Origin of the sequence: Aliisedimentitalea scapharcae, assembly GCF_045277565.1 — a bacterium.
Lineage (GTDB): Bacteria > Pseudomonadota > Alphaproteobacteria > Rhodobacterales > Rhodobacteraceae > Aliisedimentitalea > Aliisedimentitalea scapharcae.
The window spans coordinates 3,333,425-3,391,095 of record NZ_CP123584.1; the positions used below are offsets into that span (position 1 = coordinate 3,333,425).

Here is a 57,671-nt window from a genome sequence, read left to right on the forward strand (position 1 = left end):
GCCGGTTTGACGCCTCCCGGTCAGGAAAATTTCCGAAACAGCCGGGTCATGTCAAATAATTCGTCCAAACGGTCATAGCGATCTTTGGTTTCAGGCCAGCTTTCTTCCTGGGTCCCTGCAATCAATGCCTCGAGCAGCATCATCGTGGCGATATTCGAATCCCAGGCAGATGGGATTTCGACCCAACAGTTAAAGGTGAACTTGGCAACCGACGCCACCGGGCTAGCCCATTGATCGGTGATCAGGATGATCGTCACCCCGCGTTCAGAAGCCAGTTCGGCCAGTCGCAACAGGTTGGTTTCATACCGGCGCACATCGAACAACAGCAGCGTGTCGCCTTCGACCATGTCCAACAGATAATGCGGCCAGGTTCCCGACGAAGACGTCATATGGGTCACCCGTTGGCGGATCGCCTGAAAATGGGTAAAGGCATAGGTGGCCAACGACCCCGATATCCGGCCGCCGACAACATACAGCTGACTGTTCGGATGGGCCAATTGTCGGGTCGCCGCGTCGAATTGATTCGGGTCTATGTTGGAAAACGTCTGTCCCAGGTTTTGTGTTACCGCCTGGGAAAATCTATTCAAAAGATGCGATTCCGGCGCTTCGGTCATCCAGTTCTCGCGCCGCTGGGTGGGGCCGGAAACCTTGGCCTGAAGCTCTTTGAGCAAGGCTTGATGAAATTGCGGATATCCCTTGAAGCCCAGTTTCTGCACCATCCGGGCCACTGTTGGTGTCGACACATCGGCATTTGCAGCCACCACCGTGATCGAGGCCAACCCGGCAGACGGATAGTTTTCCAGTAATGAATTCGCGAACTTACGTTCTGATTGGGTCAGATTGTTATAGTGCTCGCGGATCAGGTCCCGCACGGTCGCAGTTGGATTGGTCAAAACGCTTACCTTTTCAGCATTGGCCCATCTTAGGTCCCCCCGTGACGCAACGAAACCCGGAACTCAGATTCAGACCACCTCTGAAAAGATATTGACACAAAATGATTACTATGGAAACTTTTTTACAGAACTCGCCATGAGGAGCGCAGATCCGAATGCAACACCAAGCGTCAGACCCAAGTTCACCGCCTGGGTCCCAGGTCGTGGAACTGGTCAACCCGCATGGGCGGGGACCGGCGCTGATTCTGTGCGAACACGCCTGCAAGGATATTCCCGACCGCTATGACCGATTGGGGCTGCGCGACAGCGATCGCGACAGTCATGCCGCCTGGGATCCGGGCGCGCGGGCGATTGCATTGACCCTGTCGCAGGCGCTGGAGTCACCAATGGTTGCCAGCCGGGTGTCAAGGCTGGTCTATGATTGCAATCGCCCGCCCGACGCCCCAGATGCGATGCCTGCGCGCTCTGAACTGATCGACGTTCCCGGTAATGCGGACCTTACGGCTGCCCAACGGGCCGAACGCACTGCGCAGATCTATGACCCGTTCTGCACGACCGTTTCGGAGGTGATTGCCCGGCGTCAGGCTGACGCCCTGCCTACGGTGCTGATCACCATCCACAGTTTCACGCCGGTCTATTTTGGCAAACCCCGCGCGGTTGAAATCGGCATTTTACATGATGACGACCGCCGCATGGCCGACCTGATGTTGGCCGAGGCCCCGCGCCTGCCCCATCGCCAGGTCGTTCGCAACGCCCCCTATGGCCCCCAAGACGGTGTGACCCATTCGCTCAAGCTGCACGGGCTGGGCAACGGGCTGGCAAATGTCATGATCGAAGTGCGCAATGATCTTGTCACCACGACAGAAGAGGAAAACGCAATGGCCCGGGACCTATTGGCGCTGATCAACCCGGCGCTGGACGCGCTGTTGGCTGGAGGCGGCGACAATGCCTAGGTTCATCCTGCGCTACATTCGCGCCATCGAGGCACTGAACAGGTTCATCGGGCGCATTGCCATGTATCTGATCTTTGTTCTGGTCGGCGTGCTGCTGTGGTCGTCGATTTCCAAAACCTTCTTTGTGCCGTCCATGTGGACGCTGGAAACCGCACAATTCGTGATGGTCGCCTATTACGTGCTGGGCGGGCCATATTCGATCCAGATGGGATCGAACGTGCGCATGGATTTGTTTTATGGCGGTTGGTCCCTGAAGACCAAGGCATGGATGGATGCGTTTACCGTGTTCTTCCTGATGTTCTACCTTGGCGTGCTGCTGTATGGCGCGGTCAGCTCGACCGCCTATTCTCTGGGCTATTTCGGCATGGAACCCTTTGATTTCTTTTGGGGTCTTCTGAAGACACTGCTAACCGAGGGCCCTGGCGCGACGGGCGAAAAACTGGGCTATCTCGAACGCAGCTCGACCGCCTGGCGTCCGCATTTGTGGCCGATCAAAACCATTCTGTGCACCGGGGTCCTGCTGATGCTGCTGCAATGTCTTGCCGAACTGTTCCGGGATATCGGGCGCATTCGTGGAGTTGAGCTCTGATGTCATATGAAATGATCGCTATCGTCATGTTTGCGGGCATGATGCTGATGCTGATGACCGGGCAGCGGGTGTTCGGTGCCATCGGTTTCGTGGGCGCGCTGGCCGGGCTGATGTTGTGGGGCACCGGCGGGTCCGAGATCCCGTTTTCCGCAGCGATGAAGCTGATGAAATGGTATCCGCTGCTGACCCTGCCGATGTTCATTTTCATGGGCTATGTTCTGTCGGAATCCAAGATTGCCGATGATCTGTACAAAATGTTCCACGTCTGGATGGGCCCGGTTCAGGGTGGGTTGGCCATTGGGACAATCGGGCTGATGGTTCTGATTTCCGCGATGAATGGCCTGTCCGTGGCCGGTATGGCCATCGGTGCCACCATCGCCCTGCCCGAGCTGCTGCGCCGCGGGTACGACAAGATCATGGTCACCGGCGTAATCCAGGCCGGATCCAGCCTGGGCATTCTGGTGCCGCCCTCGGTGGTGTTGGTGCTATACGCGATGATCGCCCGTCAACCGGTCGGCCAGTTGTGGCTGGCCGGCGTGGTGCCGGGCCTGATGATGGCGGCGATGTTCATTCTCTACATCTATGTGCGGTGTCGCATTCAACCGCATCTTGGTCCTGTGCTGCCCGAAGAGGAACGCAATGTCCCGATGTCGGAAAAGCTGCGCCTGCTGCGCGCCGGGCTGCTGCCGCTGGTGATTTTTGCCACCATGATGGTGCCCTTTGTCAACGGTTGGACCTCGCTGGTGGAAAGCTCGGCCATCGGGGCGATGACCGCCTTCGTCGCGGCGATCCTCAAGGGGCGGATGACACGGGAGGTGTTCGAAACCTCGGTCCGGTCCACCCTGGCGATTTCCTGCATGTTCATGTGGATCATCCTGGCCGCCCTGGGCTTTGGCGCGATCTTTGACGGATTGGGCGCGGTCAAGGCGATCGAAGACCTGTTCACCACCCAATTGGGCCTGTCACCCTGGATGATCCTGATCCTGATGCAGCTGAGCTTCATCCTGATGGGCACCTTTCTGGACGACACGGCAATGTTGGTGATCGTGGCACCGCTTTATGTTCCGCTGGTTGGCGCGCTGGGGTTCGACCTGATCTGGTACGGGGTGCTTTACACGATCACCACCCAGATCGCTTATATGACACCGCCCTTTGGCTATAACCTGTTTCTGATGCGCGCAATGGCGCCCCCCGAAATCGGACTGCGCGACATCTATTGGTCCATCATCCCCTTTGCACTGGTGATGGTGCTGGCCCTCAGCCTGGTGATGATCTTCCCTGAGATCGCCCTGTGGCTGCCCGATTATGTCTACGGAAAATAACGACAACCAGAAGCCCTGACGCAAGGGGCCGGATTTCAACAAGGAGAGAAAAGATGACATCAAGACGCAAGTTCCTGCAAACCGCCGGTGTCGGTGCCATGGCCGCACCTTTGGCAACCCCTGCGCTGGCTCAATCCACCATCAAATGGCGGATGCAAACCTATGCCGGCGCGGCGCTGGCCGAACATGTGGTGAAACCCGCCATAGACATGTTCAACACCATCGCGGGCGATCGTATGCAGATCGAATTGTTCTATGCCGATCAGCTGGTCCCCACGGGTGAATTGTTCCGGGCCATGCAACGCGGCACCATCGATGCGGTGCAGTCGGACGACGATTCGATGGCATCCCCCACCGAAGTCACAGTATTTGGTGGCTATTTCCCCTTTGGGTCGCGCTATTCTCTGGATGTGCCGGTTCTGTTCAACCAATACGGACTGAACGAAATCTGGGACGAAGAATACTCCAAGGTCGGTGTCAAACACATCAGCGCCGGGGCCTGGGATCCTTGCCATTTTGCGACCAAGGAACCGATCCATTCGCTGGCCGACCTCAAGGGCAAGCGGGTCTTTACCTTCCCCACTGCCGGACGCTTCCTGTCGCAATTCGGCGTGGTCCCGGTGACTCTGCCTTGGGAAGACATCGAAGTCGCCATGCAGACAGGTGAATTGGACGGGGTCGCCTGGTCGGGTATCACCGAAGACTATACTGTTGGCTGGGCCGATGTGACCGATTACTTCCTGACCAACAACATTTCGGGTGCCTGGGCCGGGTCCTTCTTTGCCAACCAGGGACGTTGGAATGAACTGCCCGAAGACCTGCAAACCCTGTTCCGCGTGTGCTGTGACCAATCCCACTATTATCGCCAGTGGTGGTATTGGGGTGGCGAAGCCTCGCTGCGCGTGGATGGCACCAAGATGAAGCTGACCACAATACCTGATGCCGAATGGGCGCAGGTCGAAGAGGCCGCGGTCAAATTCTGGGATGAAATCGCCGCCGAAAGCCCCACCAAGGCCAAGGTTGTCGAGATCTTCAAGAAGTACAACGCCGACATGCAGAAGGCCGGCCGGCCGTATCGCTACGGCTGACAAAATCGGTTTGGCCCGGTGTCTTTCCGGGCCAAATTTCTTGATCAAGAAATTTGCCAAGACTTTTTTCTAAAAGTCTTGGCCGCATCAGACAGAGGGATGCACATGCTCACATTCAAGGAACTTGAGTCTCAGGTGGCTGGTGGCAGCATTGACACGGTATTGGTGTGTTTTGTTGACATGCAGGGCCGTTTGATGGGGAAGCGGTTTCATGGGGGTCATTTTGTTGGGGGTGCGTGGGAGGAGACGCATTGCTGCAATTACCTTCTGGCGACGGATCTTGAGATGGGGACGCCGGATGGCTATGCGAGCACCAGCTGGGAGCGGGGGTATGGCGATTATGTGATGAAGCCGGATCTGAGCACCCTGCGCCTTGTGCCCTGGCTGGAGGGGACCGCGCTGGTGCTGTGTGATGTTCTGGATCACCACACCCACGCCGAGGTGCCCCACAGTCCGCGCGCGATGCTGAAGCGTCAGGTCGCCCGCGTGCGCGCCCTGGGGTTCGAGCCGATGATGGCGACCGAGCTGGAGTTTTTTCTGTTCGAGAAGGGCTTTGACGAGATCCGCAAGGGCGGCTTTCAGGACCTGACGCCGATCTCGGGCTATAACGAAGATTACCACATCCTGCAGACCACCAAGGAAGAACATGTGATGCGCCCGATCCGCAATCACCTGTGGGAGGCGGGTCTGCCGATCGAATGCACCAAGGGCGAAGCCGAGACCGGTCAGGAAGAACTGAACATCAAATATGCGCCTGCCATGGACACGGCGGAATATCATTCGATCGCCAAACACGCGATCAAGGAGATCGCCTGGCAGCAGGGCCACGCCGCAACCTTTCTGCCCAAATGGCATCATGACAAGGTCGGCAGTTCCAGCCATGTGCATCAATCCCTGTGGGCCGATGGCAAACCGGCGTTTCACGACTCGGATGACGCGCTGGGGATGTCGGACCTGATGAAGTCCTATATGGCCGGGCTGCTCAAATATGCGCCTGATTACACCTATTTCATGGCCCCCTATATCAACAGCTACAAACGCTTCATGAAGGGGACATTTGCCCCCACAAGGATCATCTGGTCGGTGGACAATCGCACCGCCGGGTATCGGCTGTGTGGCGAAGGGTCCAAGGCCATCCGCGTCGAATGCCGGATCCCGGGATCGGACATGAACCCCTATCTGGCGATGGCGGGCATGCTGGCCGCCGGCCTGGCCGGGATCGAGGAAGGTCTGGAGCTGCAGCCCGCCACGGTGGGCGATGTCTATCAGGGCGACACCGGCCTGATCCCCGGCGATCTGGGCGCGGCGCGCACCGCGCTGCACGGCTCGGACATGCTGCGCGCGGCGATGGGCGACGATGTGGTCGACCACTACGCCCGCGCCGCCGAGGTGGAGATCGAAGAGTTTGCCCGGGTGGTGACCGATTGGGAGGTCGCGCGCGGGTTCGAACGGGCGTGAGTTCGGGTCAAGGCTGGGGGCGCTGCCCCCAGACCCCCGAGGTATTTTTGACCAGAAAGAAGCAGGGGCGCGTGCCCCTGATCCGAGATGTGGAGTTGAGGGCATGGGCCAGACATTAACGTGTATTTCCCCGATTGACGGATCGGTGTTTGCCGAACGCGATGTGCTGTCGCGCGAGGCGGCTGTTGCGGTGGCGGCGCGGGCACGGGATGCGCAAGCCGCCTGGGCGGCGCGGCCGTTGGCCGAGCGGATTGACCTGGTGATGGCCGGGGTCGCGGCGGTGGGCGCGATGAATGATGCCATCGTGCCCGAGCTGGCCCATATGATGGGGCGGCCCATTCGGTATGGTGGTGAATTTGGCGGTTTCAACGAGCGCGCCAGCCATATGGCGTCGATTGCGGCGGAGGCGCTGGCTGATATCGCCGTGGGCGAGGACGCGACCTTCAAACGATATATCAAACGGATTCCCCATGGGGTGGTGCTGGTCGTCGCGCCCTGGAACTATCCCTATATGACCGCCATCAACACCGTGGCCCCGGCGCTGATTGCCGGCAATACCGTGGTGTTGAAACACGCCACCCAGACCCTGTTGGTGGGCGAACGCATGGCCGCGGCGTTCCACGATGCGGGCGTGCCGCAGGACGTGTTCCAGAACGTGTTCCTGGATCATGACACCACATCCGAGCTGATCGCGCGCCGGGCGTTCGATTTTGTCAATTTCACCGGCTCGGTCGGCGGTGGCCAGGCGATGGAACGCGCCGCCGCCGGGACCTTCACCGGCGTCAGCACCGAGCTGGGCGGCAAGGACCCGGGATACGTGATGGAGGATGCCGATCTGGACGCCGCCGTCGACACGCTGATCGATGGGGCGATGTTCAACGCCGGTCAGTGCTGTTGCGGGATCGAACGGATTTACGTGCATGAGAGCCTTTATGACGCCTTTGTCGAGAAGGCCGTGGAGATCGTCAGCGGCTATACCCTGGGCAATCCGCTGGACCCGGACACCACCCTGGGGCCGATGGCCAATGTCCGGTTCGCTGCCGAGGTGCGCGCCCAGATCGACGCCGCCGTGGCCGCCGGTGCAACCGCCCATATCGCGCCGATGGTGGCCGATGATGGTGGGGCCTATCTGACGCCGCAGATCCTAACCGGCGTGACCCATGACATGGCGGTGATGCGCGACGAGAGCTTTGGGCCCGTGGTGGGCATCATGAAGGTGTCCGGTGACCAGGAGGCCATCGCCCTGATGAACGACAGCGACTTTGGCCTGACCGCATCGCTGTGGACGGCGGATGTGGACCGCGCCGCAGCGGTCGGCGATCGCATCGAGACCGGCACCGTGTTCCTGAACCGCGCCGATTACCTGGACCCCGGCCTGTGCTGGACCGGCTGCAAGAACACCGGGCGCGGCGGTGGGCTCTCCATCATCGGCTATCACAATCTGACCCGGCCCAAATCCTACCATCTCAAGAAAGTCACCGGCTGAGAGCCGCCCTGACCCTGTCTGAAGGAAGAACGAACATGTCTCTCGTTGGAAACTGGTCCTATCCGACCAACATCAAATTCGGCGCTGGCCGGATCAGCGAACTCCCCGCCGCCTGCGCCGCCACCGGCATGACACGCCCCCTGCTGGTCACCGACCGCGGCCTGGCCGACCTGCCGATCACCAAAGCCACCCTGGACATCCTGGAGGCCGCCGGTCTGGGCCGGGGTCTGTTTGCCGAGGTCGATCCCAACCCCAACGAGATCAACCTGGCCGCAGGGGTTGCCGCCTATAACGCCGGGGGCCACGATGGGGTGATTGCGTTTGGCGGCGGCTCGGGGCTGGACCTGGGCAAGATGGTGGCCTTTATGGCCGGCCAAACCCGGCCCGTGTGGGAGTTCGAGGATGTGGACGATTGGTGGACCCGCGCCGATGCGGACGCCATCGCGCCCATCGTGGCCGTGCCCACCACCGCAGGCACCGGATCCGAAGTCGGCCGCGCCAGCGTCATCACCAATTCGGTGACCCACGCCAAGAAGATCATCTTTCACCCCAAGGTGCTGCCCGAAGTCGTCATCTGCGACCCCGAGCTGACCGTGGGCATGCCCAGGGCCATCACCGCAGGCACCGGGCTCGATGCCTTCGCCCATTGCGTCGAGGCGTTTTCCAGCCCCCATTACCACCCGATGAGCCAGGGCATCGCGCTCGAAGGCATGCGCCTGGTCAAGGAATATCTGCCGCGCGCCTATACGGACGGCACCGATCTGGAGGCCCGCGCCCAGATGATGTCGGCCGCCGCCATGGGGGCCACCGCCTTCATGAAGGGTCTCGGGGCCATCCACGCCATGAGCCACCCCGTCGGCGCCATGTTCAACACCCACCACGGCACCACAAATGCGGTCTGCATGCCCGCCGTGCTGGCGCTGAACGCACCCGAAATCGCCGACCGGTTTGATCAGGCCGCCGCCTATCTGGGCATCACCGGCGGCTTTGACGGGTTTTGCACCTTTGTCCAGACCTTCAACGACAGCCTCGCCATCCCCCGCAAACTCACCGAGCTCGGCGTCACAGCAGACGCAATCCCAGACCTCGTCGCAGGCGCGCTCACAGACCCCTCATGCGGCGGAAACCCCGTCACACTCACCCAACAAAACCTCACGCAGCTCTTCAATCAATCAATCTGAAACACCCCCAAAATCAAAGGGCGGCGCACCAAGCCGCACCGCCCATAAAATACAAACAACAAACAACAACTCAAAGCTAACCGGCTTTGGCCAGATTGTAGCCCCCAGTTGCCTGCCCCCCTGTTTCATGAGCAAACTCAAGATACAGCTGGCGCGCCTTTCGGGTCACCGGACCGATCCCCAGTTCCCGGTTCTGAAATCGGCTGACAGGCATCACCTTGGCGATATTACCGGTGCAGAATATTTCATCCGCGGTCTCAAAATCCGCAACCGTCAGGCGGCCTTCGCATACCTCGACCCCATCGTCCCGCAAAAGGCCGATCACCCGTTGACGGGTCAAACCATTGAGGAAACACCCGTTGGGCACCGGGGTCGACACCCTCCCGTCACGGACCAAAAACACATTGGTCGAGGCGGTTTCCGCCACATGCCCGTCGACATCCAACGACAAGGCATTGTTGAAACCACGTGCACGCGCCCAGGCCATGATGCGACCATTGTTGGGATACAGTGATCCGGCCTTGGCCTCGGTCAGGGCCATGTCCTGACGCGGGCGGCAAAAGGGGGCGACCGTCAACGAAAACCCTTCGATTGGGGGCATTGCCAGCTCTTCGATACAGATCGAAAAGGCGGTCGAAGCCGGATCCAGGTCGATCAGACCAGACGAGCCGTCGCAGGCCCACATCATCGGTCGGATGTAGAGTTCGGCTCCTGCCGGATAGCGGGCCACCCCGTCGCGCACAATGGTTTCGATCTCCGCCCCCGTAATCGCGGTTTGCATCCCCAATGCGTGAGCCGAACGGATCAACCGGGCACAATGCAAGTTGAGATCAGGCATCACCCCGTCAAACAGTCGCGCTCCATCAAACACCTGTGTCCCCAGCCAGGCCACATGGTCCGCGGCCCGAATGACCGGGATATTGCCCGCGTGCCAGGCCCCCTCCCACCAGGTGAGAATACGTCCTCCGATAGCCATCGCTCTGGTTCTCCTTTCAATCCGTTCGATCCTGGCGAAACCGGAATTCGATACGAATTCCGGGCCGTTTTCCGTGTCGGAAAACGGGGCACCGCTAGATATGCAGCGCGGCACCCAACCCCATCAGTGCGGCCTCTTGCGTGGTTTCCCCCAGGGTGGGATGGGCGTGAATGGTGCCGGCGATATCGGCCAGGGTTGCCGCCATCTCGATGGCAAGCCCAAATTCCCCGGCCATCTCCGAGACACCCTGCCCCACAGCCTGAATGCCCAGAACCAGCCCCGTAGCGGGGTCCGAAACAATGCGCACAAACCCATCGGATCGCTCCATGGTGAGCGCACGACCATTGGCCTGGAACGGGAACAGCGACACTTTGGCTCCTTTGACCTGGGATGGTCCCTGTCCGACAGTGACGATCTCCGGGTCCGTGAAACACACTGCCGGAATGGCGCGTTTGTCCCACCGCACCCGATGCCCGGCCAGATGTTCGGCAACCAATGTGCCCTGCGCTATCGCCCGGTGCGCCAGCATCGGTTCGCCGGTGATGTCGCCGATGGCATAGACGTCGCGCATCGAGGTGGCACATATGTCGTTGATGTGCAGGAATGGACCGTCGCGATCCAGTCCCAGATCCTCGACGCCAAAGCCGTCCAGGACCGGACGTCGACCGACAGTCACCAGAACCTTGTCGGCGGGGATCTCTTCGGATCCTTCTGGGGTTTCGACCAACAGATTCCCGGTGTCGGTCATCCCCTTTGCCCGCGCTTCCAGACGCACCTGGATGCCCAGATCCTGTAGTCGGGCCATCACGGGGCGGGTCAGGGGCGCATCATATTGCGACAGGATATTGCGTTCGGCTTCGACCAATGTGACCCGCGCCCCAAGCTTTGCCATGGCCATGCCGATTTCGAGCCCGATGTAACCCGCGCCAATCACGGCCAGATGATTGGGCACGGTACGCAGATCCAACGCCTCGGTCGAAGAAATCACCCGATCGCCAAATGGCAAAAAGGGCAGTTCAACCGGTGCCGATCCGGTGGCCAGCACCAAATGTTGACAACGGATCAGCAGCGGGCCTTTGTCCGTATCCACGACCACCGATTTGCCGTCGCGAATCTGGGCATAGCCCCGGACCACCCTGACGCCGGATTTCTTCAACAGCCCCGCGACCCCGCCCGTCAGCTTGGCCACCACGCTGTTCTTCCAATCGACCGTCTTGCCCAGGTCAATGGTTGCGGATCCGGCGCTGATGCCCAGAGCATTCTCACTGCCGGCGTGTTTGACGGTATCAAATTCCTGGGCTGCATGGATCAGCGCCTTGGACGGGATACACCCCACGTTCAGGCACGTGCCCCCAGGAGAGCCCCCTTCAACAACCACGGTATCAATGCCCAGTTGCCCGGCACGAATGCCGCAAACATAGCCGCCCGGTCCGGCACCAATGATCAGGAGCTTGCAGGAGAGGTGTTGCATTTCACTCCTCCACAAAAATCAGCGCCGGGGTTTCCAGCAGGGTTTTTATCCGGTTCACGAACACCGCCGCGTCCCACCCGTCGATCACCCGGTGGTCAAAGCTGCACGAGATGTTCATCATCTTGCGCGGCACGAATTGGGTGCCGTCCCACTGCGGGCGCATGGCCATTTTGTTGATGCCAACAATGGCCACCTCGGGGTGGTTGATAATCGGTGTGGTGACAATGGCACCCAACGGGCCCAGAGACGTGATGGTGAGCGTTGATCCGGTCAATTCCTCGCGCACTGCCTTGCCGGTTCTGGCAGCTTCGGACAGGCGGGCAATTTCGCTGGCTGTGTCAAACAGCCCGCGGGTTTCGGCGTCGCGCAGCACCGGGACGATCAGGCCATTGTCGGTCATCGTCGCAATGCCCACATGCAGTGCGCGATGTCGACGGATGATACCCGCATTGTCATCAAAATGGGCGTTCATCTCAGGATGATCCCGCACCGCGCGCGCCAGCGCCGCGCAGACAAAGGGCAGCATGGTCAGCTTGGGCTTGTCCCCGCGATCCTTGTTCATCGTGGCGCGCAGATCCTCGACGCCTGTGACATCCACCTCCTCGACCACGGTGATATGGGGAATGCGGCTGTTGGCCAACGCCATACGGTCTGCAATCTTGCGGCGCAGCCCCACGACCTTGATCTCCTCCACCTCCGGTTTACGAACCGGCGAGTCTATCGGCGCAGCCGGGGCCTGTGCGCTTTGAAACATGGCGTCCAGATCACCATGCCCGATGCGTCCGCCCGGTCCCGTACCCCGTATCTGGCGCAAATCAATCCCGGCGTCGCGCGCCCGTTTGCGCACAGCTGGCGAGGCCAGAACATCCGCATGTTCCACACGCGGCGCAATAACCTGAGGGATCACAACCGGCGCAACCTCGGGCTCTGGCTTTGGTGCGGGCTCTGGTGCCTTTTCACCCGCCGGTGCCGGGTCCGGATCGGCCACTGGTGCGGCCTGTTCAAACACATCCGGCACAGCTTCGCCTTCGGTTTCGATGCGCACCAACACAGCCCCCACGGCCACCGTGTCGCCGATCTCGCCTCCGGTCCAGGTGACCTTTCCGTCATAAAGCGAGGGGATCTCAACCGTCGCCTTGTCGGTCATCACGGCGGCCAGGATATCATCCTCGCGCACCAGATCACCGGGTTTCACGTGCCATTCCACCAGCTCGGCTTCGGTCACGCCTTCACCAACATCCGGCAGTTTAATATCCAGTTCCTGCATGGCTCAGACCTCCAAAACCTTGCGCAGCGCGCGTTCAATGCGGTCGGGGCCGGGGAAGTAATCCCATTCCTGCGCGTGCGGGTACGGCGCATCCCAACCACAGACCCGTTCAATCGGTGCCTCCAGATGCCAGAAACAGGCCTCCTGCACTTCGGAGATCAATTCGGCCCCGAAACCAGAGGTCCGGGTTGCTTCATGCACGATAATGCAGCGGCCAGTCTTTTCGACCGACGTCTTGATGGTCTCCAGATCCAGCGGCAGGAGCGAGCGCAGGTCGATCACTTCGGCATCAACACCGGTGTTTTGCACAGCTTGTTCCGCGACAAAGACCATGGTGCCATAGGCCAGGATCGTGACATCCGCGCCCGCGCGACAGACACGCGCCTTGCCCAATTCGGTCTTGTAATATCCATCTGGAACATCGCCGCGTTCATGGCTGGACCAGCTCAGAGATTTGCCGCTGTGATCGCCATAAAACGGACCGTTGTACAGCCGCTTGGGTTCCAGAAAGATCACCGGGTCCGGGTCCTCGATCGACGCGATCAACAGCCCCTTGGCATCATGCGGGTTCGACGGCATCACGGTCTTCAGGCCTGCCACATGGGTAAACAACGCCTCTGGACTTTGGCTGTGGGTCTGACCGCCATAGATGCCGCCCCCCGTCGGCATACGGATGACCAGCGGACAGGTGAACTGCCCATTCGACCGATGCCGAATGCGGGCGGCTTCCTGGGTGATCTGGTCATAAGCGGGGTACATGTAATCGGCGAACTGCACTTCGACACAAGGCTTGCGCCCATGCGCGGCCATGCCGATGGCGACGCCAACGATGGCGCTTTCGCTGATTGGCGTGTCAAACACCCGCTCTTCACCGAATTTCTCTTGCAACCCAGCAGTACAGCGAAACACGCCGCCAAAATACCCCACGTCCTCGCCAAACACCAACACACGCGGGTCCCGCGCCAGCATCACGTCCATGGCGTCGCGCAGCGCTTCGATCATTGTCATCACAGCCATCTCAGTACCCCATTTCCTGACGCTGCCGCCGCAGGTGGTCGGGCAGTTCGGCGTAGACATCGTTGAATATCTCGGCGGGCGACATCGGCACCGGGTTGACCAATGTGCCATGGGCCTCAACCCGTTTTTGTTCGGCGGTGACCTCTTCCAGGATCTGTGCCTGCACTTGGACGTGACGCTCTTCGGACCAGAGACCCCGCGCGATCAAATGGGTTTTCAGTCGCTCGATCGGATCGCCCAGCGGCCAGGCCGACCCATCATCGCGCGGACGATAGGCCGACGGATCATCGGAGGATGAATGCGCCCCGAACCGATAGGTGAACCATTCGATCCCGACGGGGCCAAACCCGTTTGCCAGCCGATCCCGCGCCCAGCGCGACACCGCCGCCACGGCCAGATAGTCATTCCCATCCACGCGCAGCGACGGAATCCCATACCCCCGCATCCGCGCCGCATAGGTGCGCGCCGCGCCCGACGCCACACCGGTATAGGTGGAAATGGCCCATTGGTTGTTGACCACATTCAGGATCACCGGCGGCTGATAGACGGACGCCATCAGCAGCGCCCCGTGGTAATCGTTCGACGCCGTGGCCCCGTCACCGATCCAGGCGGTTGCGATCTTGCCGTCACCGCTGAGCGCGTTGGCCATGGCCCATCCCACCGCCTGCACGTACTGTGTGCCCAGATTCCCCGATACGGTGAAAAACCCAAAATCCCGCGCCGAATGCAGCACCGGCAGCTGGCGGCCGCGCAACGGGTCGAGGTCGTTTGAGTAATACTGACCGAACAGCATTTCCAGCGGATAGTCATTGGCAACCAACAGGGTCTGCTGACGATAAGTCGGGAAATTCATGTCCCCCGGCAGCATCTGTCGCTGAAAGGCGCAGCCCACGGCCTCCTCTCCGGTACATTGCATGTAAAACGAGGTCTTGCCCTGGCGCTGCGCGGTGTGCATCCGTTTATCGATGGCGCGCATGGTCATCATGTCGCGCAGCCCCTGCAACAGCAGATCACCACAGTCATCCCCCAGATAGTCGGCCCAGGGACCTACGGCATTGCCGTCATCGTCCAGCACGCGGATCAACCCATTGGCATAATCGCGCGATGATCGCGCGTCCATGTCCAGCGACGGCACATCCAAAAGCCCCGTCTGGGGGATATCGATACCGGAAAAATCCGGCTCATCTCCGGGGCGGGTCGGCGGTTTTGGGAACGTCAATTTGACCTTGCGTGGGGTCATGCCTGTCTCCTTGTCGGTCATGCGCCCCGCAAAGGGGCGGGCGCCAGTCCCCCGGTAGGCCCGCGGGCATCAGAACCAGCGCAATGAAATTGCTGAAAGCAGGATATCCTGAGTATTGGCAAAATTGGCGTTGATAGTTTGGATATATTTTCATTTATTCAAAATTATCTTCTGATATTTCCACCGTTACAGATTTTTGTTTTCCAAAATCACGCACACCCTATATATTCCTTGCATCCTGGCACCAGGACCGACAAATGGTTTGCCCGTGACACGACAAGATGAATATTGTTTTGGAGATACCCCATCGTGATGAATTCTCTGGACCCGACATGACCACAATTACTGAAATGGATCGCAAGATCCTGCGTGCCCTGATGGAGGATGGACGTCAGCCCAACACTCAATTGGCTGAAACCGTCGGCCTGTCTCCCAGCCAGTGCTGGCAGCGGGTGCGCCGATTGGAAGAAGCAGGCATCATTGCGGGCTATCACGCACGGCTCAATCAGGAATTGATGGGAGTGCCCGAAATCGTGCTGGTGGAAATTACTCTGGAACGCAACGAAGGCTATCAGCTGGAACAGATCGGCCAGACTCTCGCCGAACTGCCCGAGGTGCTGGAGATGCATGTGACATCTGGCGAATTTGACCTGTTCATCAAGATCGCGGTCAGCGGCACCCGCGGCTACGAGGAGTTCCTGAAAAACAAGCTGTATCGGATCTCGGGCATTCGCCATTCCCGGTCGATTTTCTCGTTACGGTGTTTCAAGAACGAAATGTCCTATGTCCCGCACGGCTGACCCTAGCCTCAAGGCGCTGGAGGTGTTCCAGCTGGTGGCACGCCTTGGGTCGGTTCAGGCGGTGGCGGTTGAATCCGGGCTGTCGATCAGCACCGTGTCGCATCACCTGAAATCCCTTGAGGCGCAGGTGGGTGTCGCTCTGTTGGACCACAAACGCCGCCCCATGGTGCTGACGCCGCAGGGGGCCGTGTTCCTGAAATACGTCGAAGAGGCGCTGCGTCTGATCCGCAAGGCCCGGTCCGAGGCCGTGGCAGGGGATACGATCGGCGTACGGTCCCTTCGGCTGGGGTTGATCGAAGATTTCGACAGCGACATCGCCCCGCAGCTGGCCGTGCAATTGGCCGAAACAATGCCATTCTGTGACTTTTCACATTTCACCCGCCCCAGCCATGACATCTTGCACCTGCTGCGCAACAGGCGCATTGACATCGGTCTGGCCTCGCGCCCGGTCGAAACGGTGAGCGACCTGCAGGAAAGCCAGATGCTGCGCGATCCTTTTGTATTGGCGTTGCCCGTCGGATACCACGCCACCCCAGAGGCGACGCTGGCCGGGGACACCGACCTGCCCCTGCTGCGCTATAGCACCGGCCAGATCGTCAGTGGTCAGATCGAAGCCCATCTGCGTCGCCTGCGCCTGTCGCACCCGCAACGCTTTGAAATCGAGAGCAACCAGACCATCATGGCAATGATTGCCGCCGGGGCCGGTTGGGCGATCACAACGCCGTTGTGCTACATGCGCGCCAAACGATTCCAGGGACAGGTCCGCCTGCACCCGTTTCCAGGCAAAGGATTCGCCCGTTACATTTCCCTTTTTGCCTCGCCCGAATGTTCCGAACCGATGGCGACCATGGTCGGTGCTGCGCTGCGGTCCTTGCTCGAGCGCAACGTGGTACGCCCGTTGACCGATGACCACCCCTGGCTGTGCGACAGTTTCCGGATGCTGTGAGCACGGCCATGCCTCACAAGGCCGGGGGCGCTGCCCCCGTCGCGCGCTGCGCGACTCCCCCGAGGTATTTTTGACCAGAAAGAAACAGGAGCGATGCGCATCAAATGCAGCTGGCATCGCCGCCCAAAATCGCCGCGACGGGGCAAAGCTGTGATCCGATCCGCAGATTCACCGTGACGGTCACGAGCAGGCGGGCGATGTCCAGCTCGGTCCGCTTTGATCTGTCAGACCTCTTCCACCTCCAGCACCCCATCCAGCGATTTGATCGCGCCCTTGATCTGCGGGTTGATCGGGAATCTTGACCCCAGCTCCATCTCGACATCTCCGGGCAGACCCGGATCCTGCAGCATCATGAACACCTCGCCCCGTGCGCTGCGCGACGCGGATTGGGCTGCGTCCTGAAGAACCCGCGCAACGGTCGGGATCGCCAGCGCGTCCGAGATATAGATCTTGAGGTTTGACGTCCCAGCATCCGCGGTCACCGCATCCACCGGGCCCACAGAGCGCGCCAACAGTTTCAGTTGATCGGATTCCATCGTCGCCTCGGCCGTCACCACGACCTTGGCTCCGGTTTCCAGATAGTCGCGGCATTTCTCCAATGCCTCGGAAAACAGAGTCACTTCGTAGGCACCGGTGGTATCGGACAATTGGGCAAAGGCAAACCGATTGCCACGCGCCGATTTGCGTTCCTGCCGCCCGGCAACCACCCCCGCCAGCTTGACCAGAATTGGCCCTCCGCGTTCGGCTTTGACCATCACTTCGTCCAGCGTCAGCACCTTTTTGCGCCGCAGCGCTACCATATAGTCGTCCAGCGGATGCCCCGAGAGATAGAAACCGATGGCCTTGAACTCTTCGCCCAGCCGTTCGGCCGGCAACCAGTCGGGCACCGGAGCGAACCGCGGTTCAGGCAGGTCATCCCCCGCTTCGCCAAACAGCGATACCTGGTTCGAATTCTTCTGTTCAAAGATCGCCGCCGAATAATTGACCAGCCCATCCAGGCTCTCGAACACCCGACGTCGGTTCGGGTCAAGCTGGTCAAAGCCCCCGGCCCGCGCCAGCATTTCCAGCGGCCGCTTGCCAACCTTTTTCAGATCCACCCGCCGCGCCAAATCAAAAAGCGTGGCAAAGGGGCGGTCGTGGCCTTCATCCCGGCGGCCCTGCACGATCAGGTTCATCGCCTCAAGGCCCACGTTCTTCAGCGCGCCCAGCGCATAAACCAGCTCTCCGTCCACCACATTGAACGTCGCCAGCGACCTGTTCACGCAGGGTGGCACATATTTCAGGCTCAACCCCTTGCGGACCTCTTCGAAATAAATCGCCAACTTGTCCGTCAGGTGGATATCGCAATTCATCACACCAGCCATGAATTCAACCGGGTGATTGGCCTTGAGCCAGGCGGTCTGATAGCTGACCACCGCATAGGCCGCTGCGTGGGATTTGTTGAACCCGTAGTTGGCAAATTTCTCGAGCAGGTCAAAAACCTCGGACGCCTTTTTCGCAGGTACGCCGTTTTCGGCGGCACCCTTTTCAAATTTGGGCCGTTCGGCGTCCATCGCCTCTTTGATCTTTTTCCCCATCGCCCGGCGCAGCAGATCAGCGCCGCCGAGACTATAGCCCGCCATCACCTGGGCGATCTGCATCACCTGTTCCTGATAGACGATGATGCCCTGGGTCTCTTCCAGGATGTGATCGATCAGCGGATGGACCGAGGTGATCTCCTTGAGCCCGTTTTTCACCTCGCAATAGGTCGGAATGTTCTCCATGGGCCCCGGACGATACAGCGCCACCAACGCCACGATGTCCTCGATACAGGTGGGTTTCATCCGTTTCAGCGCATCCATCATCCCGGTGGATTCCACCTGGAACACGGCGACCGTCTTGGCCGAGGAATACAGCTTGTACGACGCTTCGTCATCCAGCGGGATGGCGTTGATTTCGTTCACCGCGCCTTCGGGCGGATCGTACAGCTCGGTCCCGTCTTCGGCGATATGCAGATCGCGACCCGAATGGCGGATCAGATCGACAGCATTCTGAATGACGGTCAGGGTTTTCAACCCCAGAAAGTCGAATTTGACCAACCCGGCCTGTTCCACCCATTTCATGTTGAACTGGGTCGCGGGCATGTCGGATTTGGGATCCTGATAAAGCGGCACCAGCGCATCCAGCGGACGATCGCCAATCACCACACCGGCCGCGTGGGTCGACGCGTTGCGCAACAACCCTTCAACCTGCTGACCATAGGTCAACAGCCGATCCACAACCTCTTCGTTCTGGGCCTCTTCGCGCAAACGCGGTTCGTCCTGCAACGCCTTTTCGATGCTGACGGGTTTGACGCCTTCGACCGGGATCATCTTGGACAGGCGATCGACCTGGCCATAGGGCATCTGCAGCACCCGGCCAATGTCGCGCACCGCCGCCTTGGACAGCAGCGCACCAAAGGTGATGATCTGGCCGACCTTGTCGCGGCCATATTTCTGCTGCACGTATTTGATCACCTCTTCGCGGCGATCCATGCAAAAGTCGATGTCAAAGTCGGGCATCGACACCCGTTCGGGGTTCAGGAACCGTTCGAACAGCAGGCTGTACCGCAAAGGATCCAGATCGGTGATGGTCAGCGCATAGGCCACCAAGCTGCCCGCCCCCGACCCCCGACCAGGTCCCACCGGAATATTCTGATCCTTGCCCCATTGGATAAAGTCCGCAACGATCAGAAAGTACCCCGGGAACCCCATGCCTTCGATGATATCCAGCTCAAAATCCAGGCGCTTCTGGTACTCTTCGACGCTCACCGCATGGGGAATGACGGCCAGACGCTTTTGCAGCCCCTCATTGGCGATGCGGCGCAGTTCGGCGACCTCATCATCGGCAAACTTGGGCAGGATCGGATCCCGGCGATAGGCCATAAAGGCGCAGCGTTTGGCAATTTCCACCGTATTCTCGATCGCTTCGGGCAGATCGGCAAACAGGGTGACCATTTCCTGCTGGGTCTTGAAATAATGCTGCGGCGTCAGGCGGCGGCGGCCTTCCTGCTGGTCCACATAGGCGCCTTCGGAAATACAGATCAGCGCGTCATGCGCCTCGTACATCTTTTCGGCTGGAAAATAGACGTCATTGGTCGCCACCAGCGGCAGATCCATGGCATAGGCCATTTCCACATGGCCGCGTTCAGTCAGGCGTTCGGCCTCCGGCTGACCACCCTCGCCCGGATGGCGCTGCAATTCCACATACAATCGATCAGGGAACATGGCTTTCAGGCGCTGCATCAGGTCTTCGGCTGCGGGGCGTTGACCCTGTTGCAACAGCTTGCCCACAGGGCCATTCGGCCCCCCAGTCAGACAGATCAACCCTTCGGATCGGTCGTCCAGTTCCTCCAGCGTGACCTGCGGCAGCTGCCCGCCCTTGTCCACATACAGACAGGACGACAGTTTCATCAGGTTCTCATACCCGGCCTCGCTCTGCGCCAGCAACACCATCGGTGCAGGCTGCTTCGGCTTCCCACCCGGTTCCGGCTGCTGGAATGTCACATCCACCTGACACCCCAGAATGGGCTGGATACCCGCCCCGCTGAGCGAGACAGAAAACTCCAGTGCCGCAAACATGTTGTTGGTGTCGGTCACCGCAATGGCCGGCATCTCGGCCTGCTTGCACAGATCCGGTAGTTTCTTGAGCCGAACCGCGCCTTCAAGCAGCGAGTATTCGGTGTGGGTGCGCAGGTGAATGAATCGGGGAGAGCTGGTCATGATCGACAGATTAACCCGGCCCGGCCAGCAGAGGAAAGCGCTTCCTTACCCCTGCACATCGAAAAAGAATCCGCGCGCATTATTCGGATCTGTTTGAAAGTGCTTAATGCCCACCCATATCCCATACAACGTTAACCTTTTGGTACCAAAAGACAAACCAACGCCTCTTCTGTGCAGCTTTTATCTGATTTTTGGCAAATTACTGCACCGCAGAGCGACTTTTCCTTGCCAGATCCCCGCCGGTCTTTCTACTTTGATCTCAATCAAATGCCCGCTCTGGCTTCTACGTCGCATCGAAGGAGAGCATCACAAGGGCGCAACGGGGTAACGCGACGGGTCACACACATGACAATCACCTTTCTTCTGAACGGAGAGAGAGTAGAGCTGACGGATCCCGATCCGACGGCCACGCTGCTGGATTGGCTGCGCGAGGACCGCGGCCTGACCGGCACCAAGGAAGGCTGCAACGAAGGCGACTGCGGTGCCTGCACCGTCATGATCACCGATCAGGACGGTGCCAAGGCCCTGAACGCGTGCATTCTGTTTCTGCCACAGCTAAACGGCAAGGCGGTGCGCACCGTCGAAGGCGCAGCCGGGCCAGACGGCGACCTGCACCCTGCCCAGACCGCCATGATCGACCTGCACGGCAGCCAATGCGGGTTCTGCACGCCCGGTTTCGTCATGTCGATGGTCGCCAGCCACGCGAATGGCACCACCGACCATGACACCCAATTGGCCGGCAACCTGTGCCGCTGCACGGGCTACGCCCCGATTATCCGGGCTGCCAAAGCCACAGAAAACGCCCCGGTCCCAACATGGATCCAGGATGATAGCTCCTTCATCTTGCCAGAAAAACTCCGGGGGGAGGCTGCAAGCCGGGGGGCGGAGCCCCCAGCACCCCTCTATACCCCACGCAACGCCGATGAATTGGCCCAGGCCTATTCCCAACACCCCGACGCCACGCTGGTCGCAGGTGCAACGGATGTGGGTCTTTGGGTCACCAAACAGCTGCGCGATCTGGACCCGGTGATTTTCCTTAGTGGCTGTGACGACCTCAAAACGATTGACGCCACCGATGACACCATCACCTTTGGTGCCATGGTGAATATGAACCAGATGCGCGATGTGATCGAACCGCTGCACCCCTCTTATGGGGAAATGATCCGTCGCTATGCCAGCGTTCAGGTTCGCAATGCGGCCACGGTGGGGGGCAACATCGCCAATGGCTCTCCCATCGGGGACAACCCGCCCGCGTTGATCGCCCTGGGGGCAACACTGCATCTGCGCAAGGGAGAGACCGCGCGCAGCTTGCCGCTCGAAGATTTCTTTATCGACTATGGCAAACAGGACCGCGCGCCGGGTGAATTCGTGACCGCAGTCAGCATCCCGCGTCAGGTCGATGTGCTGAAAACCTACAAACTCTCCAAACGCTTTGATCAGGACATTTCGGCCGTGCTCGGCGCATTCAACATCATAGTTGAAAACGCAACCATAACTGCGGCCCGCATCGCCTTTGGCGGCATGGCCGGCACTCCGAAACGGGCCACCCATGTGGAACAGGCGCTGGTCGGCCAGCCCTGGACAACAGAGACGATCGCCACCGCTCAGGCCGAATTTGACAAGGATTATACACCGATGAGCGACATGCGGGCCTCGGCCGAATACCGGCTGGAAACAGCCCGCAACATGTTGGCCCGCTATTTTGCCGAGATGAACGGCGATCTGGCGTCCGTTCTGGAGGTCGCGGTATGAACGTTCTGTCAAAGACGAACATGGGCCAAGTCGCGAAACCCCTGCCCCATGATGCCGCAAAGCTGCATGTGACCGGCACCGCGCGATACGTGGATGACATCCCAACGCCGCGCGGGTGTCTGCATCTGGCTTTTGGCCTCTCCCCCATCGCCAAGGGCATCATTACCGCGATGGACCTGGACGCTGTTCGATCCAGCCCCGGAGTGGTCGCTGTCCTGACCGCCGATGACCTGCCCTTTGCCAATGACGTGTCGCCTTCGGCCCATGATGAACCGCTGCTGTCGGACGGTACGGTCAACCATCTGGGCCAGCCGGTGTTCCTGGTCGTGGCAACCAGCCATCGCGCTGCCCGGGTTGCGGCACGCAAGGGGCAGATCGACTATCAAGAACAGGACGCCCTGCTGACGCTGGATCAGGCACTGGCCGCAGACTCTCGGTTTGAAGAAGGCCCGCGCATCTATGAAAAAGGTGACGCCGCCGCCGCCATCGACGCCGCGCCGCGTGTGGTTGAAGGACAGTTCGAGCTGGGCGGTCAGGAACATTTCTATCTCGAAGGTCAGGCCGCATTGGCGCTGCCGCAGGAAGGCGGCGACATGCTGGTGCATTCCTCGACCCAGCACCCGACCGAGATCCAGCACAAAGTGGCCGAAGGCATCGGCGTGCCGATGCATGCCGTGCGCGTCGAAACCCGGCGCATGGGCGGGGGGTTTGGCGGCAAGGAAAGCCAGGGCAATGCGCTGGCCGTATCCTGCGCCATCGCAGCCCGTCTGACCGGTCAGCCCTGCAAGATGCGTTATGATCGCGACGACGACATGACCATCACCGGCAAACGCCATGCCTTTCGCATTACCTATCGCGCCGGGTTTGACGAGGACGGACGGGTTCAGGGTGTCGAATTCCTGCATCTGGTCAACTGCGGCTGGGCTCAGGATCTGTCGCTGCCCGTGGCCGACCGCGCCATGCTGCATTCGGACAATGCCTACTTGATCCCCGCCATGCGGATCGAAAGCCACCGACTGAAGACCAACCTGCAAAGCGCCACCGCCTATCGCGGCTTTGGCGGGCCACAGGGGATGGTCGGGATCGAACGGGTGATGGATCACATCGCCCATGATCTGGGCGTTGATCCGGTAGAGCTGCGCCAGCGCAACTATTATGCGGCACCGGATCAGGCCGGGCCCGACAACACCACGCCCTATGGCCAACGGGTCGAGGATTTCGAACTGCACGCGATCACTGCGCAACTGTTGGAGAGCAGCGATTATGCCGCCCGCAAGGCCGACATTGCAGCATGGAACGCCGGTCAGGACCGGTTTGCCCGTGGCATTGCCTTTTCGCCGGTGAAATTCGGGATTTCCTTTACCCTCACCCATCTGAACCAGGCCGGCGCTTTGGTGCACGTCTATCAGGACGGGTCGGTGCATCTGAACCATGGTGGCACCGAAATGGGTCAGGGCCTGTTCCAGAAGGTGGCCCAGGTCGCCGCCAGCCGCTTTGGCATCCCGCTGGACAAGGTAAAGATTACCGCCACAGACACCGCCAAAGTGCCCAATACTTCGGCCACGGCCGCCTCTTCGGGATCGGACCTGAACGGCATGGCGGTCCAAGCCGCCTGTGACACGATCCGCGACCGGATGGCCAACTTTCTGGCCGAACGCTATCAGACCGCAGTGGCGCAGATCCGGTTCGAGGACGGCACCGTCCATATCGGCGATGAGCTCATCAGCTTTGATGAGGCGGCAAGCCTTGCCTATCAGGGTCGGATCAGCCTGTCGGCCACCGGGTTCTACAAAACACCCAAGCTGGAGTGGGACCGCATCCAGGGACGCGGGCGGCCGTTCTTCTACTTTTCCTACGGGGCGTCTGTGACCGAAGTGGTTGTCGACCGTCAGACCGGAGAAAACCGCATTCTGCGCACAGACATTCTGCATGATGCGGGGGCCTCGCTGAACCCGGCGCTGGACATCGGCCAGGTCGAAGGGGCCTATGTTCAGGGCGCTGGCTGGCTGACCACAGAGGAACTGGTGTGGGACGACCGGGGCGCGCTGCGCACCCATGCCCCCAGCACCTACAAGATCCCCGCCTGTTCGGATCGCCCTGACGTGTTCAACGTGGCGCTATATGACGGGGAAAACCGCGAAAACACCATCTATCGCTCCAAAGCCGTGGGCGAGCCGCCCTTTATGCTGGGGATTTCTGCCTGGCTGGCCCAAAGCGCGGCTGTTGCGGCCTTAGGCGACGCCTATCCAGCGATGGACGCACCCGGCACCGGCGAAGAGGTCTGGCGCGCCATTCGGAGGGTGCGTGATGGGATTTGATCTGAGCGATTTGCAGACCGCCGTGGCCGAGCATGGCCAGGTCACCCGCGTGGTGATCGCCGACATTCGCGGGTCCTCCCCCCGCGAAGTCGGCGCGGCGATGTTGGTCTGGGACAGCGGGCAATCCGGTACGATCGGTGGCGGTGCGTTAGAGTTCGAAGCGGCCGAAACCGCACGCCGACAGACACAACCGACTGTATTGAGCCGTCATGCCTTGGGGCCGGATCTGGGTCAATGCTGTGGCGGGGCTGTGGTGCTGCTGAGCGAGATCTACGATGTCACGCGGGTCGCGGCCCTGGACCAGGAAGTGATTGTCCGACCAACGACCACCGGCACAACCGACATCCCGCTGTCTGTACAGCGTCTGTTGAACGTGGCGCGCGGGTCGGGGCTGCCGCCCGAACCACAGTTGGTTGATGGTTGGATGGTGGAACCCGTGCATAAACCCAACCGCCCCGTGTGGGTCTGGGGTGCGGGACATGTGGGCCGCGCCGTGGTTGATGTTCTGGCCCCGATGCCGGATCTGTCCGTCACCTGGATCGACACCGGCCCAGAGCGGTTCCCCGACAAAATCCCGGCCGGCGTCACATCATTGCCCGCAGTTCAGCCTGCGGCATTGATGCGCCATGCCCCTGAAAATGCGGAACATTTGATCCTGACCTATTCCCATGCCCTGGATCTGGAGCTATGCCATCAGGCGTTGCTCAGAGGGTTCTCATTTGCGGGTGTGATCGGGTCCAAAACCAAATGGGCGCGTTTCCGGTCGCGTCTGGCGGCATTGGGTCACTGCCCGATGACCGTTGACACACTCACCTGCCCGATCGGGGACCCGTCCCTGGGCAAGCACCCACAGCAAATCGCCATCGGCGTGGCTGCGCAGATGTTGCGTCCCGCCCTGCACGTCCAAATGAAAAAGGAGAGCCACGCGTGAATACTCCCCTGCTAAGCCTGAAAGGGCTGACCAAGGCCTATCCCGGTGTGGTCGCAAATGACACTGTTTCCTTTGACATCGGTGCCGGCGAAGTCCACGCGCTGCTGGGGGAAAACGGCGCCGGTAAATCGACACTGGTCAAGATGATCTATGGTCTGGTCAAACCCGACAGCGGCGTGATGGAACTGCGCGGGCAACCCTATGCCCCCGCCGAACCCCGCCAGGCCCGTGCCGACGGCATCGCCATGGTGTTCCAGCATTTTTCGCTGTTCGACGCGCTGAACGTGGCCGAAAACATCGCGTTGGGGATGGAGAACCCACCCCATATGCGCGATCTTGCCGCCCGGATCCGCGAAGTGTCGGAAACCTATGGGCTGCCGCTGGACCCGTTTCGCACGGTGGGTGACCTGTCTGCCGGTGAACGCCAGCGGGTGGAAATCATTCGCTGTCTGCTCCAGGATCCCAAACTGTTGATCATGGACGAACCGACATCCGTGTTGACCCCACAAGAGGTCGACATCCTGTTCCAGACCTTGCAGAAACTGCGCTCCGAAGGCACGTCGATCCTGTATATCAGCCACAAGCTGGAGGAGATCCGCACCCTGTGTGACCACGCCACCATTTTGCGACTGGGCAAGAATGTGGGCGAATGCACGCCGTCGGAAACCTCGGCCCGGGACATGGCCGAGCTGATGGTGGGCACGGCATTGCAGACCCCGGAACGGGGCGGGCGTGACTTTGGCGACGTGGCAATGGATATTTCCGGTCTGTCGGTTCCCTCACCTTCGGCCTTTGGCACTGCGCTGAAGAACGTGCATATGACAGTGCGCAAGGGCGAAATTCTGGGCATTGGTGGCGTGGCCGGCAATGGGCAGGATGAATTGCTGATGGTGCTGTCGGGCGAAACCCTGACAGAGGCCGACGCGGTCAAGCTGCACGGCGGTCCCATCGGGCGAACGGGGCCAACAGAACGGCGCAAGCTGGGTGTGCTGGCTGCCCCCGAAGAACGTCTGGGCCATGCGGCCGCGCCGGATATGAGCCTGACAGAAAATGCGATGCTGACCGGATCGGTGCGCGAAAATCTGGAGACCAACGGGTTCCTGAATTGGACTGCGGCACAGGTGTTCGCAGAAAAAATCATCGCCGATTTTGACGTCCGCACCCCTGGCCCCGCCAATTCGGCGCGGTCGCTGTCGGGCGGCAATTTGCAGAAATTCGTGATTGGTCGCGAAGTGTTGCAGCGTCCCGAAGTGCTGATCGTAAACCAGCCGACCTGGGGCGTTGACGCCTCTGCCGCAGCGTCGATCCGGCAGTCGCTTCTGGATTTGGCCGCCAAGGGCTGTGCCGTCATCTGTATCAGCCAGGATCTGGACGAACTGATGGAGATCGCCGACAGCTTTGCCGCGCTGAACGAAGGCCGCCTGAGCGCTCCGCGTTCGACCACCGGGCTGACCGTCGATGAAATCGGTCTGATGATGGGTGGTGCGCACGGCATGGAGGTGGCCCATGTCTAAGAGCCGCTAAGGAAAAGATTCCGACACTGGTCAAGATACGGTCTGAGCGACCGCCTGACCAACCAAAGTGTCAACCAAATACGGGCCACGGGCCCGAACAAGAAAAACGACAGGGGTAACATTATGATCGTTTTGGAAAAACGACCGCAGTCTTCGCGGGCCTGGTCGATGGCAACGCCCTTGGTGGCGGTGCTGGCGACCATGATCATGGGCGGAATTCTGTTTGCCGTACTGGGAAAGAACCCGGTCGAGGCGATCCGCACCATTTTCTGGGAACCGCTATTTGGCGAGTTCGCCTTTTATTATCGTCCGCAACTGCTGGTCAAAGGCGCGCCACTGATCCTGATTGCTATTGGGCTGTCCCTGGGCTTTCGCGCCGGGATCTGGAACATTGGTGCCGAAGGGCAATACATCATGGGCGCCATCTGTGGCGCGGGGGCTGGTCTGGCGTTCTATCCGCTCGAAGCGTTTTACATCTTTCCGATCATGGTGATTGCAGGCGCTTTGGGGGGCTGGATCTGGGCCATGATCCCGGCCTTTCTCAAGGTGCGGTTCGGGACCAACGAAATCCTGGTGTCGCTGATGCTGGTCTATGTGGCGGAACAGATGCTCGCGTCCGTGTCGCTGGGCCTGCTCAAGAACCCCGAAGGGTTCGGCTTTCCCGGCTCGCGCAATCTGCAATCCTGGGATAGTGCCCACAACGCAGAACTCATCGCGGGTTCCGGCATGCATTGGGGCGTGGTCACAGCCTTTATCGCGGTGATTTTTGCCTATGTGCTGCTCAACCGTCACATGCTGGGCTTTCACATCCGCCTGACCGGCGAAGCGCCCCGTGCGGCCAAATTCGCAGGTGTCAAACCCGCCCGGCTGATCCTGTTCTGTCTGGGCATGTCGGGTGCCTTGGCCGGTCTGGCCGGTATGTTCGAAGTCGCGGGCCCGTCCGGTCAGATCTCCATCGACTTTAACGTCGGGTATGGCTTTACCGCGATCATCGTGGCCTTTCTGGGTCGTCTGCACCCTGTCGGTATCCTGCTGGCCGGTCTGCTGATGGCGCTGACCTATATCGGCGGTGAAATCGCCCAGGGCAGCCTCGGCCTGCCTGCGGCTGCGATCCAGGTGTTCCAGGGGATGCTGTTGTTCTTTCTGCTGGCATTGGATCTGTTGACCAATTTCCGCATCGCTATTCGCAAAACTGAGGTGGCCTGATATGGATCTGAGTGCAATTAATCCCGTCCTGCTCATTGCCTCTCTCATGGTGGCTGCAACCCCGATCCTGTTGGCCGCAATTGGCGAATTGGTGGTGGAAAAAGCAGGTGTTCTGAACCTCGGTGTCGAGGGCATGATGATTGTCGGTGCCATCGCGGGCTTTGCCATCACGGTGGAAAGCGGCTCGCCTTTCCTAGGGTTTATCGCCGCCGCCATTGCCGGCGCGCTATTGTCGCTGCTGTTCGTGGTGTTGACCCAGGTGGCGCAGGCCAACCAGGTGGCATCCGGTCTGGCGTTGACCCTGTTCGGTCTGGGCCTCAGCGCCCTGATGGGCCAGGGATACGTCGGCATCAAACCGCCCGCGACGCCCAAGCTGGAGATCCCGCTGCTCAGCGACATTCCGGTTCTGGGGCCGATCCTGTTCAACCACGATCTGGTGCTGTACCTGGGCATCGCCCTGACGGCAGCGGTCTGGGCTGCGCTGAAATACACCCGCATGGGCCTGATCCTGCGCGCGGTGGGTGAAAACCACGATGCGGCCCACGCATTGGGGTACAAGGTGATCCGCATCCGCATCATGGCGATCATGTTTGGCGGTGCCTGTGCCGGTCTGGGTGGCGCATACATCAGCCTGATCCGGGTGCCGCAGTGGACCGAAGGCATGACCGCCGGTGTCGGCTGGATTGCCCTGGCGCTGGTGGTGTTTGCCAGTTGGAAACCATGGCGTGCGCTTTTGGGTGCCTATCTGTTTGGCGGCGTTACGGTAATTCAGCTGAATCTACAGGCCGCAGGCGTTGCCATTCCGGTGGAGTATCTGGCAATGTCACCCTACCTGATCACGATTATCGTGCTGGTCATTCTTTCCGCGGACAAAAGCAGCGCACCTGCCGCGCTTGGCCGCAACTTCCACGCCTCCCGATAGCGGAGAGGCCAACCAACCGGCCTCCCGCATCTGCTGCGGGGGGTCTGATCCATGAACTGAACCTGATCCTAAAGAACAAAAATGGGGAGATCTTTGATGAAACTGACCAAACTGTTTACCGGCGCCGCCGTTGCGCTGGGTCTGGCCACCGGCCTAGGCACCGCAGCCATGGCGATGGACAAAACCAAAGTGGGCTTTGTGTATGTCGGGCCTGTCGGCGACGGCGGCTGGACCTATGAACACAACAAGGGCCGTCTGGCTGTTGAGGCGGAATTCGGCGACAAGGTCGAAACCGTATTCGTTGAATCCGTGCCCGAAGGTCCCGACGCAGAACGCGTGATGACCCAGATGGCGCTGCAGGGTGCCGACCTTATTTTTACCACGTCGTTTGGCTATATGGATCCCACGATCAACGTGGCCAAGAAGTTCCCAAAGGTGAAATTCGAACACGCCACCGGCTATAAGCAGGCCGAAAACGTATCGGTCTATTCCGCCCGTTTCTATGAAGGGCGCGCCGTACAGGGCACCATCGCCGGTCACATGACCAAATCCAACATCATCGGCTATATCGGCTCTTATCCGATCCCCGAAGTGATCCGCGGCATCAATTCGGCCTATATCCACGCCCAAAAGGTCAACCCCGATGTCGAGTTCAAGATCATCTGGGCCTATACTTGGTTTGACCCGGCCAAAGAGGCCGACGCCGCTAAGGTTCTGATCGAACAGGGCGCCGACGTGATCCTGCAGCACACCGATTCCACCGCGCCCCAGGCCGCCGCACAGGCCGCAGGCAACGTGATCACCTTTGGTCAGGCATCGGACATGAGCGAATACGGCCCAATGCCGCGCGTCAGCTCGATCATTGATGACTGGGCCCCATATTACATCGCCCGCACCCAGGCGGTCATGGACGGTACATGGACATCTGTGAACACCTGGGACGGCATCGGTGCCGGCATGGTTGGCATCGGCGAGATTTCCGATGCGGTTCCTGCCGACGTCAAAGCAACCGCTCTGGCCCTGAAAGACGCTCTGGCGGATGGCTCTTACCACGCCTTCACCGGACCGCTGAAAAAGCAGGACGGCAGCGATTGGTTGGCAGAGGGTGAAACCGCAGACGACGGCACCCTGGCCGGCATGAATTTCTATGTCGAAGGTCTGGAAGGCGATATCCCGCAGTAAGGTATTTCGACTGAATGATTTGGGGCCTGCCGTTTGGCGGGCCCTTTTTCTTTGTTCGAACTAGCATCAGCCTGCCGCCCGATGCCCGAACGCCTTTCTCCCATCGGACCCGGCCAGCAACGACATTTGCGCTTTTCCTCATTTTGGGGACATGTCATGGTCGCGGATCACGACAACGTCCCCCGTCGCGGGAGGCCGGAAACGGATTGAACTGAATTGGGATTTTGACATGACAAGTTTCATTGTCATCGGCGGCGGCATCGCCGGAGTGAGTGCCGCAGCACGCCTGTCTGAACACGCACAAGTGGTTGTTCTGGAACAGGAAGACGCGCTGGCCTATCACGCATCAGGCCGATCGGCCGCCATGTTCGAAGAGAATTACGGTGCCCCTTCGACGCTGGCCCTGAACCGGGCCAGCGCCGAGTATCACCACACCAACAATGGCGGCTATCTGACACCGCGTGGGTTGATGCTGATCGCAGGGGAACAGGATCTTGCCCAGTTCAATGCAGACATCGACACCCTGCATCTGGCCCGGATATCCATAGACGAAGCCCGTGACATGGTGCCGATCCTCAACCCGAAAACCGTCACTCTGGCGGCCCGTCACGACGCTGCGCTGGACCTGGATACCGACCGCATGGTGCAGGATTTTGCCCGTGTGGTGCGCGCCAATGGCGGGCAGATCCTGACCCGCAAGCCGGTCAGCGCAATACAGCGCACGGACACCGGATGGCGGGTTGATGCCTCTGGCGACGTGTTCGAAGCCGACATGCTGATCAACGCCGCTGGCCCTTGGGCAGATGTGGTTGCGGACCTGGCGGGGATACGTCCGATCGGTATCACCCCGCTGCGCCGGTCCATGGCCCGCCTGCCCGCGCCCGGCGGTCATGACCTGCGTCATTGGCCCATGCTGATGGGTGTTGGTGAAACATGGTATGCCAAACCAGACGCGGGAAAGCTGCTGGTCTCCCCCGCCGAAGAAGACCTCGTCCCCCCCCACGACGCCTATGCCGATGACATGGTTCTGGCCGAAGGGCTGGCCCGGTATGAACAGATGGTGACCGAACCCGTGACCCGCGTCGAAACAAATTGGGCCGGTTTGCGCAGCTTTGCGCCTGACCGTGCGCTGGTCTTGGGCCCCGATCCGGACAATTCCGGCTTTGTCTGGTGCGCCGGTCAAGGCGGGTACGGATTTCAAACGGCCCCGGCCGGATCGCAATTGGTTGCGGATCTGGCATTGGGCCGCCCCACATCGCTGCCCGCCGACGTTATATCCATGCTCAGTCCTCGGAGGTTCCGCTGATGCCCCGCAGATCGGTTCCCACCTCCGCTTCGGTGGCACAAACGCAAGGCGACAAGATGATCGCGCCATCAGCCAGTCGAAATCGCACTGCAATCTGCGATCTGCTGGTTCAGATTGCCCCACCTGAAGGACTGGCCTTGGAACTGGCCAGTGGCACGGGACAGCATGTGGCGCTGTTTGCACAGCGTCTGCCCGGCCTCCGCTGGCAACCCACCGAGATCGACACCGCCCGACATCCCTCCATTCTGGCCCATGTCACCGACGCCGGTGTCTCCAATGTTCTGGAACCGGTGGCGGTGGATGCGACAGCCCCTGGATGGGGGCGCAAGCACTCGGGCCAATCGTTGATTGTTGTGATCAACCTGCTGCATCTGATTGCCGAATCCGAAGTCCAGACCCTGATCCGCGAAGCCGCCCAAGCGTTGGCACCAGGGGGGCGATTTGTCATTTATGGCCCCTTCCGTCAGGGCGGAGAATTGGTCAGCGACGCGGACCGCGCCTTTGACGCGAGCCTCACCGCGCATGATCCCGCGATTGGGTACAAGGATGACTTTGACACGATGGATTGGGTGCAGGATGCCGGTCTCGAGATGTCGCAGATCATCGAAATGCCAGCCAATAATCTTGCCCTGATCGCAGAAAAACCCGTGTTCTGATCTGAATCAAAGTGAACCAGACACCCGCTCCATACACATTCCCAAAACAAGATGTTATTGGAAGGATCTGCAACATGACATGGCAGGCGAAATTGAACGACACCCGCAAGGGGCTCAGAAACCTGAATGGTGCCATCCCGGAAACCGCGCAGGCCTTTGGCGGTTTGGGCAAAGCCGTCAAAACAGGAGGTGTGCTTGATTTCAAAACCAAGGAATTCGTGGCGCTGGGAATTGCTGTCGCAGATCGGTGTGAGCCGTGCATCTCGCTGCACATTGAAGCCCTGGTCAAATCCGGTGCCACCCGCGCCGAAGTGGCGGATGTCCTGGGCATGTGCATCCAGATGGGCGGAGGCCCTGCCATGATGTATGCAGCCAAGGCGCTGGAATGCTTTGACGAGCTGAACGCCTGACCAAGCCAGACAGAGGCAGCAAACGACCTTATTGTTCACCCTGCAACAGGCAAGATTTTTATCTAAAAATCTTGCCAAGAAAATTCCCAATTTTCTTGGATTCTTGGCTGACCGAAGCCGTCAGATTCGTGATCCGTTGCCTTTGGCGGGCCGGATCTGGCGCAGCCCCCGCATGACTTCCTGAATCGATGTCAGGTTTGGGTTCTCCGTCAGGTACAAAGCTTTGCAACTGAGCGACATCCGCTCTGCTCCCGTTACCTTGTGCAATCGCCCGCTTGCCAGGTGTTCGTCAATCATTGTCTCGGGAAAGAAGCCCATCCCTCCCCGTTTCAGCAAATAGCGCAGCCCCATCAACGCATTCCCCAACACGATATGCTGCTGGGACCGACCAGGCAATACGACCTGCAGTTGGGCATCATACTCGGGACCGAACTCGAGATTGATAAACAGCGGCAGGTCGCCAACACGCAGGTCCACCGGCCGATCGGCCACCAGATACAGTGTTTCGGGCGGGAATTCCTCGACGCCAAGGCGGGTGCCGGGCGGGGTTTCGTTGACGATGGCGATATCCAGCAATTGTTGCTCTACAGCCTGCCCCATGTTCAACGCGTGATCATAATTGATAACAAAAGGCACCTTGCCCTGATCCTGTTCCAACCAAACCGCCACATCCACCAGCAACGGATCCCAGATCGACAATTGCGAGCCCAGCCGCAGCGACACGCGCCCGCGCATGGCACCGGACAGATCCGCCCGGACCAGATCCCAGGTGCGCAACATTTGTTCGGCATAGGGCCGAAATTGGCGCCCTGCCGAGCTGAGCCGCGTTCCCCCCGGTCCGCGTTCAAACAGCTTGGCCTCCACCCCTGCTTCCAGACTTTTGATCCGGGCGCTCACCGCCGTTTGCGTGATGTTCAATTCGCCGGCAGCAGCATGGAAGCTGCCAGTTTGAACAATGGTGAGAAAGGTCTTGAGCGCGTTGATCTGCATCTGATACAATTTAATGATCAGATTGATAAAATCAATTCGTTTTCCTGCTCGATCAATAGGCCCTAGAGTGAGTCTCAATTCAAACAGAGGACGCGCACATGTTGGACAAAAGCCACAAGCCCACCTGGACCAGTTTCGAGAACGCAACCGAAGCGGATTGGCACGCCGTCATGGCCTATGAGGATGCTTATAACGCAGCCCTGCCCGACCGCATTCTGGACGCCATCCGGTCCCTGGACGAAGACTGGACCCCCTATCCGGTCAACCGGTTCCAGCACTGCCTGCAGGCCGCAACCCGTGCGCATGCGGACGGAGCGGATGACGAAATCATCGTTGCCGCGCTGGTGCATGATGTCGGTGACATCCTGTCGCCCTATAACCATGGCGAACTCTCCGCAGCCATGATGAAACCTTATGTGAGCGACAAAACCTATTGGATCCTCAAACATCACTGCGTGTTCCAGGGGTTTTACTACAATCACATTCTGGGGGGAGATCGTCACGCCCGCGACAAATACCGCGACAGCCCGTATTGGGAAGATTGCCGGTACTTCTGCGAAGTCTATGACCAATGCGCGTTCGACCCTGATTATCCCACCAAACCGCTCGAGTTTTTTGAGCCCATCCTGCGAAACCTTCTCTCCAAAGGGGACGGTCATATGGAGCTGGCCGAAACCGCACAGGACCAAGCCTGAGGAAAAACAACACCAGCCGGCGCGCAATGCGCGGGCTGGTGCTGCGGTGCCTTCACCGCCAATCGAGCGCAAAAAACCGCACATCTGCCCAACCCGTGGACAGGCATGGTTGATAAACCTGCCCCAAGAATGTGATCCTGATCCCAGTGAACGGTACCTGGAGGATCCTGAATGCGCGCGGTTTTGTCCCTAGTTTTGCTCCTGCTGTTGGCCCTTCCAGCCGCCGCACAGGTTCCACGTGGCCTGGGGGACAGCGACCCGGTTGATTTCAAGGGAAAGCCGCCCAGCCGCTATCCTGTTCACGGGATAGATGTCGCCCGCTTCCAGCCCCAGGTCGATTGGACCCAGGCCCGCAAGGCAGGAATAGATTTCGCGTTTATCAAGGCCACCGAAGGCGGGGACTTTCTGGACCCGATGTTCAAATCCCATTGGCGTGGCGCGGGACGCGCCAGAATCCTTCGCGGCGCGTATCACTTTTTCTATTTCTGCCGACCGGCTGCGGACCAGGCCCGTTGGTTCATCCGCAATGTCCCCAAGACCCGCGGCATGCTCCCGCCGGTTCTGGACATGGAATGGAACCCGTTTTCACCAACCTGCACAAAACGCCCCCATGGATCGGTTGTGCGACGGGAAGCCCAGATATTTCTGGACATGATCGAACGCCATTACGGTCAACGTCCGATCCTGTACACCACGCCTGAATTCTACCGTCAAACCGACATCGGGAAATTGAAGAACACGGAATTCTGGGTGCGATCAACGGCAAAAACCCCCGACCGCGCCTATCCGAAACAAAGCTGGCATTTCTGGCAATACAGCAGCACAGGCATCGTTCCCGGCATAGAGGGCGACGTGGATCTGAACGCTTTTGGCGGCAGCAAACGCCAATGGAAACGCTGGGTCGCCGCCCGTCAGAACCAATAGAGGATCGCGTGCGGTCATATGCGTGATCTTCGTCACGCACAGGCCCCCGACCGGATGCGACGCCAGTTACACCAGACCGGCGGACGATGTCACCGGGCGACAGCTGGAGGGCGCAATCGGGCTGCTGGAGCAAACGCATCCTGACCACACCCCGGTCTACCAACACCTGATGCTGCGCCCTGGCTCCCCGGCAAAGATCTGCATCTCTGAGTGTTCCCAGGTCCCGCCCGAATTTACGCATCATAATCCCACGAAAAAGGCCCCGGTCTGTCAACCGGGGCCCAGATACCAATCACAGGGTCGGGAAATCACCCGTCCTTGCGGATGACTTCGTTCTTGGGGTCATAGGGGCTGTCGCAGGTGACAACCGCATCCCACAGCTTGTCCTGGATCTTGACCTGCAATTTGGTGCCTTCGACCGCTTGCTCGGGTTTGACATAGCCCATACCGATGGATTTTTCAAAGGCCACCGAATAGCCACCCGAGGTCAGACGACCCACGCGCTCGCCTTCGGGCGTATAAAGCACCTCGCGGCCCCAGGGATCAGCATCGGCAGGGCCGTCGATCAACAGGGTGCAGCACTTTACGCGCACACCGGTCTCGACCAATTTGTCCTTGCCGTGGAACTCCTTGTTCAGATCCACGAAACGCGGCAGGTCGGCTTCGAGCGGGGTCGCGTCACGACCCAATTCGTTGCCAAACGCACGATAGGATTTCTCCTGACGCAGCCAGTTCTGCGCGCGGGCACCGACCAGCTTCATGCCGTGCTTTTCACCGGCTTTTTCCAGCAGATCGAACAGATAGTTCTGCATTTCCATCGGGTGGTGCAATTCCCATCCCAATTCGCCGGTATAGGCCACGCGAATGGCGTTCACCGGGCACATGCCCAATTCGATCTGACGCGCCGACAACCAGGGGAACCGCTTGTTTGACAGCGCCGTTTCCGGATCGGCATCGACGATCACCTCTTTCAGCACATCGCGCGATTTCGGGCCTGCGATGGCAAAAACGCCCCACTGGGTGGTGACATCCTGGATTTCGACGTATCCGAACTCTTCCATCTTGTCTTCGGCGGCTTTGCGCAGGAAGTCGGCGTCATATTCCGACCAGGCACCGGCGGACACGATGTAATAGTTGTTCTCGCCATTGCGCACGATGGTGTATTCGGTACGGGTGGTGCCGAATGCGGTCAGCGCATAGGTCAGGTTGATGCGCCCAACCTTGGGCAGCTTGTTGCAGGTGAACCAGTCCAGGAACTGGGTGGCACCGGGGCCCTTGACCACGTGCTTGGTGAACGCGGTGGCGTCGATCAGGCCGACGCCTTCGCGGATTGCCTTGGCTTCTTCGACAGCATGCTGCCACCAGCCACCCCGGCGGAAAGACCGCGCATCATGGTCAAAGTTTTCCGGCGCATCGACGGGACCGAAATAGTTGGGGCGTTCCCAGCCATTGACCCAGCCGAACTGTGCGCCACGGGCCTTTTGACGATCAAACGCGGGCGCAGTACGCAGCGGACGGGCCGCCGGGCGTTCTTCGTCCGGGTGGTGCAGGATATAGACGTGCTCATAGCACTCTTCGTTCTTGCGCGCTGCGAACTCGGTGGTCATCCAATTGGAGGAATACCGCTTGGGGTCGAGCGAGGCCATGTCGATTTCGGCTTCGCCATCGACCATCATCTGCGCCAGATAGTAGCCGGTGCCGCCCGCAGCGGTGATACCAAAGCTGAAACCTTCGGCCAGCCACATGTTGCGCAGACCCGGTGCCGGACCAACCAGCGGGTTGCCGTCTGGGGTATAGCAGATCGGGCCGTTGAAGTCGTCCTTGAGGCCGGATTCGGCACAGGACGGGACGCGTTCGGCCATTGCCATGTATTGATCCGCGATCCGGTCCAGATCCAGCGGGAACAGATCGGCCCGGAAGCTGTCCGGCACGCCGTGCTCGAACTGTGCGGGTGCGCCGCGTTCGTAGATGCCCAGGATCCAGCCGCCGCGCTCTTCGCGGGCATAGGATTCATTGTCGGCGTCGCGCACAACGGGATGCTCGGGGTTGCCGGCTTCACGCCATTTGACCAGCTCGGGGTCTTTGTCCATGACGATGAACGTGTGCTCGACCGGGATCGCGGGCATCTTGATACCCAACATTTTCGCGGTACGCTGAGCGTGGTTTCCGGACGCGGTCACGACGTGCTCGGCCGTGATCACCACCTGCTCGTCGGAGGGAATCAGGTTGCCGCCTTTTTCCACCATTTTGGTGCAGGTGACTTCCCAATGGGTGCCGGTCCAGTGGAAGGCATCGGCCTGCAGTTTGCGCACGATGTCGACGCCGCGCTGACGGGCCCCCTTGGCCATCGCCTGGGTCACGTCGGCCGGGTTAATATACCCGTCTTCGGTGTGATAGATTGCCCCCTTCAGGTCGCCGGTTTCGATCAGCGGCCAGCGCTCTTTGATCTGGTCCGGGGTCAGCCATTCATAGTCCACGTCGCAGGTTTCCGCGGTCGACGCATAAAGCATGTATTCGTCCATGCGTTCGTCCGTCTGCGCCATGCGCAGGTTGCCAACGACGGCAAACCCGGCGTTCAGCCCGGTTTCCTCTTCGAGGGTCTTGTAGAAATCCACCGAGTATTTGTGGATATGGGTGGTCGCATAGGACATGTTGAACAGCGGCAGCAGGCCAGCCGCGTGCCAGGTCGAACCCGACGTCAGCTCGTCGCGTTCGATCAACATAACATCGTCCCATCCCGCCTTGGCGAGGTGATACGCAATCGACGTGCCGACGGCACCACCGCCGACGACCAGTGCTTTGACTTGGGTTTTCATGGGCCCGCTCTCCGGATTCTAAAGATTCTTGGCTATGGTTATGCCCAAGCCAGCGTTTGCGCGCAAAAGCCATCCGACGCATAAAACGACAAAACCGACCTTCTACGCCTTCAACGGTGAGAATTGGGGTCACCTTTGTCGGTTTTTGGGTTTTTTGACACGTTGCCGACCTGGCCCCGTTCCCAGCCCGGACTGCAGTCAACCATCCCGGGCGGGTCTCATTATGCGCCCTGCAGGTTCCAGATCGGTTTGATATGTTGAATAAGCCCCTGTTCCAAACCCGGCGCAGTTTGCACAGGCAATCCGTTCCAATCCGTGTGCTCGGGCATGGCATACAGCACGCGGGAAACCCGCCCGCCACCCAGCGCCGTTTTCAGCAAATGGTGAACCCGATGACTGGTTCGTTGTGCTTTGGGACCTCTGGCATAGTCGGCCATACGTTTGCTCAAGGTTCGAGCAGTGACACCGATGTACACGATATCTTCATCCACAATCAGCGCATAGACCCCCGGAAGGTCCGGCAGCGCCTTGTCCACCGTCAACTGGCCAGACGCTCCGATCTGCCAGTCGGCCCCATAGGTAAATCCGCGTTTCAGCAGATAGGTCCAATTGCGGCGGTCCCCCTGCCCAGTCACGGGTTCCGCTGCCGCACCGACACCCTGCAGAGATTGGAGGCCAGCAGGCGTTTGGGTCCACGCGCTTCCAATGTTGGGAGTGAGTGCTGGCCGTGGACGGATTTATGCCCTTTGCCACAGCTGTTTGAACCACCTCCCTCCGGGAGGCTGGTGCACGGTTTGCTGCGGTCACCGCATCGGCGATTTGCCAGACTTGCCCGGTGATGGTTCCGGGTTTGGGACGGGTATTCATTGTGGTGTCAGGTCCTGGTGACGATCTTGCCCGGATTCAGGATGTTCTGTGGGTCCAGCGCCGCCTTGACCGCAGCCATATAGCGGGTCGTGGCCCCCAATTCCATTTCCAGATAGGGTTTCTTGCCCTGGCCGATACCGTGTTCTCCGGTGCAGGTCCCATCCAGTGAAATCGCGTATTCATTCAGCCAGGCCACAAACGCTTCAACCGCTGCGACCTCATCCGGGTTGTCCATGTCAATCAGCGGCAGCGCGTGGAAATTGCCATCCCCGACATGACCCACAATCGGTGCCAACAGCCCCAATTCTGCGGCCTTGTCCTGGGCTCCGCTCACCGCTTCGGCCAGACGCGAGATCGGCACGCAGACGTCGGTGGAAATTCCCTTGGCACCCGGGCGCAGCTGATGCGTGGCCCAATACATGTCGTGGCGCGCCTGCCATAGCTTGTTGCGCTCTTCGGTGGACGTGGTCGCCGCAAAATCGGTGCCGCCAAACTCTTCGGCGATCGCACCAAAGGTTTCAGCCTGCTCCGCCACACCGGCGTCCGAGCCGTGAAACTCCAAAAGCAACAAGGGCGTGTCCGGCAGGTCCAGCTTTGAATAATTGTTGGCCGCACCGACGCTGAGCGTGTCCAGCAATTCGATCCGGGCCACGGGGATGCCATATTGGATGGTCATCATCACCGCACGACAGGCCGCATCCACAGTAGAGAACGAACACCGCGCGGAGCTGATCGCTTCCGGGATGCCTTGCAGCCGCAAGGTAATTTCGGTGATCAGACCCAATGTCCCCTCCGACCCCACCATCAACCGGGTCAAATCATAGCCGGCTGACGATTTCTTGGCCCGCTGCGCAGTGCGGATCACCTCGCCATCTGCCATCACCACTTCGAGCGCGATGACATTGTCCTTCATCGTGCCATAGCGGACCGCGTTGGTACCCGAGGCCCGCGTTGCTGTCATCCCGCCCAGCGATGCATTGGCACCTGGGTCGATCGGAAAGAACAGCCCCTGATCGCGCAGATAGGTATTCAGTTGCTCGCGTGTCACGCCGGGCTGCACCACCACATCCAGATCTTCGGCATGGACGGCCAGGATCTGGTTCATCTGGCTCATATCCACCGAAATTCCACCCGCAGGCGCATTCACATGCCCCTCGAGCGAGGTGCCGGTGCCAAACGCAATGACCGGAACATCATGGGTCGCACAGGTTTTGACGATCTCGGCCACCTCGGCAGTGCTGGTCGGAAAAACCACCGCATCCGGCTTCTGGTTCACGATATAGGTTGTGGTGTGGCCGTGCTGTTCGCGAATGGAATCGCCGGTCTGCAACCGCTCGTCAAACCGCTGTTTCAGAATGTCGATGACGGCTTTTATCCCGGTGTCGTTGCGGGGCAATGATGTGGCCTGGACCATGACGGCTCTCCCTTTTCCGGACATTGAATGCCCGTTGATTCACAGGTTAACTTATGGTGCACATGCACGACAGGACAAGACCTGACATCGCACTTGGCCCGCAGATCCCTGAGCCACCTGTCAACCTGCAAGGGGCGGAGCTGTTCCTCAGGGCCCACACCCACAGGAGGTTTTGCGCCGCGCTGCGCGCGTCGCCGGGCGGCAGGCCGCGCCTTCGGCGCGGCCTGCCTGGCCCAACGGACGGGTGCGGATCTTTGATCCGGATCCGGCGGACGGGAGCGCACCGTTTCGGCTTCAACAAACTTCGGGACCACATCCTATTGGGTCTTCACGTCAAAGATACCGGCTTCGATTTAATGTTCACAGCTTTGGTCAGGGGCTTTGCCAGGGCGGCAGCAACCAATGACATCGGTTACATTCCCATCTTCGTTCCGGAAAGACATTTGTCGCTGTCACCAATCCCCCCTCTGCGAGGCACGTATGGCGGAGGCGCTGTCAAAGTTATTAGCCCATATCGGGCATCAGCATCCCGCCAGAGTGTTTCACCGGTAAATCTGCGTCCCCGGTTCTTCGTTGTCAGGCGTTGCACCACCGTTTCCATGTCACGGTACCAGGTGGTCAGCATCGACCGATACGCCCCCTCGGACTGATGGGGGCGAATATTACGCGGCCAAGGGGCAAAGGGGGCAAGGGGCAAATACGGTTGCTTGCAGGCGCAGTTACCCCTCCCGTGCGTGTTCCACCGGATTTCCGTGCAAACCGCGGGTCCAGGTAATCCCGATCTACTCTCAGGTGAATGGCTGCCGACTCTGCCGTGCCCCACAGCGCGACATCGACGAATTCTCCGCTGGAATGACACATCTGGTCCGCTTGGGCACCTGTCGAACAGGAGACAACAATCACCCCAACCAAGGCGAAAACGCGCATATGGCCCGCCTCATGCACGCGGGTCCACACTGGGTCGCGACCCAGTGCTGCAAAGACCAAAACAAGTCAGGCCCAGCAAGCCATGCTGGCATATTCAGGCCCGGCCAGTGTTACTGGCCCATCGCAATGCCTTCGCGCCGGGGATCTGCTGCGCCTTTCAGCACCTCTCCAATCTCGATCGCATGAAGTCCGGAATTCAAATCCCGCGCGTTCACTTCATAGCCCATCTGTTCCAACGCTCCGACCATGTTGACCGCATTGGTCCCGGCTTCGACATCATAGGTGCCGAACCTGTTCACCAGATGCGGCATCGCTACGGCCTGTTGAACGTCATATCCCCAATCCGCCCAGGCAATGATCGCCTGTGCCACATAGCCGATGATCCGGCTGCCCCCCGGTGACCCGATGGCCAGAACCGGTTTGCCCGCCTGCATCACGATGGTCGGAGCCATGGATGACCGGGGCCGTTTGCCCGGCTCCAACCGGTTGGCGATCAGCACACCGTCACGGTGGGTGCGAAATGAAAAATCCGTCAGCTCATTGTTCAGCAGAAACCCACGGGTCATCACCCGTGACCCGAATGCATTTTCGATTGTGGTCGTCATCGACAGCACATTCCCATACCGATCCACGATCGAAACATGCGACGTTGATGGCAACTCGATCGCCTCGTCATCGGCCCAGTGCAGCGCATGGTCAAATTCGGGCGTGCCCGGGCCCACCTCTGGAAGCGCCACGGGTGCAGTCATCCCGCTGCCGCGCAGCTTCAGATAGGCCGGGTCCAGCAACCCTCGGGTCGGAACCGGGACATAATCGCTGTCGGCCATGTACCGCCCCCGGTCCGCAAAGGCGAGCCGCGAGGCATCCCCGATCAACCGCCACGACTGTGGGTCGTCTGCGCCCAGATCAGGCAGGTTGAATGGCTCAAGCGTACCCAGGATCTGTCCAACTGTCAGCGCGCCGGAACTGGGCGGACCCATGCCGCAGACCTGATAAACACGATACCCGGCGCAAACCGCCGCGCGTTCCTTGACCTCATACAACGCCAGATCCACCGCCGACAGAACGCCGGGGTTCCCGGCTGTGCGCACCGCCCGCACGATATCTGCTGCAATTGGTCCCGCATAAAAGACCTCCGCCCCCTTTGCTGCCAGTCTCTGTAAAGTATCGCCATAGGCCGGGTTGCGCAGGGTGTCGCCCTGTTTCACCGGCTGACCATCCGGCAGGAAATAGGCCGCAGTTTCCGGATGACGCGCCAACCGCTCTGCGTCACGCCGCACCAACCCCGCCAAACGCGGTGACACAGAAAACCCGCCGTCCGCCAGCGCGATGGCCGCATCAAACAGCCCCGACCACGGTGCGCGGCCCCATTTGCGATGCGCCGCCTGCATCAACGCAGGCGTGCCTGGCGTGCCTACGGACCGCCCTCCGACGACCGCATCAAAGAACCCCATCGGCTCCCCGGCTTCGGTCTGAAACAATGTCGGCGTCGCGGCCAAAGGCGCGGTTTCCCGCCCGTCCAGCGTTGTCAGCGCGCCGGTTTTGGCGTCATACCAAACCAAAAAGGCACCCCCACCCAGCCCCGAAGACTGCGGCTCGACCAGCCCCAGAACGCTCTGCACGGCGACCATCGCATCCGCTGCACTGCCCCCGTCCTGCAAGACTGCGGCCCCCGCCTGAACCGCCAGCGGGTTTGCCGCAGAGACCATCCATGTTTCGCCCACCACGGGCAAATTCTGTGCTTTGGCCTCCAACGCCGCGGCCACCGCCTGTGATGTGGCTGCAATCTGCCCTTCGACCGCGCCTTCGGGGGCAAATTTATCTGCGGTTTCCTGTGCGCCCAACGGCAGGGCGGCCCAGATCGCCACCAAAATTGCTATTGATCTTCGTTGCATGAAGCTCTCCCCGCCCTGGCGCTGTTTCAACCCCAGACTAACCGGCCCCCGCCCCACTCGCCAGTCTCCATTGCCACAGTTTGCGCCCAAGTCATGGCTTGACCCTGGCCATGTCCCTCAGCCACTTTTGCCCCGGTCGTTTGTTCAGGATATCGTAGATGCATTGGGTTTTCATAATCGTTCTTTCCGTCGTTTTTCACCTGGATGCCGATAGGGTCCAGGCCACGGAGCTCCCTGTGACCCTGCCCTATGGTGCCCCAAAGATCATTTCGGAGTTTCACAGCCGCAGGGGCGTCAAAGGACGGCAGCGCGGGTCCAAACATCAGGGCATTGATATTGGTGGTCCCAATGGTGCGCCAATTCTGGCTGCCGCAGATGGGGTTGTCGTCGAAACCGACATTGGGACGTGTTGGGGGCCGACAATTGTCATTGATCATGGGGCCGACCGTTCCGGCAAACCGCTGATTGCAGCCTATGGGCATCTGGGAGATATCTTGGTCAAGACAGGGCAGACCGTGACCCGCGGACAGCGGATTGCCCGGCTCAGCAACAATTTCACTAAATTTCGCTGTATTTCAGGGGTGCGCCACCTGCATTTCCAGATCGGGCGCAGCCATCGTTCAGGCCCCAAAGGCAGCTATTGGGGTCACATCAAATACCTCAAGGACGGCAAGAGCGCCACAAACCCACATCTGTTCTGGGCGGACGGCCCAGGTCAGGTGACATGCTTTCGGCCTGCAACGACCTATCCAAAGGGCACATTGACTTATCCGGTGCCCTGCCGTTGATCCACACGCGCGGGAGCAGCGCGGGGGCCTGCCCTCGCGCTGCCCGGCCCAACGGGGTCCGCGGCTTCGCCAGAAGCAGCAGACCCGGGCGGGAGCGCCCGAGCCTTGGGTAAGTCCGTTACAACATGCTTGGCACGACCTGATCCGGCGGCCGGTGCCCGTCCTCGAATGTTTTGATATTGATGATGACCTTTTCGCCCATCTCGTCCCGCCCCTCGACGGTGGCGGACCCCATATGGGGCAGCAACACCACATTCGACAGCTCCCGCAGGCGCGGGTTGATGTCGGTGCCATGTTCATAAACGTCCAACCCGGCCCCGGCGATCTCGCCCGCCCGCAACATCCGCGTCAACGCATGTTCGTCGATCACCTCGCCCCGCGACGTATTCACGATAACAGCACCGGGTTTCAACAGCTTCAGACGCCGGGCGTTCATCAAATGAAAGGTCGATGGGGTCGACGGGCAATTGATCGAAATCACGTCCATCCGGGCAACCATCTGGTCCAGGCTTTCCCAATAGGTCGCTTCCAGATCGCGTTCGACTTCGCTGCGCAGACGCCGGCGGTTGTGATAATGCACCTGCATGCCAAAGGCGCTGGCCCGTCGTGCCACCGCCTGGCCGATCCGCCCCATGCCCAGAATTCCCAGGCGCCGCCCGGCAATTCGGCCACCCAAAAGCGCCGTCGGGGCCCAGCCATCCCAATCGCCCTTCTGCATCACGGCCAAACCTTCCGGGATGCGCCGCACCACGGAGAGAATCAGCGCCATCGCCATATCCGCCGTGTCATCGGTCAACACACCCGGCGTATTGGACACCAGAACGCCACGTTGGCGCGCTGTCGCCACGTCAATATGATCGACCCCCGCGCCGTAATTGGCGATCAGCTTCAGCCGCTCGCCGGCCTGCGCCAGCAATGCCGCGTCGATCGTATCGGTCACCGTGGGCACCAGAACATCCGCCCCACGCATGGCGCTGGCCAGTTCTGACCGGGTCATCGGCGCATCGTCAGGACGCAACTGCACGTCAAAAAGTTCGCTCAGTCGGGTTTCCACCGGTTCCGGCAACCGTCGCGTAACGACAACACTCAGACGTTCTCTTGGCACTTCTGCTCTCCCACCGCTTTTCAAATCAGTCTGCTCCGTGTCATCGTGGCTCAGGATCCAAAGGGGCACAAGAACCCAACGGTCCACGGGGTCATTTTGCCCCATTTCCGCGACCGGCCGGGACAGGTTGGCGCAGAGCGCAAAAACGACAGTGAAAAAGACCGCCCGGGGACACCGGATGGCAAACAACGGCAGGCAGGCTGTGGCAGTACCGGGTACAAAACACTTCCGCATCGTGGCATTGGCCGCGTGTATCGGCATTCTTGGCACCGCCGTTCAGGCGCAACAGGCCCGTGGTCCGGTCACCAACCTGCCCTTGCCACGATTTGTGTCGATGAAAACCGGCGAAGGCAACGTGCGCCGCGGTCCCTCTCTGACACATCGCATCGACTGGGTGTTCAAACGGCGCGACATGCCGTTGCAGATCACCGCAGAATACGGTCACTGGCGCCGGGTTCGCGATCGCGAAGGCGCAGGCGGTTGGGTGCATTATGCGTTGCTGTCCGGTTCTCGCACCGTTCTGATCGAAGAAGACATGTTACCGGCCCGCACCCACCCTGATCCCAAGGCCCCCGTGGCGGCCGCCTTTGAGCTGGGCGTGGTGGCCCGGCTGGGCAAATGCCTGCCGGATTGGTGTCAGGTCACCGCTGGTGGCTATCGCGGGTGGGCCCCAAAGGACAAGCTGTGGGGGGTCGCCCCCGAAGAGACCCGGGACTAGAGCTCACGCGGCACTTTGATCCCGGCTGTCTCGCAATGCGGACCCGTCAACCGGCCCGACGCAAAAACTCATGCACCTCGCATCGCGGGTCGGCGTCCCGCAACAGCTGCGCCCCGACATTGCGCCACTCCCGGGATGGGATTTCGGGAAAATAGGCATCCGCATCGTCAACCGTCAGATCGACCTCGGTGATCAGCAGGCGATCTGCGCGCGCCAGCAGATCGGAATAAATCCGTGCCCCACCAATTCCATAAATCCGGCCATAGCCGCTGTCGCGGGCAAATTGCACGGCCTCGTCCAGATCGCCGAACACATGCTCCGCACCGGGAACCGCCTCAGAACCTCGGCTTGAGATCACGATATTCAGACGCCCTTTCAAGGGCTTGAACGGCAGGCTATCCCAGGTGTTTCGCCCCATGATCACGGCACCGCCGGTGGTCTCGCGTTGAAAAAACGCCAGATCTTCGGGTGCGCGCCACGGAATGGTATTGTCCTTGCCGATGGCACCATTGCGTGCCCGGGCTACAATCAGACTGATCATTTCGGCTCTTTCTGTTCAGACCGCCACCGGGGCGGAGATGTGAGGATCCGGGTCATATCCGGTGATTTCAAAATCCTCATAGCGAAAATCAAAAATCGACGAAACCTCACGTTTGATCCGCAGGCGCGGCAGCGGTTTCGGGCTGCGCGACAATTGGGTTTTCACCTGCTCCATATGATTGGAGTAGATATGCGCATCACCAATCGTGTGCACAAAATCCCCGGCTTCATATCCGGTCACATGGGCCAGCATGGCCAGCAGCAGCGCATAAGAGGCAATATTGAACGGCACCCCCAAAAACATATCCGCCGACCGTTGATACAGCTGCAGATGCATCCGCCCATTCAGCACCCGCACCTGCCACAACGTATGGCAGGGCGGCAGCGCCATGTCGGGCACCTCGCCCGGGTTCCACGCTGACACGATCAGGCGGCGGCTGTCAGGGCTGGTGCGGATCGTGTCCACCAGGTCGGAAATCTGATCGACGCTGCGGGCCAGGAACAACGGATCATCCCCATCCGTCCGATCCGTTGCCTTCAAAGCCGGAAACTTGCGCCACTGATGGCCATAGACCGGCCCCAGGTCGCCGTTTTCATCGGCCCATTCATTCCAGATCGACACCCCGTTTTCCGTTAGATATCTGATATTTGTGTCCCCCGAAAGGAACCACAACAGTTCATGGACGATGGATTTCAGATGCAGTTTCTTGGTGGTTACCAATGGAAATCCATCCGCCAGAGAATACCGGCTTTGCAACCCGAATGTTGCCACCGTTCCTGTCCCAGTCCGATCAGTTGAAACTTCGCCAGTTTCCAGAATGGTTTTCAACGCATCATGATATTGTTGCACGTTGCTCGCTCCTGCCCCCGTTGGCCAATGGACCCGGCACCATACCGGTCGACTGGCGGACTTTGTCTGTCACTAGATGAATCACACATACCCAAATCCAGTGGAACATCCAACTCAAACCGCAAGATGCAGTATGGCAATTCCGCCAGACCAAATGAAGAATCCCTCCCAACCCCCGCGTTTTTATTGACTTTCCATGAATTCCACCGGAAATTGCTTGAAAAACTCATGCCAATAACGAGCAGAGGCAGGCAGTCATGAAAAAATATATCGTTGCGTTGGCAGCGGGCCTAACGCTGTCCGCATGTAGTGGCGGAAATCCGTTTGTAGCCGACACCGGAACAGGAACTGGCACCGGATCAGGCGGATCGACGGGTGGCGGTATTGCAAGCGACCGAACGGTTCCACCGGGAACCCAAACTCCGGTCCCAGACGCATCCATCTTTCGGAGCGAACCGACCAGCACCGACGCCGGGAAATCCGGCAACGGATATGCGACGGCGATCGCCTATGATTCGGCAACAGATGAATTTTCGGTCGATAACCTCGGGTTTGACGGCAACAATGTGTATGCCCGCGACACCACGCCGGATATCGTGTCCAACCTGCCCTTTGCCGTCTACGAGGCCTCTGCCCAATTGCCCGACAGCCTGACCGGCACACCCATCAATCAGCTGAACCACCGCGCGATTTATGGTGTCAGCCAATCAGGCAACACCAAATTCGCCATCGTGCGCACCGGGGCCTATGTCGAATACGGATTTGGCGGGTTTGTCTATGAACGTGACGGCGGTGTGGTGCTGCCTGCAACCGGTCAGGCGCTGTACACCGGGCTCTCGCAGGGTCTGCGCGACAAGAACGGCACCGGCGGGCTTCAGCATACGCGGGCCGATATGTCGATTGCCATCGACTTTGACGATTTCAACGACGTCACCGGCACCCGTGGCGATGCTGTGCGCGGGAATGTCTCAAACCGCCGCATCTTTGATATGGACGGCAATGACGTTACCGACGGTGTTCTGGGCAGCATCAACGCGAGCCTGAACACCACGATGACCGCCATTCCCGATGCAACGTTTGTGGTGGAGCCCGGAGTTCTGGACGACAACGGTGAAATCCTGGGCCAGATGAACAGCTACTATGTTGATTCCAGCGGGCAGAACCAGGTGTTCGAAACCGGCAACTACTATGCTGTCCTGTCCGGCACCAACGCGGACGAAGTGGTCGGGGTTTTTGTTATGGAAACCACGCGGGATCCCAGCGCAACCGGTGTTCGCGACACCAGCGGTTTTGTTCTCGTCCGCCAGTAAAGGCAGGCGGCCATGGCCCGGGGACGCATCAGAACCGCATTAGGAACAGGCACCCTGGCGGTGCTTGTCGGCTGGGCGGCGCTTGCTGCACCACAGGCTACGCCTGTGGTGGAACGCGTCACACTCAGCCCCGCGGAATTGCGCGAGGCAGCCACTGGCGCGCTAAAGGCTGGCCATCCCGAAATCGCCTATCGGTATTCGGACGCGTTGGTCAAACGCGACGCCACCGATCGCACTGCCCTGTTGATCCGGGCCCGCGCAGCGCGCGACCTGGGTCAGTATGACAACGCCAAACAATCGGCCAAGGCAGCCTGGAAGCAGGCGGAAACACCAGAAGACAAATTCTCGACGTCGATGATCATGGCCCAGACACTGTCATCGGCTGGCCAACGGACAATGGCGCAATTGTGGTTGCGCCGCGCCGCGCAACACGCCCCGACCGAGGCGCTGGAAAACCGGGCAATCCGCGATTTCCGCTATGTCCGTTCCCGCAATCCGTGGAACACGCAATTTTCCTTTGCCATTACGCCGGATTCAAACGTCAACAACGGGACGTCGGAAAAATACCTGAGCGACGATCCCGACGACTTTATTGGATCCCAGACGGAATTCAGCGCCAATTCGCGCCCCATTCCCGGGATGGAAATCGCCTTGGGTGCCAGTACACGGTATCGGTTTCGCGAAACCGAAACACATGCAAATGATCTGACGTTTTCGACCCGGTTCCAGCACTATGTCATTTCCTCCAGCGACAAACGCCGGTTGCGCACGGTCGAAGGCAATGACTACGACTTTGGGTATTATGAATTCGGCTACGCGCATCGCGGCAAGAACCGCGAAGGACGGGGGGAATATCGCCTGTTCACGACGGTCGGGCAGAACTGGTATGGCGGCGAGGAATACTCCCGCTATGTCGATCTGGCCGGTGGGCAGACCTTTTACCTGGAGAACTATAGATCCATTCGGGTCAACCTGTCCGCGCGGCGTACCTTTGGTGTGACCCGCAGCGATCTGGACGAAGTCAACGCCAGCGTCTCCTATCGGTTTCCCATCGGAACCTCGGGCATCCTGTCAACCAGCCTGAATGCCTCGATTGGTGAGTCGCCAAACAATGCCGGCGACAGCTATGAAGCGATCGGGGCGCGGGCCTGGTATAGGCTGACAAAACCGGTTCTGGGCGCACGGGCATCGTTTTCGGTTTCGGCCCGCAGCAAGGTACATGATGACTACGTGCATGGGGTGCTGATCCGACAGGTTGGGCGCGAAGACATGCAGTATACTGCCGACTTCCTCCTGGTCTTTGACCAAATTGATTACTACGGATTCAATCCGACAATGCGGGTGTCTGCCTCGCGCACCGACAGCAATGTGACGCGCCTACAGGCCGAACGGTTCGGTATCAACTTTGGCATTCAATCCGCATTCTGATCCGCTTTGAGCGCCTGGACCTCTCGACAATCCCTGCCACCGCCCTAAGCTGCCCGGGAACATGACCCGCGCAAGGAAACAATTATGGCTTTGACCTATCTGCACACCATGGTCCGGGTAAAGGACCTGGACGAAAGCATGAAATTCTTCGGCCTGTTGGGGCTGGAGGAAACCCGTCGTTGGGAAAACGAACAGGGACGGTTCACGCTGGTTTTCATGGCCCCTCCCGGTCAGCCCGAGGCCCCGGTCGAGTTGACCTATAATTGGGATGGCGATGACGGTCTGCCCAGCGACGGACGCCATTTCGGGCATCTGGCCTATGGGGTCGATGACATTTATGCCGTCTGCGCCCATCTGCAGGCCAATGGTGTGACAATCAATCGCCCGCCCCGTGACGGTCGCATGGCCTTTGTGCGCTCGCCAGATAATATTTCGGTCGAATTGTTGCAAAACGGCGATGCGCTGGCTCCCGCTGAACCCTGGACCAGCATGGACAGCACCGGTCACTGGTAATCCAGCCAGGCCAGGGAGCAAATTGCAGTCCAATTACCGGGCCAAATTACGGGCCGAACTGCGGGCCACTCCAAATATCGGGCCAAAAACCGGGCCAAATATCGGGTCCAAATACCGGGTTCAGGTTTCCGGTCCTGATATCTGACCCGGAATTCGCTCTTCCACCCGCACCGGTGGGAGAGCGCGCCAGACAGTCACCCGGTTCGCCGGGCCTGGACTTTAGACACGATCTGCAACGACACATCGCAGAGCCCCCAGCACATGTTTATGGCGGACCGCCAGACAGCCCGCTTCAAATTCGTACACATTTTGACAGTTTGTTTCCCTGGGCCCACAACCGGTCACTTCTGCAACCGTCTTCCCGACCATATCCCTTCGGTGACGAAGAGTACCCTTGTCGGTTTGTCGACCAAACCGCCCGTTCACGCATCGGGCCGGCTCAAACTAAAAGCGCGCCTGACAGGCTGCTTTCACACGTTGCCCCATCCCATGGGACATCCGCAAGTTCAGTAGATGTACCGGATCTGATCGGTCCAATAGCGCTCCATCCGCTTCAGCGCGCCGGTGATTTCCTCGATTCCTTCGTGGGTCACAACACCGCGATTCACCAGACCTTCGGCATGACGGCTGAACAGCCCCTGCACCACATCGCGGATATCCCGGCCCTTTTGCGTCAGACGCACGCGCACCGACCGGCGGTCGATCTCACAGCGCTGATGGTGCATGTACCCCATCTCGACCAGCTTCTTGAGGTTGTAGCTGACGTTGCTGCCCTGATAATACCCACGGCTTTTCAATTCGCCTGCCGTCACTTCATTGTCGCCGATGTTGAACAGCAAAAGGGCCTGAACGGCGTTGATTTCCAACACGCCTACCCTTTCGAATTCGTCCTTGATCACATCCAGCAACAATCGGTGCAACCGTTCCACCAGCGCAAGCGATTCCAGATAGCCAGACATAAAGTCCTTGGCGGACTTCTGGCCAATAGGCAATTCCATACTCATGTTGTTTCTCTCCGACTCGAATTTCCGAGACCGAGAGTGCAGAAAAAACCCGAATAATCAGTTAAGCGAATTTTTCTCTATTTTTGAAAGGTTTGCGATATATCGCGGATCATGTTCGCGTATGGTTCTGGTGCGGCGACCTGCCCGGTCACCCATTGGTACAGATCCTGGTCGTTTTCGTGCAGCAGCGCGTCATACAAATCCAGCTCCGCCGCAGACATCTGCGGCAGTGTCCGGTCCGCATACGCAGTGAGGATCAAGTCCATTTCCTTGATCCCCCGCCGCATCGAGCGCATTTTCAGGCGCTTGATGCGATGTTCAGGTGTTTCGCTCATTGGGCGCCGCTCTCGATCAGCTTGCGCAGTTTCTTCTCCAGCAATGCCGCACGTTCAGCCTGCTGGCGCATGGTTTCACGCATGCTGCGCAATTCCTTCAGGACTTCGGAAAAATCCTGCGGCGCATCGGCTTCGGCCGGGACCAGCATGTCGTCGCCTTCGCCGGTCAACAGCCACCGCATCGAAACATTCAACAGCCCCGACAGCATCGACAGCTTGTTGGCACGCGGTTCGGAGAGATCCTGTTCCCACCCAATAACCGTGGCCTTTTTGACGCCCAAACGCCGCGCCATCTGGGCCTGGGTCATATCCGCAGCTTCGCGCGCCGCAGCGACCCGGTCTCCGAATGTCGCCATATCGGGGCCATACCAGTCAATCACATCTTCGCTCATGTCTTCGGATCTCCTTGAGGGGGGCAATCGCGCTTGATCGCGCTTGGGCCGCACCCTATGACAGTCGGGCCGAACTTACAAACCCGAGGCCCGAAATGCCATTCCTGTCCGACACCCTGTCCCGCGTCAAACCGTCTCCCACCATTGCGATGACGACCAAAGCCCAGGAATTGCGCGCCTTGGGCCGTGATGTGATCGGGCTCAGCGCGGGAGAGCCGGATTTCGACACGCCCCAAAACATCAAGGACGCCGCCGTCGCCGCCATCGCAGCGGGCAAGACCAAATACACGGCCCCCGACGGCATGCCCGAGCTGAAACAGGCGGTCTGTGCCAAGATGAAGCGGGATCACGGGCTGACCTATGAACCGGCCCAGGTGTCCATCGGCACCGGCGGAAAACAGACGCTGTACAATGCCCTGATGGCCTCGGTGAACCCCGGAGACGAGGTTCTGATCCCTGCCCCCTATTGGGTCAGCTACCCGGACATGGTGCTGCTGGCCGGTGGCACACCAGTGGTGGTCGAAACCCAGATCGAACAGAGCTTCAAGCTGACAGCCGAGCAGCTCGAGGCGGCGATCACCCCAAAAACCAAATGGTTCATTTTCAATTCTCCCAGCAACCCCACCGGCGCGGGCTATTCCTGGGATGAGTTGAAGGCCCTGACCGATGTGTTGATGCGTCACCCCCATGTCTGGGTGATGAGCGATGACATGTATGAACACCTGGCCTATGACGGGTTCGAATTCTGCACCCCGGCCCAGGTCGAACCCGGCCTCTATGACCGCACATTGACCTGCAATGGCGTGTCCAAAGCCTATGCCATGACCGGCTGGCGCATCGGCTATGCCGCAGGTCCGGTCGCATTGATCGCTGCCATGCGCAAGGTCCAGTCGCAATCGACCTCGAACCCCTGTTCGATCAGCCAATGGGCCGCGGTCGAGGCCCTGAACGGCACCCAGGACTTTCTGGCCCCCAATGCCGAGATCTTCAAACGCCGACGTGATCTGGTGGTCTCCATGTTGAACCAGATCGACGGTTTGACCTGCCCGACCCCGGAAGGCGCGTTTTATGTCTATCCGTCGATCGCCGGGCTGATCGGCAAGACCACCCCAACCGGAACGGTGATCGACAGCGACGAAACCTTTGCGCTGGCGTTGCTCCAAGAGGCTGATGTCGCGGTCGTCTTTGGCGCGGCCTTCGGGCTTTCCCCGAACTTCCGGGTCAGCTACGCTACGTCTGACGAGGCTCTGCAAAAGGCCTGTACGCGCATCCAAAATTTCTGCGCGTCGCTGACTTGAGAAGGGAACGACATGGGCGCCGAGCTGCCGGACTATTACTTTCGGGTACGTGAAAACGGCGCCTTTGTGTTCCGCGTCGATACCGAAAACCGGCAGCGGCGGATTGAAATGGATCAGATCGCCGTTGTGAATATCCGCAATGGCGACATCAAACCCCATGGTGATCGCAAGCTGTCAGACCAGGATCTTCACGAGATCAAAACCTGGATGACGGATCGCATGGCGCTGTTGGCTGACCGCGACATCGACGACATTCACCGTGCCGTCGATTATTTGAACCTGACCACCCACTGGGCCCAGACCAAGGCCCAGGACGCGCAGCTGGAACAGGTGACCGACGATCTGTTGCTGGCAATGCATGACCTGCGCACCGTGCTGGTGCGCAAAAAGGCCGACCGGCTGATCAAGGCCTCCAAGGCGAAATAACCCGGACGCACCACCATTCACCACCCTGCCAGCGCGCCTGTGGCAGCGCGACCGCTGCCTTCTGGCGATGGTGCACCGCAGCCGTTCAAATGCGCCTGACTGCGCCGCGCCAGAACCGCCACATCAGCAAAACCGCGGCACAGCCCAGCCCCGTCACCAGACCGACCCAGACGCCAACGCCGCCATAGCCCAACACGAACCCAAAGACATAAGAACATGGAATCCCCAGCCCCCAATAGCTGAGCGCTGCGATCAGCATGGGCGCGGCCGTGTCCTGAACGCCCCGCAACACGCCCAGCGCGATGGCCTGCAATCCGTCGACCATCTGGAACATGGCTGCCATCACCAGCAACCCGACGCCAATGGCCAGGATCTGCGGCTTTTGCGGGTCGTCTTCGGCCAGGAACAGCGACATCAGCTGCTCGGGGATCAGCAGAAAGGCCGCGATGGCCACCAGCGACATGGCCAGCGACATGACTGTTGCCACCTTGGCACCACGGGCCAGATGCTCCGGGTCCTTGCGCCCCAAAGCATTGCCTGCCCGGATCGTTGACGCATTCGACAGCCCCAGATGCACCATGAATGTCAGTCCGGCCAATGACACTGCGATCCCATGCGCCGCCAGCGGCGCGGTGCCCAGCCATCCCATCATCATGGCCGAAGCCGCAAACAGGCTGGTTTCGCTCAGATTGGTCAACCCGATCGGCAACCCCAGCCGCAGCACTCTGGAAAACACCTCGGGGTCGGGCCGCCAGAAATTTTTCAGCAGCTCATGTTCCGGCAGCACCCACAACGCATAGGCCAGCACTGCGATCAGTGACACCAGCTGCGTGACCACCGACGCGATGGCCGCCCCGGCCAACCCCATTTCCGGCGCACCCCAGTTGCCAAAGATCAGCATATAGTTGACCACCGCATTCACCGCTGCGGCCAACAGGGTAATCCACAGCACGATCTGGGTGCGTTCCAATGCGGCCAGATAAGACTTCAACGCCATCACCAGCAACGCCGGAAACAGCCCCCAGCCCGCAATGCGCAGGTATTGCGCGGCCAGTACCGCGGTTTGCTCTTTCTGCCCCAGAGCCAGCAGGACAGGTTCCGACCACCACAACAGCGGCATCGCCAGCACGGAATATATCAGCGACAGCCACAGCCCCATGCGCGTGGTCCGGCGGATCTGTTGGTCCTCGCCCGCACCGGCAGCGGCCGCCACCAGCGGCATCACCGCAAAGGCAAACCCCGATCCCAGCAGAAACAGGGAAAAGAAATAGCTGCCCGCCAACGTGATGGCGGCCAGCGCTTCGGCCCCGTACCACCCCAACATGATGGTATCGGTCAGCCCGATGGCAAATTGGGCCACATGGCCACCCACCAACGGCAACCCCAGAATGGTAATTGCCCGGGCGTGACCGGAAAAAGTCATCGGTGAAATTGGCTGCGACAAATTGTTCATATCCCAGCCATAGGAGCCCCTGCGCGCCGGGGCAAGAGGCGACATCACCTGGGCGTCGGCCAGTTTCATGTTAGGCTGACTTCAACAAGGGAGATTTCCATGACCGACAGCTTTGCCGCGCTGATCCCCGATGCCCGTTGTTTCCTGAACGACTTGAGCCAGACCAACACCCGCGCATGGTTCACGACGCACAAGGCCCGGTATGACGGCACCCTGAAACGCCCCGCGATCCTGTTGCTGGATCACCTGTCTGCCCAATTGGCGCGCAAGACCGCTCTGCCAATTCGGACCAAATTGTTCCGCCCCCATCGCGACGTGCGATTTTCCAAGGACAAGACCCCCTATACCACCCATCTGCACATGCTATGGCAGGTCGGATCGGCCGGATTGTTTTTTGGAATTGCGCCAGAATATGTCCGGCTGGGCGGCGGGGTCATGGCAATGGACAAGGACCAGCTGACACGCTGGCGCGACGCGATGGCCAATGACCGCAAGGGGGCGGGCTTCCGACAGCTGTGTGCCCCGCTCGCAGATCAGGGCTTTTCCGTCGACCACCCCGAACTCAAACGCGTCCCCGCGCCTTTCCCAAAAGATCACCCGCGCGAAAATCTGCTCAGGCGCAAATCCATGACCTTCTGGCGCGACATGCCCGCTCAGGAGTGGCCCCTGCCCAGCGCTGCGCTGGACAGGGGCTTTGATCAGCTGTTGCCAATGGTGGAGCGGCTCAACCTGCTCCTCTGAGCAGGCGTGCCCTCAGGCTTTGCGCGTGCTGGGGTGCAGCGCGGTGCCCAGAATATGGTCGGCCCGATGGATGACGTGATGGGCCTGCCCCACGATCAACGGATCAGGCGCACAGGCAATTTTGTGATCCTTGTCGGGATATTCCAACGCTGACAGGAAATGACGCATACAGTTCAGACGGGCGCGCTTCTTGTCGTTGGATTTGATCACCGTCCAGGGCGCATCAGCGGTATCCGTATAAAAGAACATCGCTTCCTTGGCTTCGGTGTAATCATCCCATTTGTCGAGACTGGCCTTGTCGATTGGCGACAGCTTCCATTGTTTCAACGGGTCGGTTTCGCGGCTTTTGAAACGGCGCAGCTGTTCCTCGCGTGTCACCGAGAACCAGTATTTGAAAAGCTGCACTCCAGAGCGCACCAGCATCCGCTCCAGATCCGGGGTCTGACGCATGAATTCCAGATATTCACCCGGTTCGCAGAACCCCATGACCCGTTCGACGCCTGCTCGGTTGTACCAGGACCGGTCATACAGCACGATTTCGCCACTGGTGGGCAGATGGTCAATATAACGCTGGAAATACCACTGGCCGCGCTCTTCGTCGGTCGGTTTGTTCAGTGCGACGACACGGGCATGACGCGGGTTCAGGTGCTCGGTAAACCGTTTGATGGTCCCCCCCTTGCCGGCTGCATCCCGCCCTTCGAACAGCATCACGAATTTCTGTCCGGTTTCCAATGCCCAATGCTGAACCTTTAGCAGTTCGGCCTGCAGTTCCGCCTTCTCGGCCTCATAGACGCGACGGGCCATTTTGCGGCTATAGGGGTATTCCCCGGTCTCGAACGCCTGGCGAATTTGATCTGCGCGCCCTGTCACCGCAGGGGCGTCCGGCTGCGTTTCGCTCACCCCGTCACCCGGTTGTTCCAAGGTCTCTGTTGCCCCATTTTCCAGAGCTTGGGCAAGGTTGGCAGTCGCATTCGTCATATTAATCTCCTGAATATCACTGTTTGGCACCCGTCTAGCAGGCGGCCCGAAATGGCGCGCTGATCTGTGTCAAACAAATTGCCAAAACCGGCATATGTTTTACCTTGTGGGTGGTCTGTGCCCGCCGTGGTGACGTCACGAAACCGACACCGCAGATTGATCCCGACAGTCACACCGCGCATCGTGGGGCCATGACATCAACATCCCAATTCCGCGACCTGAACGGCCAGAGGTTTCACTGCTATCACTGGGGCGATCCGGCCAACCCGCCGCTGTTGATGCTGCACGGGTTTCCCGAATACGGCGGTGCATGGTCCGACCTGGCTCCTCTGCTGGCCGGACATTTTTACTGCATCGCACCGGATCAGCGCGGATTTGGGCGCAGCTGGTCCCCCGCTGGCATCCCCCGATATGCCGCCTCGGAACTGGTTGGGGATATGACCGCGCTGATCCGGCAACTGGACAGGCCGGTGACCGTCTTTGGCCACGATTGGGGGGCGGCAATTGCCTATGGGCTGGCGATGTTCCATCCGGACCTGACAGAGCGGTTGATCATTGCCAACGGGGTGCATCCGGTTCCGTTCCAGCGGGCGCTGGCAGCAGGTGGGGCCCAATCGGCGGCGTCGCAATATATCCACTT

50 protein-coding genes (1 of these 50 cut by a window edge) are annotated in these 57,671 nt (G+C 59.9%); 30 read left to right on the forward strand and 20 right to left on the reverse strand.

The features are described from left to right. Nucleotides 1-20 precede the first annotated feature (20 nt). Nucleotides 21-893: a MurR/RpiR family transcriptional regulator gene (locus tag QEZ52_RS15590; RefSeq protein ID WP_406645362.1), complete on the reverse strand. Its 873-nt coding sequence runs from the start codon at nt 891-893 to the stop codon at nt 21-23. A gap of 155 nt (nt 894-1,048) precedes the next feature. On the opposite strand from QEZ52_RS15590, the gene QEZ52_RS15595 reads away from it, so the two are divergent. The 7 genes from QEZ52_RS15595 (at nt 1,049) to QEZ52_RS15625 (ending at nt 8,970) form a co-directional block, all read left to right on the forward strand. Beyond that, nucleotides 1,049-1,846: an N-formylglutamate amidohydrolase gene (locus QEZ52_RS15595; RefSeq protein WP_406645363.1), complete on the forward strand. Its 798-nt coding sequence runs from the start codon at nt 1,049-1,051 to the stop codon at nt 1,844-1,846. Next, on the forward strand, nt 1,839-2,435 hold the full coding sequence (locus tag QEZ52_RS15600) for a TRAP transporter small permease subunit (RefSeq protein WP_406645364.1): 597 nt from the start codon (nt 1,839-1,841) through the stop codon (nt 2,433-2,435). Before QEZ52_RS15595 ends, QEZ52_RS15600 begins: the two co-directional genes overlap by 8 nt. After that, the gene (locus tag QEZ52_RS15605) at nt 2,435-3,757 is read left to right on the forward strand and encodes a TRAP transporter large permease subunit (protein WP_406645365.1); all 1,323 of its coding nucleotides are present in this window, start codon (nt 2,435-2,437) and stop codon (nt 3,755-3,757) included. Before QEZ52_RS15600 ends, QEZ52_RS15605 begins: the two co-directional genes overlap by 1 nt. Before the next feature lie 53 nt (nt 3,758-3,810). After that, nucleotides 3,811-4,845 (forward strand): TRAP transporter substrate-binding protein, encoded by a 1,035-nt coding sequence (locus tag QEZ52_RS15610; protein WP_406645366.1) that lies wholly within the window; start codon nt 3,811-3,813, stop codon nt 4,843-4,845. A 105-nt stretch (nt 4,846-4,950) separates the two neighbouring features. Continuing rightward, the gene (locus QEZ52_RS15615; RefSeq protein ID WP_406645367.1) at nt 4,951-6,303 is read left to right on the forward strand and encodes a glutamine synthetase family protein; all 1,353 of its coding nucleotides are present in this window, start codon (nt 4,951-4,953) and stop codon (nt 6,301-6,303) included. A 103-nt stretch (nt 6,304-6,406) separates the two neighbouring features. After that, the gene (locus tag QEZ52_RS15620) at nt 6,407-7,789 is read left to right on the forward strand and encodes an aldehyde dehydrogenase family protein (protein ID WP_406645368.1); all 1,383 of its coding nucleotides are present in this window, start codon (nt 6,407-6,409) and stop codon (nt 7,787-7,789) included. A 35-nt stretch (nt 7,790-7,824) separates the two neighbouring features. Then, entirely contained in the window at nt 7,825-8,970 is a 1,146-nt protein-coding gene (locus QEZ52_RS15625) for an iron-containing alcohol dehydrogenase (protein WP_406645369.1), read from the forward strand. A gap of 76 nt (nt 8,971-9,046) precedes the next feature. Here the strand turns inward: QEZ52_RS15625 and QEZ52_RS15630 are convergent, their stop codons facing one another. The 5 genes from QEZ52_RS15630 to QEZ52_RS15650 form a co-directional block, all read right to left on the reverse strand. Then, the gene (locus QEZ52_RS15630; protein WP_406645371.1) at nt 9,047-9,946 is read right to left on the reverse strand and encodes a branched-chain amino acid aminotransferase; all 900 of its coding nucleotides are present in this window, start codon (nt 9,944-9,946) and stop codon (nt 9,047-9,049) included. 94 nt (nt 9,947-10,040) lie between these two features. Next, nucleotides 10,041-11,417 carry a dihydrolipoyl dehydrogenase gene (gene lpdA / locus QEZ52_RS15635; protein ID WP_406645372.1) on the reverse strand — a complete coding sequence of 459 codons (1,377 nt, stop codon included), beginning with the start codon at nt 11,415-11,417 and terminating at the stop codon, nt 10,041-10,043. A 1-nt stretch (nt 11,418) separates the two neighbouring features. Beyond that, nucleotides 11,419-12,684, reverse strand: coding sequence for a dihydrolipoamide acetyltransferase family protein (locus QEZ52_RS15640; protein ID WP_406645374.1), 1,266 nt, complete (start codon nt 12,682-12,684; stop codon nt 11,419-11,421). Nucleotides 12,685-12,687: 3 nt separating this feature from the next. Next, entirely contained in the window at nt 12,688-13,701 is a 1,014-nt protein-coding gene (locus QEZ52_RS15645; protein WP_406645375.1) for an alpha-ketoacid dehydrogenase subunit beta, read from the reverse strand. A 1-nt stretch (nt 13,702) separates the two neighbouring features. Continuing rightward, nucleotides 13,703-14,941 (reverse strand): thiamine pyrophosphate-dependent enzyme, encoded by a 1,239-nt coding sequence (locus QEZ52_RS15650; protein ID WP_406645376.1) that lies wholly within the window; start codon nt 14,939-14,941, stop codon nt 13,703-13,705. Nucleotides 14,942-15,273: 332 nt separating this feature from the next. Here QEZ52_RS15650 and QEZ52_RS15655 point away from each other — a divergent pair, with 332 nt between their 5' ends. Further along, complete coding sequence (locus tag QEZ52_RS15655; RefSeq protein WP_406645377.1) at nt 15,274-15,741, forward strand: Lrp/AsnC family transcriptional regulator; 468 nt, start codon at nt 15,274-15,276, stop codon at nt 15,739-15,741. Then, the gene (locus QEZ52_RS15660) at nt 15,725-16,687 is read left to right on the forward strand and encodes a LysR family transcriptional regulator (protein WP_406645378.1); all 963 of its coding nucleotides are present in this window, start codon (nt 15,725-15,727) and stop codon (nt 16,685-16,687) included. Before QEZ52_RS15655 ends, QEZ52_RS15660 begins: the two co-directional genes overlap by 17 nt. Before the next feature lie 224 nt (nt 16,688-16,911). Here the strand turns inward: QEZ52_RS15660 and dnaE are convergent, their stop codons facing one another. Beyond that, on the reverse strand, nt 16,912-20,427 hold the full coding sequence (gene dnaE, locus QEZ52_RS15665; RefSeq protein ID WP_406645380.1) for a DNA polymerase III subunit alpha: 3,516 nt from the start codon (nt 20,425-20,427) through the stop codon (nt 16,912-16,914). A gap of 345 nt (nt 20,428-20,772) precedes the next feature. Between dnaE and xdhA the strand changes: the two genes are divergently transcribed. From xdhA to QEZ52_RS15715, 10 genes are all read left to right on the forward strand, one after another. Then, nucleotides 20,773-22,179 carry a xanthine dehydrogenase small subunit gene (gene xdhA, locus QEZ52_RS15670; protein WP_406645381.1) on the forward strand — a complete coding sequence of 469 codons (1,407 nt, stop codon included), beginning with the start codon at nt 20,773-20,775 and terminating at the stop codon, nt 22,177-22,179. Next, nucleotides 22,176-24,497 carry a xanthine dehydrogenase molybdopterin binding subunit gene (xdhB, locus tag QEZ52_RS15675; RefSeq protein WP_406645382.1) on the forward strand — a complete coding sequence of 774 codons (2,322 nt, stop codon included), beginning with the start codon at nt 22,176-22,178 and terminating at the stop codon, nt 24,495-24,497. The genes xdhA and xdhB overlap by 4 nt, the downstream gene beginning before the upstream one ends. Beyond that, nucleotides 24,487-25,428: a xanthine dehydrogenase accessory protein XdhC gene (gene xdhC, locus QEZ52_RS15680; RefSeq protein WP_406645384.1), complete on the forward strand. Its 942-nt coding sequence runs from the start codon at nt 24,487-24,489 to the stop codon at nt 25,426-25,428. The genes xdhB and xdhC overlap by 11 nt, the downstream gene beginning before the upstream one ends. Further along, nucleotides 25,425-26,942, forward strand: a complete 1,518-nt coding sequence (locus QEZ52_RS15685) for an ABC transporter ATP-binding protein (RefSeq protein ID WP_406645386.1) — start codon at nt 25,425-25,427, stop codon at nt 26,940-26,942. Before xdhC ends, QEZ52_RS15685 begins: the two co-directional genes overlap by 4 nt. Before the next feature lie 123 nt (nt 26,943-27,065). Next, nucleotides 27,066-28,148 (forward strand): ABC transporter permease, encoded by a 1,083-nt coding sequence (locus QEZ52_RS15690; protein ID WP_406645388.1) that lies wholly within the window; start codon nt 27,066-27,068, stop codon nt 28,146-28,148. A 1-nt stretch (nt 28,149) separates the two neighbouring features. Continuing rightward, nucleotides 28,150-29,070, forward strand: coding sequence for an ABC transporter permease (locus tag QEZ52_RS15695; protein ID WP_406645389.1), 921 nt, complete (start codon nt 28,150-28,152; stop codon nt 29,068-29,070). A 96-nt stretch (nt 29,071-29,166) separates the two neighbouring features. Beyond that, complete coding sequence (locus QEZ52_RS15700; protein ID WP_406645390.1) at nt 29,167-30,252, forward strand: BMP family ABC transporter substrate-binding protein; 1,086 nt, start codon at nt 29,167-29,169, stop codon at nt 30,250-30,252. A gap of 229 nt (nt 30,253-30,481) precedes the next feature. Further along, nucleotides 30,482-31,558 (forward strand): NAD(P)/FAD-dependent oxidoreductase, encoded by a 1,077-nt coding sequence (locus tag QEZ52_RS15705; protein ID WP_406645391.1) that lies wholly within the window; start codon nt 30,482-30,484, stop codon nt 31,556-31,558. Further along, nucleotides 31,558-32,214, forward strand: coding sequence for a DUF938 domain-containing protein (locus QEZ52_RS15710; RefSeq protein WP_406645392.1), 657 nt, complete (start codon nt 31,558-31,560; stop codon nt 32,212-32,214). Before QEZ52_RS15705 ends, QEZ52_RS15710 begins: the two co-directional genes overlap by 1 nt. A gap of 74 nt (nt 32,215-32,288) precedes the next feature. Next, nucleotides 32,289-32,624 (forward strand): carboxymuconolactone decarboxylase family protein, encoded by a 336-nt coding sequence (locus tag QEZ52_RS15715; protein ID WP_406645393.1) that lies wholly within the window; start codon nt 32,289-32,291, stop codon nt 32,622-32,624. Between the two features lie 120 nt (nt 32,625-32,744). Here the strand turns inward: QEZ52_RS15715 and QEZ52_RS15720 are convergent, their stop codons facing one another. Then, complete coding sequence (locus tag QEZ52_RS15720) at nt 32,745-33,614, reverse strand: LysR family transcriptional regulator (protein ID WP_406650519.1); 870 nt, start codon at nt 33,612-33,614, stop codon at nt 32,745-32,747. A gap of 98 nt (nt 33,615-33,712) precedes the next feature. On the opposite strand from QEZ52_RS15720, the gene QEZ52_RS15725 reads away from it, so the two are divergent. Together QEZ52_RS15725 and QEZ52_RS15730 are read left to right on the forward strand one after the other, a co-directional pair. Next, nucleotides 33,713-34,309, forward strand: a complete 597-nt coding sequence (locus QEZ52_RS15725; protein WP_406645394.1) for an HD domain-containing protein — start codon at nt 33,713-33,715, stop codon at nt 34,307-34,309. Between the two features lie 171 nt (nt 34,310-34,480). Beyond that, on the forward strand, nt 34,481-35,233 hold the full coding sequence (locus QEZ52_RS15730; RefSeq protein WP_406645395.1) for a GH25 family lysozyme: 753 nt from the start codon (nt 34,481-34,483) through the stop codon (nt 35,231-35,233). A 308-nt stretch (nt 35,234-35,541) separates the two neighbouring features. Here the strand turns inward: QEZ52_RS15730 and QEZ52_RS15735 are convergent, their stop codons facing one another. From QEZ52_RS15735 to ggt, 4 genes are all read right to left on the reverse strand, one after another. Further along, nucleotides 35,542-38,049 carry an FAD-dependent oxidoreductase gene (locus tag QEZ52_RS15735; protein ID WP_406645396.1) on the reverse strand — a complete coding sequence of 836 codons (2,508 nt, stop codon included), beginning with the start codon at nt 38,047-38,049 and terminating at the stop codon, nt 35,542-35,544. A gap of 221 nt (nt 38,050-38,270) precedes the next feature. After that, nucleotides 38,271-38,684 (reverse strand): GIY-YIG nuclease family protein, encoded by a 414-nt coding sequence (locus QEZ52_RS15740; protein ID WP_406645397.1) that lies wholly within the window; start codon nt 38,682-38,684, stop codon nt 38,271-38,273. A gap of 239 nt (nt 38,685-38,923) precedes the next feature. Continuing rightward, nucleotides 38,924-40,330, reverse strand: a complete 1,407-nt coding sequence (locus tag QEZ52_RS15745) for an FAD-binding oxidoreductase (protein ID WP_406645398.1) — start codon at nt 40,328-40,330, stop codon at nt 38,924-38,926. Nucleotides 40,331-41,367: 1,037 nt separating this feature from the next. Then, nucleotides 41,368-43,152, reverse strand: coding sequence for a gamma-glutamyltransferase (gene ggt, locus QEZ52_RS15750; RefSeq protein ID WP_406645399.1), 1,785 nt, complete (start codon nt 43,150-43,152; stop codon nt 41,368-41,370). Nucleotides 43,153-43,310: 158 nt separating this feature from the next. Between ggt and QEZ52_RS15755 the strand changes: the two genes are divergently transcribed. After that, entirely contained in the window at nt 43,311-43,940 is a 630-nt protein-coding gene (locus tag QEZ52_RS15755) for a M23 family metallopeptidase (RefSeq protein ID WP_406645400.1), read from the forward strand. A gap of 118 nt (nt 43,941-44,058) precedes the next feature. Here the strand turns inward: QEZ52_RS15755 and QEZ52_RS15760 are convergent, their stop codons facing one another. Then, a complete protein-coding gene (locus tag QEZ52_RS15760) occupies nt 44,059-45,045 on the reverse strand; it encodes a 2-hydroxyacid dehydrogenase (protein ID WP_406645401.1) in 987 nt (328 codons plus the stop codon). A gap of 178 nt (nt 45,046-45,223) precedes the next feature. Between QEZ52_RS15760 and QEZ52_RS15765 the strand changes: the two genes are divergently transcribed. After that, complete coding sequence (locus tag QEZ52_RS15765) at nt 45,224-45,763, forward strand: SH3 domain-containing protein (protein ID WP_406645403.1); 540 nt, start codon at nt 45,224-45,226, stop codon at nt 45,761-45,763. Nucleotides 45,764-45,809: 46 nt separating this feature from the next. Here the strand turns inward: QEZ52_RS15765 and QEZ52_RS15770 are convergent, their stop codons facing one another. Then, nucleotides 45,810-46,304 (reverse strand): dihydrofolate reductase, encoded by a 495-nt coding sequence (locus tag QEZ52_RS15770; RefSeq protein WP_406645404.1) that lies wholly within the window; start codon nt 46,302-46,304, stop codon nt 45,810-45,812. Nucleotides 46,305-46,319: 15 nt separating this feature from the next. Further along, entirely contained in the window at nt 46,320-47,153 is an 834-nt protein-coding gene (locus QEZ52_RS15775; protein WP_406645405.1) for a thymidylate synthase, read from the reverse strand. Nucleotides 47,154-47,410: 257 nt separating this feature from the next. Here QEZ52_RS15775 and QEZ52_RS15780 point away from each other — a divergent pair, with 257 nt between their 5' ends. From QEZ52_RS15780 to QEZ52_RS15790, 3 genes are all read left to right on the forward strand, one after another. Beyond that, nucleotides 47,411-48,463, forward strand: a complete 1,053-nt coding sequence (locus QEZ52_RS15780; protein WP_406645406.1) for a hypothetical protein — start codon at nt 47,411-47,413, stop codon at nt 48,461-48,463. Between the two features lie 12 nt (nt 48,464-48,475). Next, complete coding sequence (locus QEZ52_RS15785; protein WP_406645407.1) at nt 48,476-49,891, forward strand: surface lipoprotein assembly modifier; 1,416 nt, start codon at nt 48,476-48,478, stop codon at nt 49,889-49,891. An 84-nt stretch (nt 49,892-49,975) separates the two neighbouring features. Next, nucleotides 49,976-50,404: a VOC family protein gene (locus QEZ52_RS15790; RefSeq protein WP_406645408.1), complete on the forward strand. Its 429-nt coding sequence runs from the start codon at nt 49,976-49,978 to the stop codon at nt 50,402-50,404. A 506-nt stretch (nt 50,405-50,910) separates the two neighbouring features. On the opposite strand, the gene QEZ52_RS15795 is transcribed toward QEZ52_RS15790, so the two are convergent. The 3 genes from QEZ52_RS15795 to QEZ52_RS15805 form a co-directional block, all read right to left on the reverse strand. After that, nucleotides 50,911-51,408: a MarR family winged helix-turn-helix transcriptional regulator gene (locus tag QEZ52_RS15795; protein WP_406645409.1), complete on the reverse strand. Its 498-nt coding sequence runs from the start codon at nt 51,406-51,408 to the stop codon at nt 50,911-50,913. A gap of 77 nt (nt 51,409-51,485) precedes the next feature. Further along, entirely contained in the window at nt 51,486-51,743 is a 258-nt protein-coding gene (locus QEZ52_RS15800) for a succinate dehydrogenase assembly factor 2 (protein ID WP_406645410.1), read from the reverse strand. Then, complete coding sequence (locus QEZ52_RS15805) at nt 51,740-52,135, reverse strand: helix-turn-helix domain-containing protein (protein WP_406645412.1); 396 nt, start codon at nt 52,133-52,135, stop codon at nt 51,740-51,742. Before QEZ52_RS15805 ends, QEZ52_RS15800 begins: the two co-directional genes overlap by 4 nt. A 95-nt stretch (nt 52,136-52,230) precedes the next feature. Here QEZ52_RS15805 and QEZ52_RS15810 point away from each other — a divergent pair, with 95 nt between their 5' ends. Both QEZ52_RS15810 and QEZ52_RS15815 read left to right on the forward strand, forming a co-directional pair. After that, nucleotides 52,231-53,433 (forward strand): pyridoxal phosphate-dependent aminotransferase, encoded by a 1,203-nt coding sequence (locus QEZ52_RS15810; RefSeq protein WP_406645414.1) that lies wholly within the window; start codon nt 52,231-52,233, stop codon nt 53,431-53,433. 12 nt (nt 53,434-53,445) lie between these two features. Next, the gene (locus tag QEZ52_RS15815) at nt 53,446-53,859 is read left to right on the forward strand and encodes a hypothetical protein (RefSeq protein WP_406645416.1); all 414 of its coding nucleotides are present in this window, start codon (nt 53,446-53,448) and stop codon (nt 53,857-53,859) included. An 85-nt stretch (nt 53,860-53,944) separates the two neighbouring features. Here QEZ52_RS15815 and QEZ52_RS15820 read toward each other — a convergent pair whose 3' ends face one another. Further along, nucleotides 53,945-55,282, reverse strand: a complete 1,338-nt coding sequence (locus tag QEZ52_RS15820) for an MATE family efflux transporter (RefSeq protein ID WP_406650521.1) — start codon at nt 55,280-55,282, stop codon at nt 53,945-53,947. Between the two features lie 129 nt (nt 55,283-55,411). Here QEZ52_RS15820 and QEZ52_RS15825 point away from each other — a divergent pair, with 129 nt between their 5' ends. Further along, entirely contained in the window at nt 55,412-56,053 is a 642-nt protein-coding gene (locus tag QEZ52_RS15825; RefSeq protein WP_406645417.1) for a DUF2461 domain-containing protein, read from the forward strand. A 12-nt stretch (nt 56,054-56,065) separates the two neighbouring features. Here QEZ52_RS15825 and ppk2 read toward each other — a convergent pair whose 3' ends face one another. Continuing rightward, entirely contained in the window at nt 56,066-57,031 is a 966-nt protein-coding gene (gene ppk2 / locus QEZ52_RS15830; RefSeq protein WP_406645419.1) for a polyphosphate kinase 2 family protein, read from the reverse strand. 191 nt (nt 57,032-57,222) lie between these two features. Between ppk2 and QEZ52_RS15835 the strand changes: the two genes are divergently transcribed. Beyond that, a protein-coding gene (locus QEZ52_RS15835; RefSeq protein ID WP_406645420.1) for an alpha/beta fold hydrolase crosses the window boundary here: on the forward strand, nt 57,223-57,671 show its 5' portion. It continues 433 nt past the right edge of the window; 449 of the gene's 882 nt are visible here — the first part of the coding sequence; its start codon is at nt 57,223-57,225; its stop codon lies off the right edge, out of view.

Bases quoted from the DNA above. Each gene is read 5' to 3' on its own strand.
- QEZ52_RS15595 (WP_406645363.1), top strand. From the start codon at position 1,049: ATGCAACACCAAGCGTCAGACCCAAGTTCACCGCCTGGGTCCCAGGTC.
- QEZ52_RS15600 (WP_406645364.1), top strand. From the start codon at position 1,839: ATGCCTAGGTTCATCCTGCGCTACATTCGCGCCATCGAGGCACTGAAC.
- QEZ52_RS15605 (WP_406645365.1), top strand. From the start codon at position 2,435: ATGTCATATGAAATGATCGCTATCGTCATGTTTGCGGGCATGATGCTG.
- QEZ52_RS15610 (WP_406645366.1), top strand. From the start codon at position 3,811: ATGACATCAAGACGCAAGTTCCTGCAAACCGCCGGTGTCGGTGCCATG.
- QEZ52_RS15615 (WP_406645367.1), top strand. From the start codon at position 4,951: ATGCTCACATTCAAGGAACTTGAGTCTCAGGTGGCTGGTGGCAGCATT.
- QEZ52_RS15620 (WP_406645368.1), top strand. From the start codon at position 6,407: ATGGGCCAGACATTAACGTGTATTTCCCCGATTGACGGATCGGTGTTT.
- QEZ52_RS15625 (WP_406645369.1), top strand. From the start codon at position 7,825: ATGTCTCTCGTTGGAAACTGGTCCTATCCGACCAACATCAAATTCGGC.
- QEZ52_RS15630 (WP_406645371.1), bottom strand. From the start codon at position 9,946: ATGGCTATCGGAGGACGTATTCTCACCTGGTGGGAGGGGGCCTGGCAC.
- lpdA (WP_406645372.1), bottom strand. From the start codon at position 11,417: ATGCAACACCTCTCCTGCAAGCTCCTGATCATTGGTGCCGGACCGGGC.
- QEZ52_RS15640 (WP_406645374.1), bottom strand. From the start codon at position 12,684: ATGCAGGAACTGGATATTAAACTGCCGGATGTTGGTGAAGGCGTGACC.
- QEZ52_RS15645 (WP_406645375.1), bottom strand. From the start codon at position 13,701: ATGGCTGTGATGACAATGATCGAAGCGCTGCGCGACGCCATGGACGTG.
- QEZ52_RS15650 (WP_406645376.1), bottom strand. From the start codon at position 14,941: ATGACCCCACGCAAGGTCAAATTGACGTTCCCAAAACCGCCGACCCGC.
- QEZ52_RS15655 (WP_406645377.1), top strand. From the start codon at position 15,274: ATGACCACAATTACTGAAATGGATCGCAAGATCCTGCGTGCCCTGATG.
- QEZ52_RS15660 (WP_406645378.1), top strand. From the start codon at position 15,725: ATGTCCCGCACGGCTGACCCTAGCCTCAAGGCGCTGGAGGTGTTCCAG.
- dnaE (WP_406645380.1), bottom strand. From the start codon at position 20,427: ATGACCAGCTCTCCCCGATTCATTCACCTGCGCACCCACACCGAATAC.
- xdhA (WP_406645381.1), top strand. From the start codon at position 20,773: ATGACAATCACCTTTCTTCTGAACGGAGAGAGAGTAGAGCTGACGGAT.
- xdhB (WP_406645382.1), top strand. From the start codon at position 22,176: ATGAACGTTCTGTCAAAGACGAACATGGGCCAAGTCGCGAAACCCCTG.
- xdhC (WP_406645384.1), top strand. From the start codon at position 24,487: ATGGGATTTGATCTGAGCGATTTGCAGACCGCCGTGGCCGAGCATGGC.
- QEZ52_RS15690 (WP_406645388.1), top strand. From the start codon at position 27,066: ATGATCGTTTTGGAAAAACGACCGCAGTCTTCGCGGGCCTGGTCGATG.
- QEZ52_RS15695 (WP_406645389.1), top strand. From the start codon at position 28,150: ATGGATCTGAGTGCAATTAATCCCGTCCTGCTCATTGCCTCTCTCATG.
- QEZ52_RS15700 (WP_406645390.1), top strand. From the start codon at position 29,167: ATGAAACTGACCAAACTGTTTACCGGCGCCGCCGTTGCGCTGGGTCTG.
- QEZ52_RS15705 (WP_406645391.1), top strand. From the start codon at position 30,482: ATGACAAGTTTCATTGTCATCGGCGGCGGCATCGCCGGAGTGAGTGCC.
- QEZ52_RS15710 (WP_406645392.1), top strand. From the start codon at position 31,558: ATGCCCCGCAGATCGGTTCCCACCTCCGCTTCGGTGGCACAAACGCAA.
- QEZ52_RS15715 (WP_406645393.1), top strand. From the start codon at position 32,289: ATGACATGGCAGGCGAAATTGAACGACACCCGCAAGGGGCTCAGAAAC.
- QEZ52_RS15720 (WP_406650519.1), bottom strand. From the start codon at position 33,614: ATGCAGATCAACGCGCTCAAGACCTTTCTCACCATTGTTCAAACTGGC.
- QEZ52_RS15725 (WP_406645394.1), top strand. From the start codon at position 33,713: ATGTTGGACAAAAGCCACAAGCCCACCTGGACCAGTTTCGAGAACGCA.
- QEZ52_RS15730 (WP_406645395.1), top strand. From the start codon at position 34,481: ATGCGCGCGGTTTTGTCCCTAGTTTTGCTCCTGCTGTTGGCCCTTCCA.
- QEZ52_RS15735 (WP_406645396.1), bottom strand. From the start codon at position 38,049: ATGAAAACCCAAGTCAAAGCACTGGTCGTCGGCGGTGGTGCCGTCGGC.
- QEZ52_RS15745 (WP_406645398.1), bottom strand. From the start codon at position 40,330: ATGGTCCAGGCCACATCATTGCCCCGCAACGACACCGGGATAAAAGCC.
- ggt (WP_406645399.1), bottom strand. From the start codon at position 43,152: ATGCAACGAAGATCAATAGCAATTTTGGTGGCGATCTGGGCCGCCCTG.
- QEZ52_RS15755 (WP_406645400.1), top strand. From the start codon at position 43,311: ATGCATTGGGTTTTCATAATCGTTCTTTCCGTCGTTTTTCACCTGGAT.
- QEZ52_RS15765 (WP_406645403.1), top strand. From the start codon at position 45,224: ATGGCAAACAACGGCAGGCAGGCTGTGGCAGTACCGGGTACAAAACAC.
- QEZ52_RS15770 (WP_406645404.1), bottom strand. From the start codon at position 46,304: ATGATCAGTCTGATTGTAGCCCGGGCACGCAATGGTGCCATCGGCAAG.
- QEZ52_RS15780 (WP_406645406.1), top strand. From the start codon at position 47,411: ATGAAAAAATATATCGTTGCGTTGGCAGCGGGCCTAACGCTGTCCGCA.
- QEZ52_RS15785 (WP_406645407.1), top strand. From the start codon at position 48,476: ATGGCCCGGGGACGCATCAGAACCGCATTAGGAACAGGCACCCTGGCG.
- QEZ52_RS15790 (WP_406645408.1), top strand. From the start codon at position 49,976: ATGGCTTTGACCTATCTGCACACCATGGTCCGGGTAAAGGACCTGGAC.
- QEZ52_RS15795 (WP_406645409.1), bottom strand. From the start codon at position 51,408: ATGAGTATGGAATTGCCTATTGGCCAGAAGTCCGCCAAGGACTTTATG.
- QEZ52_RS15800 (WP_406645410.1), bottom strand. From the start codon at position 51,743: ATGAGCGAAACACCTGAACATCGCATCAAGCGCCTGAAAATGCGCTCG.
- QEZ52_RS15805 (WP_406645412.1), bottom strand. From the start codon at position 52,135: ATGAGCGAAGATGTGATTGACTGGTATGGCCCCGATATGGCGACATTC.
- QEZ52_RS15810 (WP_406645414.1), top strand. From the start codon at position 52,231: ATGCCATTCCTGTCCGACACCCTGTCCCGCGTCAAACCGTCTCCCACC.
- QEZ52_RS15815 (WP_406645416.1), top strand. From the start codon at position 53,446: ATGGGCGCCGAGCTGCCGGACTATTACTTTCGGGTACGTGAAAACGGC.
- QEZ52_RS15820 (WP_406650521.1), bottom strand. From the start codon at position 55,282: ATGACTTTTTCCGGTCACGCCCGGGCAATTACCATTCTGGGGTTGCCG.
- QEZ52_RS15825 (WP_406645417.1), top strand. From the start codon at position 55,412: ATGACCGACAGCTTTGCCGCGCTGATCCCCGATGCCCGTTGTTTCCTG.
- ppk2 (WP_406645419.1), bottom strand. From the start codon at position 57,031: ATGACGAATGCGACTGCCAACCTTGCCCAAGCTCTGGAAAATGGGGCA.